The following is a 55829-nucleotide window of genomic DNA, read 5'->3' as shown; positions in this document are numbered from 1 at the left end:
ATGAGACCATGATGCTCCATCAATGGTATGAATGAATCTGGAGGAATCAATCCGCGCACTGGGTGACACCAGCGGGCCAGAGCCTCGGCGCTGCTGATCGCACCTGTCAACAAGTCGGCCTTCGGTTGAAAATATAGTACAAACTGGTCGAGCGCCAAAGCCTCAAGAAGTTCGTTCATTGTTGGCTCTGGAGATGTGCTTCGTGACGCGTGCGCTGGTTGGCGGTGACGCTGGGTAAATCGATTCAGCAGATCCCCCAGCGCGGCGGGAGTTGCTGGCTTTTCTATTGCACCGAGCAGATTGATTCCGTAAGCCTTGACCATCGTCTCGACAGACGAGATCAGCGCTCGATCAAGCGCGCTGAGCAAAATAATCGAAACCTGAATATTTGCTTCGGCCAAGTGGCGGACCAATTCCATGCCATCCATACCAGGCATGTTGAGGTCGATGATGCAAATATCAAAGGGCAGTGGAGCCTGCTGAAAAGCGCCTAACGCGGCGAGACCGTCCGATGCGTCTGTGATGTTCAAAGCTCCCAAAGTACACAACATACGGCGCAGTGCGCGGCGTTGAAAGTCATGGTCTTCAACAAGCAAAAAGTTTAGGTTATCGATGTTCATGTTGCTGGGCTTGCGTTGTTAAGGCAAGCCGTTCCTTGTTTTAAATAATTGTCAAACGCGTCCAGTTCGGCCTGGAAGCGGCGATATGCTTCCCGCGTAGAAGTGCCGAGGGCATCGGCGTGACCGCTATCGTCGGACAGGGCTAGACGTTCACGACCACACGACTCAATTGCGCGGCAGGCAGCAGCCAAGCCTGAAGCGCCGACCATTTTGCTGGCCCCGCAGATTCTGTGCGCAATCTCCATGAAGGTGTGCAGCTCTCCCGACTGATACGCTGCTTCCAGAGCCTTCGCATCAATGTCACACGATTCTTTGAAGTCGTCCAGAAGCGCCGCTCGTTCGGCCAAGTCATCGCCGACGATCTGAGCCAGGTGAGTCTCGTCGATGACACTATCTCTCAAGGCCAGCAGTTGTTCGCTGCTTTTGGACATATTAGTTTCAGGGGTGTGGGGCAGAGGTAGATAGCGCTCCAACAAAGAACTCAGCGAAGCGATGGTGGTGGGCTTCGATAGATAGTCGTCCATTCCAGCCACCAGAGCGCGCGTGGCATCGCTAGCGAAGGCGTTTGCGGTGAACGCAATTATGGGCAGTCGCGAAATTCCACGCCGCCATTCGTCATCCCGAATAGTTCGTGCCAGCGTATAACCGTCCATTTCAGGCATTTGGCAATCACTTATCAACAGCGAGTACCGTCTTGTGGCTAGCTTTTCCAAGGCATCGACGCCGTTGATGGCGCTCTCGGCCGCGTAGCCAAGGGAGGCTAACTGGCGCACGAGTACATTGCGATTCGTGGCATGGTCATCGACTACCAAAACTAAAGTGCCGCTGCTGGCTGCAGTCGTGACTGGCGGAGCCGCGCGATGCTGTACCTGAGGATCGTTGATAGACGGTGCATTTCTTAGTTGTGCTCTGCAGTTATTGACCTCAACTTCGCGAAGGGTAGGAAGGCTAAGTTCTAGGCTCATTGTGGTACCAAGGCCCGGTACGCTTTCCATTGCAATGGTGCCGCCCATACTCTCCGCTAAGCCCAGACAAATTGCCAGACCGAGACCTGTTCCGCCAAAGCGGCGCGTGGTGTCGCCATCAGCTTGCACAAAAGGCCGGAAAAGTCGCGCCTGGCTCGCCGCTGAAATGCCGATTCCGGTGTCCCGGACAGAGAACCGCAAAACCTGTGCACCAGGCTTTGTACGAATGACATCCAGTGATAGTTCGATGCTGCCGGCCAGCGTAAATTTGACAGCGTTGCTGACAAAGTTGTGCAGGATTTGGCGCAAACGTAGTGGGTCAGTGCAGAACCGTTGCGCCGTTGCTGGGTCGACCCGGGAGCGCAGTTCGATGCCCTTTTTTGAGGCCAACGGCGCATGTGTTGCCAGCACCTTGTCGATGATGTGCTCGCGCATGGACGCTCGCTCGTGACGCAGTTCCAGGCGGCCCGCCTCGATCTTGGAGAAGTCGAGAATATCGTCGAGGAGGCGAAGTAGTTCGCGTCCGGATTGCGCCGCCATTGTCACGGTCTCGTGCTGGCTTGCGGTAAGCTCAGTCAAACCCAGGAGCTCAAGGGAACCCAGTACGCCGTTCATGGGCGTACGGATCTCGTGGCTCATCGTTGCCAGAAAGATGCTCTTGGAGCGGTTGGCCTCGTCAGCCCGATTTTTTGCGTTCTGGAGGGCGCGCTCTGTTTCTGCCGCAAGCTGCTGCAGGCGCCGCTGTTCGGTAACATCCCGCATCACAGCAGTGAATTTTTTCTCCCCGTCCTCCAGCATCTGCCCGAGCGTCAAATCCAGCGGTACAAGCGAGCCGTCCTTGCGCAGTCCATTCACGCTGCGCCGATGATTCATCACGCGGGACTGGCCGGTTTTTAGATAAGAAGCAATGTATCCATCATGTCGGTTGCCGTCCGGCTGGGGCATCAGCATGGACACATTGCGACCAAGAAGCTCTTCCAGCCGATAGCCAAACAGCTCTTGCGCGCCACGATTTGCATACTCAATGATGCCGTGTGAGTCGATAGTCACGATCGCATCTGAAACCGAATCGATCATCAGTGCCAGGCGTCGCAGGCCATGCACGCTTTCGGTCGCATGATTCAGAGCGGAGATCATAGGGGACTCAGCTAGATAGGAAGATTGGGGCTGCGCTCAGATGTTCGCGGCCGATGCCTCGATGGCAGGGTAGAACTCGCGGTCTTCCTTTTTCATACGCTCGTAGAGCGTCTTCAGCACTTGATTGGCCTCGTTGCGGAAGACTTCAGGCTGCTCGATCAGCAGGCGAGGCGTATTCCACTTCGATGCGAAGGCCAGGTAGGCGCCCGCGATGCCGTTCATCTCATCGCGGTAGCGCTTGCTCATATGCGCAAGGCTGTGGTTGCCGCTGGCTTCCAGGGCCGGATACAGGAAGTTGTCCTCGACCGCGAGGTGCAGCTTGATGATGCCGCTCATCGCGATGATGCGCTGCGAGATGTCGGAGGCGTGGTCGGCGATCCCGGTTTGAACCAGGGGCCGCAGTGCCGCGATCGCGCCCAAGATATCCAGATGCTGATGCTTAAATTTATCGATGTTCATGATACTTCCTTTCGAGACTGTTTCACTTGTGAAATAAAGTCTATCGCAAAACGGCATAAACATGCAAGTAATATGAATGTTTTTCTGAAAATTTTTCTCTATCGATCACAGGGGATTTCGCTATCGGCCTAAGGCAGGGATACACAGCGGAAGTGGTGCGAACTGAGCACGCCAGGCTGGACCAGTTTGGTTCATCACTTGCGTTCGGACGGTTGGTGGATCATCAGGCGGAGCCCGATCTGCGCCGGAAGCTCTGCTGCGCGACAATTCCGGACGACGCCACTGCGGCGCCAGGCCACGTCACGCTAAACAAGCATGCTGCCGAAAAAGCCGTACTGCAGGGAGCCCGAGATTCGCCGCGCGGTGATTTGAAATTCCTGCGCAATTTCGGGCCTGAACAAGCGGCTGCATGCGGCCTCGAACAAGGAGAGCCAGCGCACGAAATGGTCTTTATTGATACCCGTAAGCAGCATGTGTTTCCCATATACGTTCCCTTGGAAGCTTTTACTGCCCAGCATAACCGTCGACCAGAAGTCGACCATGCGGTCTAAATGTGGTCCCCAGTTCGATCCGATCGCGGCGTTGAAGATGGGGAATAGTTCCGGGTCTGCACGGACATCATCATAGAACTCATGTACGAGAGCTGCTATCGAGGTGGTGTTCAGTTCCTGGTATGTCATGTGATTCTGCAGTGTGTAAAGTCGGTGAAAGGGCCGGTGCAATACGGACGCACCAGGCGATGGAAATCAAAATGGCGCCAACCACAAGCCCTAAGCCAGTGATGCCCTGGTCTTCGAGTAAGTATGCGTTACAAAGCCTCTGCGGCATGCTTTGATACTGCATTCCAGCTATGGCCATCATCGCGCCAAAATTCCCAAGGAAGAAAAGCTGTACTACCCAAGGAGATCGCTTAAGCGAACCGGGAAGAATTAGCCCCAGCAAAACAAGCGAGCCAAACTTGGCTGCCTCAAACATTGGCGAAGTCAGGCTCAGTTCGAGCGCGCGAGGAATCATCCAATATGCGCTCACAAAAAGCATGGCGGAAAGGCCAGCGATGCCATACTCGTCAAATTGAGCTGCAGAAAGTCGCGCCGGAAGCAATCCAACCGCCGTCCATCCCACAAACACCAAAAGAGGCAGTAAGACGAGCATGTGCCGAGCCATCGATGATTCGAGCCAAGGCGAAGAGACAATGACAGCTAGCAGAACCGCTATCACGAAAACTATCCGAACACTCAATGAAAAAATGTGACTCTTCATTTTCGGCCCGCGTCATACATGGCCACTGCATCAGCCAAAGCCCGGTCAGGACTGTCGTAGTCATCAATTTTTTCCAAGCGACCGCTGGGGCCGACCACATGGAATGCGGCATTGTGCACATACTCGCTAAGCGGCGCGGGCACGACAACAACTCCAAAGGTGTCGAGGACTGCTTTACGTTGGTTTCCATCCGGGATACCGGTAAAATTCCAGATGGTCCGGTCTGCATGCTGCCGTATGGCATAAGCACCCAACTGCTGCGCGTCATCTCGCGGGTCAAAACTGATGCTCATGAGCCGCACTTTGTCCTGTAGGCCTCGAGCACGGATTGTTTCCTGCATCTGTTGAAACTCATTCCCAAGTACGGAACAAATAGCAGTGCAGCTTGTGTAGATGAACGACACGATAGTCACACGCCCGTCATTGCTAAGCACATCGCCTAGCAGCGGCCTCGATGGCCAGTCGAGCGCAGCAAATGGGACGGAACGAGGTTCCCTTTCAATCTCAAGCCTCCGACCGTCTTCAGTTGAGACTACCTGGAAACCCATCGTCGCCTGGTACAGCGCGGCACAACCGAATATGGCCACGAGGGAAGTCGCTGCGAGCGTCAGCAGCGGCGCTTTGGTCTCGCTACTGCTTGAGCTTGTTGAGGTCTTCATCACCGTTCCAGGGGTCTTTTCGGTCTTTGCCAGCCTCACGCTCGGCTTTAACGATATCAGCGCTAATCTTGCCGGAACCGTTACCGAAATTGCTCCTTACATAGCTGAGGACCGCTGCGATTTCTGCATCGCTAAGCTTGTCCTTAAATGCAGGCATCTGTCCGTTGTAAGCTACATCCTTGACGGTCAACTTGCCGGCGATCCCATGCAGGAGGATGTTCACAGGGACTTTATCGGCCGCTAGTGCCCATTCGGAGCCTGCGAGTGGTGGGAATACTCCAGGCAGCCCGGCGCCGGTAGCCTGGTGACACGCAACACAGTTGGCCGAGTATACCTGCGCACCGTCAGCTACCACGCCTGCACCGGCGGGCTTACCCTGCAGTGTCGCCAGCGTACGGTGGTCGCCAAGCTCGGGCGCATCGTCGCGCTGAGTCAGCACGATATAGCCGACAGCCCAAGATAATACGGCTAATACCACGATCAGAACGAGGCGCGGGATTGGCCGGTTCTTCTCGTGCGGATCTGGATTTTCGCGTTCGCGTGCATCATGCTTCGGCTGCTCGATCATATGAGTTCCTCTTATTTCTTTTTCGTTTCGGTGGTTGCAAACACCGGGTACGTATGGTCTAGGCCCTGGAGGTATGTCACCAAGTCGAGCACTTCTTGCGTTGCGACGACAATCTTCCCAGGAGGGTTATAGCCGGGGGGGAGGATCAGTTGTCGGTCGCCCGGATCGGCCTTTTCCTTGACCTCGAAGAGGAACGGGTACGATGGCATGATAGAGCCAGGCGTATAGGCACGGGGCTGATACAGATGCCCCAAATGCCAGTCTTGGCTTGGCTGGCGCACGCCGATATTGAAGAGGTCAGGACCTGTACGCATCGTGCCAAGCAGGTGTGGCTTGTCGTATGAGTAGTCGGCGGCGACTGAAGCTCGGCCCCAACCGCGCTTGTCGTCGGGAGCCTGCGATTTGTCGCGGGGCTGCTGAGAATGGCAGTAAATGCATCCGTTTTTGATATACACCTCGCGGCCGCGCAGTTGAGCAGAGGTATAGGGCTTGAGGTCTTTGGGAGGTTCTAGTCCTTTAAGCTGCATAAATGGGACAACCACGAGTGCTGATGTTGCGAGCGCCAACGTCACCATGGCACCACTGAGCAATTTGAGTTCGTCATGCATTATCGGGCTCCTGCAAATTCATTTGTGGCTGCCTTGGTGGCGCTAGTGTGGAGGAGGGCTGCACCGGTACGTGCTGGACCATAGCGCAGTATCATCGCGACAAAGTGACCCGCGAAAACCAGGTGACCCAAGGTCATGATGGCGCCACCGACCGAGCGACTCTGCAAATAGGGGATAGTCACCTTCACAGACTCCATGAAAGGTTTGGCCGCATCGAGCATCGCCAATCCTTGGAGCCAACCACCGATAGAAAGGCCGATAAAGTAAATAGAGAAGCCGAACACTACCAACCAGAAGTGGGCGGCAATCAGACTTGGGTATGGCCACTCCCATGACATTACGCGAGGCATGACGAAGTAAATTGAGCCGAACATCACCATCGTGAAGAAACCGTACAGCCCAAGGTGTGCATGCGCGACCGTAAAGTGAGTAAAGTGCGCGACGGTACTCACAGCGCGAAGGGCTTCAAACGATCCTTGCAGCGAGCTGAGCGTGTACATCATGCCACCCAAGACGATAAAACGTAGAGTCGGCGAGTAAATGAGCTTGGAGAAGTAGCCGCGCATCGTCATGTGCTGATTGATCGAGAACGAAATCACCGGAATGATCATCATCATGCTTTGAACGATCGAAAGCGTGATGAGCCAAGCGGGCACAGGGCCGCCGATCAAATGATGCCCACCAACCTGGCCGTAGAAGAAGGCCAAGGTCCAGAAGCCTAGCAGCGACAGATTGTAAGACTGCACTGGGCGGCCAATGATCTTCGGCAGGAAGTAATACACGGAGGCCAGCGCCATCGGTGTATAGAATAGGCCCAGCACGTTGTGCCCGAACCACCAGTTCATTGTCGCTTGCTCCACACCGAAATGAACGGCCGGCAGGTTGGCAATGAGGAACAAAATTGGGAACCAGAACAACGCCGCCCCCATGTACCAGACGGACACATACAGGTGATCGACTTTGCGTGCCTGCAGCGTGTAGACCAATGGAAGACCCATCAGGGCGCCGCCGATGACAATCAAAATGTCGACTTGCCATGGAATCTCAAGCCACTCCATGCCATCACTAATCCCCGCAGCGATACAGCCAACGCCCGCGATGAGACCTGCGTTCCAAATCATACAGCCAAGGATTGCGAACCGCCCTCCAATCAACGGGGTCTTAAGCAGACGCGGAAGCAGCCAGTTCGCAATGCCGAATGCTGCCATCGGCGCCCAACCATATGCGACGATGTTTAGATGGATAGTTCGAATTCGGCCGAACGTCAGCCAAGCCTGTTGCACGAGCCAATCCGGCTCGTGCAGTTTGATGGAGCTAGTCAGGCCGGCGAGAGAGCCAACCACGAGCCAAACAACAGCGCATGAGAGGAACACGAAAGACACGAATGCCGTCGAACGGTCCGCTTCAACTCGCTCCTGCAATTCGCGCTGCAAGGCAGCTTCCTGTGCCGCAGATAGGACAGGGCTAGTTTGGCCAGGAACCTTTAACCGCAGGCCGGCCAGCTGCTCGGCTGTAGCCGATGGTTCCTCGCCGCGACCGATCTCACCCTTGGAGAAGATCACGTTCGCGGCCGCAGCCGTGGTGTCGAAGAGTCGCTTTCTTAACGACCAGATAAAAACGAAGAGGCCGGTGATCGACAGGATGAAAGAAGACAGGAGAATTGTTACTGTATCCATGATTAGCCGTTGTGTTTTAGGTTGAACTACATTTTCTGGATAAAGAGTACTTAGGGGGACGCAGCCATTCCGTGCATCGACGGCAGGATAGCCGCCGCAAGCAGCAGCGCAAATTTGGCGACCTCGGTGACACCAAATATGGCATGCCACGCGCTCTTCGGCAGTTCCACGCCCGATAGGCGGGCGTCAACGCGTTTGGACAGCGGCGGCATCAGTACAACGATCTGAGTGGCGAGAATGGCTGCAGCGAAGAAGACCGGCCAAGGCTGAGTGTGCTTAGACAGCATCAACACGACAACTGCGCACACGGCAATAACGCTCTCTGCAACGTGCATTGCTCGGAACATCTGCCGTCCCGCCGCGAGCGCGATTGGTCGGGGCAAGCCTGGGGTGGAAAACTTGGCGGGTTGCGCGACAAACGAAATTCCAAGTACCAAGCCTGCCCAAAGTGCTGCAATGAGGATGTTAGCCAAATTCAGATTCATCTCTTTCTCCGCTGACCTGCCATAGACGATGGTAAGTATATTTCTGCACAAATGCAATAAAAAGCATTTAAAATACTACATTAAAAGTGGAGAACAATCAACTCTCCCCGTCCCCACTAACCGTATTGCCGGCATTTCCAGACCTTTTGGCACACATGGAACGGACATCTCATGAACTGCGCAACGCGCCCGAGAAGCGGGCTACTAGCTTGGGCACATTCACGAACGAGACCCCTAAAAACAGTAGCGGAATGAGGACCAAGCTATATGAAAGCCACGCTCCGTACATGCCGTCGGGGCCATATGGCTCAGTGACGACGTGCCAGTGGGCGTTATCGATACCTGGAATGACGGCACCCTCAGTAAATTCGTGGAACGCGTATATCACAAGCTGAATCGAAAAGAGAACCATAAAGACTGCTGTCGCTTGGAAGAATTTTCCGAGATTTATTCTTTTACCGAATCGTGTCCAAGCTAAGGAAAGTAGGGCGGCTAGAAAGGTACCGACCAGTCCACCAGTAAGCAAGCTTCGAAAATCAGCGGAGGACGCGATGGTGGCCAACATGGTGGCGGTTTCGACACCTTCGCGGCCGATCATCAAAAGGACAAACAAAAAGACGCCGAGCTTCGCAGCCATACCGCCACGCTCGTCAGCGGCCGCGAGACCTAGGCGAATCTCAGTCGAGATTCGTTTGCCGTTACGGACCATGTGGACCGTGCAGGATGACACTAAACTAAAGGCCATTAGCGCGAGCCAACCTTCGGACGCAGGCGTCAACGCTCCGAGTTCGGCGAGCACAATGCCCAAAATAACTGAGCCTACAATTGCTACGACCACGCCTAGTTTCATCGAAGTGATTAGATGCTGGCGACCGGTTTGCTTCAGATAGAGTAGCGTGACCGCAACCACTAGGAAAGCCTCAACACCCTCGCGGAATGTGATAATTAACGTAGATAACATTTTCACTCCAAACAATTGTTCCTTACAGGGCCGGCGGAGAAGCTATGGCACGCGACGAAGCTACAGCCTACTCGCCTCCACCCTATTGCGTCCGTTACCCTTGGCTGAATAGAGTGCAGTGTCTGCTGCCCCCAATGCTGCGTCCAATCCCGCTTGCCCGATCAACTTGGAGAGCCCAATACTGATCGTTACATCTACCGTCTCAGCACCATTCACTGGGAACTGGATGGAAGCAACCGCACTACGAATTCGTTCCGCAACTTGGCCGGACTGCTCGATAGAAGTATTCGGGAATATCAGACCAAATTCCTCTCCACCCAGGCGCGCGACAATATCCGTATCGCGGGCGACTGAACGAATGGCATCAGACACCGCGCAGAGAACGGCGTCGCCGACCGCGTGACCGTAGTTATCGTTGATTGCTTTAAAATGGTCCACGTCGGCGATGCCGACCGTCACCGGCGCTTCGCTTCGAGCCGCTCGAAGAACAGCTCCCGCAGCCTCTTTCTCGAAGGCCCGGCGATTTGGTAATGAGGTAAGCGGATCGGTCAAAGCCTGCTTTTCGAGTAACGCCATCAGCTCAGCATTGCGTGCCTCGATTTCTTTTCGTTGGCGTATGTCAGTGACGAACGCACCAAAATATCGATTGCCGTGGAAGCAGCCTAAGTCGACGGCTTTCATCTCAATGGGCAACCTCTCACCGGAGCGATGCCGAATCTCCAGCTCTCGCACATGACCGAGGACTGTCGATTTCCGACCCGTAGTGATGAAGTCGGCCACTTTCTCGGAGTGAGGGGATCTTGCATCTGGTGGTACAAGTATGTCCATCGATTGGCCATACAATTCGCCGATGGAGAATCCAGATAGCTCCTCCATCGCGTGGTTGACGTAGCGGATGAGCGAATTTCCATCGATGATGATTGCGCCGTCGAGGGCGTCTCCTAGGAGGCGCATTGGAAGCTCAAAGGGCAGATTGAATTGAATCGCCGGCCGCCGCGCGAGTGCTTTGGCGGCGACTGATAGATAGCGACAGATATCTGCTACTTTCCCCCACAGCCTAACCATAAAGACATCTCGCATCCGCAAATCATTTGTTTTGTGGGAGCGCATAGATTCGCGCCAAGCGGACTTTCGTGCTAAAGCACCACATGCACTTAGCATCATTTTCGTTCGCTTGGATTGCGCGGAAAAACCCCGGACTTCGCGGTAGGCTCTATACGTATTAGCCATCACGTCCATCCAATCTTGGCGTGCACAGGAACGGCCCGAAGACCACTGCGTAAGTGCCAAACGCGATTACCCAGCATAAACCCGCCGCCACGAGTAACACATCCTTTATGCCAGATGGGGCGATATTGGCTAAGATGCGAGCCACGGCCGCACACTGCACGGCAACGAAAATAAGTAGCTCATGGTGCTCCGCTCGCATGAGGCGACCGGTGTGACCGATCGTTGTACGTGCAATCATGCCAAGGATGAGGCTGGACATGCCGCCAACTGCGATTGCGTGCATGGCGCTGCTGACACTCGCTATGCCTAGCGAAGCTGCTGCAAGCAGCAGATAACCGCCACCTATCCAAGCGTAGGCTAAGTGAAGGATCCAGAGGAGGGGGTATCTAGCGGTACGTTGAGGGGACCAGAACGCGAGCCGTGCTAACTGCAGCAAACCGGAGCCGCCCGCGAGCGCGGCGGTAAGCCATGGAGCTAGGCCGGTTGTAACCCAAGCGAGGCTCGCTACAATAACGAGGGTGACGCTCGCCTTATCCAGGCGCTCAAAGGTCTTGGGTTTGCTCCCCGGCGCCATGTTGGTTGTGAAGCCTGGAATGACACGCCCCCCCATCACAGTGGAAAGTACCGCGAGCACAAGAATTGCCGCCTCTGTAGCTTCAATCGCTGAGTAGCGGTGCAAGCCAAATGTGTTCGCATGGAAGAACAGGTTAGCGATAAAGAGCAAGGCCAACAGCCCCAGCAACGGCAGGTTTCGGCGTTTGCCAGAACGCCACATTACGCGATAAAGAGGGACCATCGCAACAGGAATAAATAGCAGATCAAGGCCCGCACCAATGGCGGAGGAGGGCATAAGCATTCCAACCCGGCCAATTATCCAGGTACCAACGATAGCCGCCAACCTCCAACCTTGCGGAGTCCACAGACCAGTCCAGTTTCGTGCAGCGGTGAAGAGGAAGCCAACAACCACCGCGACAGCGAACCCGAAAACCATCTCATGCATGTGCCAAAGCAGATTTACATTCGGTATCTGAACACCCCCCGAATAGCTGACAAGCCACAGTGGAATACTTAGCAGGGCGAAGAGGGCTGCCAGCAGGTAGAACGGTCGAAACCCCAAACGGAACAGCGCGAGGCCCCCAAGTGAAGGGCGATGGCCTTTCTGCGGGGTTTCGTTGGGCTCTTTGATTGGTATGTGGATGGCAGCCTGTTTCATCATTCATTTCGACATAAAGATATATTCGATATACTACATTAAATTTTGGTATTGCGTGCGCGCCGCTCAGATCCCTAATTATTAATTGGCTTACTGTCCCGAGAGGAGGCAATCCGAGTGAGTTACGCTCAAGATTTTTTTCGGCAGACCACTCTGGGTGCTCGCCCTGTTTGCGCACAAAATACTGGTGGAGCTGGGCTACGATGTCGTCTGCGGTTTCAATGCGCTCGTGCCCAGTTGGGGTTGGCTCGGCCAATAGACGCACGCTACGCGAGGCGAAAATTTCTTCGACGGTTGGTATGTGCTGAGGCATGAAGTGCCCGTTTATTCAGGTATCTACGAGACGAGCGACAGGTTAGACGTCGCTGAATTTCGTCACATGTTTGTTGAGGAGGGGGATGAGTATTTCGTAGAGCTCGCCCGCAAGCAGAAGCCTCAACCATCATCGCATACCAGACGGGACAATGAAAAGAAAGCGCCTAGACGGGCTAGCAAACGCGGCTACATGGCTGCCGCCCAAGGCTCATCGCGATAGTGGAACTAGTGCGCAGCATGCGGCATCGCACTTGCTGAGCATGGAATTGTGCAGAAGGTCTTTCTGCACAGTGCTAGACTGAGTGATGCGTTGGCTACAGTAGAAGGAGTTCCCGATGGCAGCCTGGCAGTTTGACCTTTACTTCATCGCCCGTGATACATCGGCACCAAACATGGATGCCGAAGGCTGGGATGCACCGCCACTACCACTCGGGCTTGTCTACGATGTGCAGACTGAGCTCACCAACTATCTTGGCTCGCCTTGGATGATGCTACCGCACTGGCTTGTCTTCGGCCCAGAGAGAGGTAACCGGGTCGATATCTTGTTCGAAAACGAAATAGAGGCCTCCGTATTCGTTCGGTGTGACGTTCGAGACGAAGCTCCGCAGTTCCTAGTTCTTGTGTCCAATCTAGCCCATATTCACGGATGCCGCTTCTTTTCTCCTCAAAGCCGAGAGCTGCTCGAGCCAAACCTGGAAGTGCTGGAGAGTGCAATTCGACGTAGCAGCGCAAGGATATTGCCCGACGAATTGCTTCGGCGGTAACTCAACCGATTGAGCTCATCGGACTCAGTATTTCTGAATGAAGAAAGCCGCCCGGAGGCGGCCTCGTTAGGAATTCAATCTGGAATAGGCTTGTGCGGTCTCACAACGGGTTCTTTTCGACGTGCGATTGTCCGTTCTGCGCGCATCTTTTCCGCTACAACAGTTTTGTCGTGTGGATTCAGTTTGTTCAACTCCTCGCGCCACGCTTCCCAGGTTGAAACCGGCGCGAACTGTGATGGGCTATCTAAGAACAACATAGTCGTGCCTCCAGAAAAGCAGAAATCACGGTGAGGCTCGTAGCTCTGTGTTCCGCTAACAAATTTTTACAGCACAGCTTGGTCAGTACCAATCGGCGTTAAACGGTTCGAACGTGGTCTGCGAATGGAGCACCCTACAAGCGGCCATGTAATTCACTTCATTGAATACGGGGCCGTCAAACGCCACGGTATAGTCCATCAAAATATGCCCAAGCTGCTTACTTCGCTCAGGTGTCGTGATGATTAAAAATGAAGTGGGCGTTCTGTCATTACATCCGGCGTGCCACGCTTCGACCTCTTTCTCTAGCGTTGAATCTGTATCCCAAGGCGTTACCCAATTTGGGTGTAAATTCTGCGCTATCAATGCTCGTCCAGTGTTTGCAAGCACTGACACCATCTCATCGTAGGACCGGTATTGCACTACGTTTGACGTCAGCACATACAGTGCATTGAAAGAGCGAAAGAGGTCGATAATCAAGGGGGATTTGACTAGCAAATACACTTCTCCCGCTTCAGTACGGGCCCCAAGGGAGTCGAGAAATATCACAGGCCTTTTATCGATATCGGCGAGGGGTAGCGGCATCAACGTTGCTCCCGTGCGCTCACGTCTGACGAAAGCTGGCAGCGCAGAATTTTTTGCGCCGAACGGAGTTTCGGATGCGTGAATCCCACCCAAGCATCGCAGAGTACTGCGCTGTCTTCAATGTGACTGCCCACGATGGACTGGCCGCTAACCAGGTCGTCAATGACCAAATACGGCACTGGCGTCAAAAGCGCGTGCGCGTCGAGCCAGGCCTCAATCTCAACCAACCGGTATGAATCGTCATCCCTGGGCGTGCACCAAAATTCATGCAGATTTTCCGCGACGAATCCCAAACTGGTCTGCCTGAATGTCTCGCACAACTGCTCACGGCTCAGATGCAGCGTCCACGATGAACTAATCACATATCGCGGCCCAAACTCGTCGTTCAGCAGCCGCAGATTTTCTCGCGCTGCTGCATGAAATACCTGCTGCCAGACATCTGTGGCGTCAACGGTTTCGTTTCCGGCAAGAGCTGCCAATACTTGACGCGTGTTCAGCGTGCGATGTACGCACAGCACGTCGTCAATGTCCAAAAAGACTACTGGGCGTTCGCCTGGCGTGTACATGGGAGGCGCGGGCTTCTTCATACAGATTCTCAGGTAACCAGTGAGAGGGTCAGTTGGAAAATGGAGTTTGATTGCTTAAGCATTGCGGTACCGGCCTGCGTGAGCATCTGTGCTGACGTAGCGTTTGCGGACTCAGCCGCGTAGTCAGTGTCCCGGATGCGACCGCGTGCGTTCTCGGTGTTCGTCGAGACGTTCGCCAAATTGTTGTACACGTGTTCCAAGCGATTGGACACTGCGCCCATCTCACTTCTCAATGCTGCCCAGCTGTCAATTGCATTGGTCGAATTCTCGATGGCCTGACTGGCGTTCTGCGTCAAGATGGTGTCCAGGTCGGCGTTCGTGTAATTCAGCGAATCTAGCGTACCTATAAGAGCAGGCTGAAGATTGACCTCCATTACGCTCGAAGAACTCTCGCCGATTTGCATGTTGACCGGATACCACAATTTTTCGTGGTTGTTTGGCGGCGTGCTGATGAACAAATCCTCACCGTTATATTTAGTTTCTACGCCGTGCCATACCTCAGCGAAAAGACTTACAAATTCAGTCTGCAACGCGGATTTATCTGTTGCGGTCATCGAGCCGTCAGCAGCTTGAATTGCCAAGTCTTTCATACGCCCGAACAACGTGATTATTGTGTCCACGGCGCCTTCCGCTACTTGCATCAGCGAGATGTCGTTTTGCGTGTTACGCATGGCCACGGCCATTCCGCTTGTCTGGGCTTTCAGGCGCGTTGCAATTTGCAGCCCGGCCGCATCGTCTTGTGCAGAGTTGATGCGATACCCAGTGCTCAACCGAGTCATTGACACTGACGCGGCGCGGCTTGTGCTGTCGATGGCCCGGGTCGCGGATAAGGCAGAGGTATTAGTGCGCAAGCTGAGCATCAGGCACCGGTGGGCAAAGTGTTGAGCACCGTAGAGCTCTCAGGAATCTTCCACCCTAAGACCGCCGCAGTTCGCCGGATGACCCAGCGCATTTCCGAACTGCTTCCCCAGCCGGTACCAAGAAGCTGCGCAAGGAGGCGCTCAAGGATTTGCTGCTCCGTCAGTGCGGCGTATTTTTCGGTTCGATTTTTCCGACATTTCGCGACGAGCTGGCCCGCGAGGTCTTCGCAGACTTCATATCGTTCTGCGATTTCTGATTCGGTCGGCGCGTCCGTGTAGCGTCCCGATAGAGCATCAACTCGGACGGAAACTTTGGGCTGCGCGCCTGCCAACGAGGCCTGCATTGGCTCACGTGGAAAATCACTAGGTATAGTCATGCCGTTAGCCTCCCTACTAGTTAAGAGGTGCCCGGCTTGGAGGCACCTCTTGAAACGATTTATACTAATAATCCAAAATCACTTCTGCGCGAGGACGTCGGCGTATGCAGCGCCGCCACCAGCGATTGCTATCAGCACTCCGGGGTGTGCGTCCCCATTAGGCAGCAAAGGTCTACCATCAACGTCGATTTGGCCAGGAAGTGCGCCGTAAGGGCCGATAACACCGGCCATACTCAGCGACGTTCCGTTTGCCGTCGTGAACGTGACGGACACATCGTGTACCTGAGTGTCGGCGTGAAATGCCGTGATAGAGCCCGTGAACGAGCCCTGTGCCAACTTGCCGGAAATCGAACCGCCCGCCGTAATCGTCATCGACGTGCCTGCCGTTTTTCCGTTGTAGACGCCAGCCATGGTGCTGTATGAGCCTGTAATGCTATTGCGATAGGCATAGTTGACGCCGAGGATTGACAACTCGGTGTCGATATCCTTGTTCGCGGGATTTTTCATCGACAGATTAACTACCACCGGGCCGCCAGTAGCGCCGAGGATGGAGCCGGTAATCGCACCGGTCTGGCCAGTAGTTTTTCCGCGTGCGTCAAACAGCGTCATGTTGACGTTACCGTTTCCTGCGGAAGTGTCACCGTTCGCTACCAGCGAGCCCGTGAATTTGCCGACCCATACGCCTTGGCCACAAATTCGATAGCCAGTGTTGTCACTGCCGAATATCAGTTCGTCATAGCCTATACGATGAACCTGCTGCGGGAGCCCAGACACGGGGTCGTACTCCGTGGTGACGATGCCGCATTGATTGGTGACGATATTCATTTGGAACGCGCCGCGATACTGCGCCGTCAGCTCTGGTACACCGCCACCTAGGGCGCCACCACCACCGCAACCGCTACTGACCACAGCGACCGAGCTTACTGCCAACAACATGAGGATTTTTTTCAATTTCTACAGCCCTAACTAGGTAGGAAGATTCGAATACTTCTAAACGTGCGGGATTACAAGTTGTTCAGCTGACCACGGCACTGTTTTGCAAACTGCACGGCCTGCTGAACAATTCCATCGCGGATTTTTCGCGCCGCGTCTTGAGTATTCGTACTCGTTCGCCAAACCTGAAGTCCCGTCTGGCATAGCAAAATTGGATGCTCAAAATTGCTTGCTCCAGGGCGTGGAGCCTTCAGGGAGAACGTGCCGGACACTATTCGAATTGATTGAAGCTCGGGCTCGTATGACTCAGTGATGTCCGCTTCAACCATTGCATCTACATTGCTGGGATTCGATATTGCCGATATTCCACCTGCTCGAAGTCCTTGCAGAACCGCACTTGAGATAGCATCCGGCGTGAGTACCAAGTCATGCTGGCCGGTGCCTTTGGTGAATTCGAACCAATAGCCTACTGACGGCGCTGCCTGTGCCGCCTGTGCAGTCGGAAGCGCAGTGGCCATGGCCACTGCGCATATGGTCATTGCGGCGGCGCTGAAGCGTCGCGAACTATTCCGCGTGTAAGCCGCCATCATCATTTGGCGCTCAGCTTGTCGACCGCAGGCAACGGCCCAAGCTCAGGTTGGCCTTCCAGATGCACCGCACGAGCACCGCTGGCGCGTTCAATCGAGCGCATGGTGTCAACGATAGTTTTATTGACCCATTCCTCCGGAGTTCCGGCGATTGCATTGGCGCCTTCGCGAACGAGTTGATACAAGCCTCCGCTCTGTTTCATGAATACGGCGTACATGTCGACGTTGTAGCCTGAGCGATATTTATAAATGCATGTATATAGCGTGAGGTTGTTCGACCCACTGATATTTCGTACCGCCTTGGAGGTCCACACCGCGTCAGCGCATGTGGCCACCTTAAGGCCGAGGCCGCCGCTTTGACTGGCCATCATTTTCAACATGGCGGAGTTTTGACCATTCAAGCCAGCGGCAACATCATCGATGGTGAACTTGCCCGGCGTCGTCGGCACGTTTTTACCGATTTGCAGTGGCATAGCGGTCTGCACACTATTGGTGTTTGCGGCCAGTCCGTCCGACGCGGCTTTTGCAATCGTTGCGGTATCCACGCTCGTTTTGATGTCGTAGATGTGGTAAATCTCGACTGCATCACTACGCTCAGTGAGCGTGCTGTTTACTGCTGAGCAACCGGACAGAGCTGTGGCAGCGGCGAGGATAGTAAGGGTGGTGATGGTCGTGCTGTTTTTCATTGCAGTCCTATCAGTACGGTGAAAAGGGGAAAGCAGCGGCAAAATCTTGCGCACAAATTTTTCCTTTTAAAAAACAATCAAAATCGAATGATTGGTGACGCATCAGGCGCCAAGAAATGCCTGCCACTAGGTCGCAGGTATAAGCGCAGCGCCGTTACCATCGTTGTCTCTATTTGCGGGTTGTAGACCACGCTGACATCAAGGGAGATGCCAACATCGGCCTCCGGTGGATTCTCTTGAGCTGCCACACCGGATTCCCGAAGCCCGGCTAGCACCGCCCCTGCGATGGCACCTGCGGACAACAACGGATCCTGGGTGCTGTTCGAGCCAACAGAGAAATCCGCGCTGAAAGCTACGGGCATGCTGGCTGCTATCGCGCCGCCATTCGTGCTGGTGGCGAGTGCCACAAACGCGATCACAGAAAGTTTTGACATCAGATACCACTCCATCAAGTTAAAAATGACTGCAAAAACCCTATGGCTGCGTTTACGTACTGAGGAACGCGAGCCAGTCACCGAGTGGGATAGGTTCATCGGACTGATCTGCAGGGCCAACCAGCGGCGCGACGCCTTGGCGAAAAATGTTGAATGCGTCACGAGCGTAATCGGGGACGTCTCTCCAAGAAATGACTTTGCGACCGTCAGCAGCGATGTGCGAGTTGAGGCGGGGCGGAAGTGGATATTCTTCAAAATCCATCAGCGCGGAATTTTCGAATGCGAGCATTTTTAGCGAGATCCCCAGTGGAACCGCACTGCTGACCGGGATCTCGATCGGCCAAGCTGCATTTGCGTCGGCGTTGCGAGCCATGTTGTAGGTTTTAAGGCCTCCAGGCTCACGTGTCAGCGAAACTGATGTCAACGGTACAAAGTCGTCGATGGCGCCGGTTCGGCTATATGCAATGACAATCTGCATCGTTGCCACGCTGGATTTCATAAGCTCTGCCGGCACACTTGAATACCACTGTGTATAGAACGCAAAGACCGAACGCAAGGTCAAGGCTACTGCGGATTCTGACCAGGCTGGATACTGGCGGAGCAGGCCCGCACAAACAGTTTCAAGCTTTCCAGACTCCGAATTACTGAGTTTGAACGTCGCAGTCAGGCCTGGGTTTGAAACCAACGCGCTGTCGACTACTGCCATTTCGACGACTAATCGGCGGAACTGAAAGTAGTCACTGGAGTAGGTAATTGTTGCTGTAAGCATAATTTTTCAGCGGCGTTCGTCCGCCGCAGCCTGTCCTTTTTAAATCAAATCTGTGCTCACTGCGGAATTGCAGGTAAAGCTCCGCCCTGGCCAAAAAAAGGGCCTTAAAAATCCATTTAGGAAGAGGTTGCTTTACTGCTCCGAGTTGGTTTCGCTATGGAAAGGATTGTAAATCCATTTAAGTGTGATGTAAACGGTAGTGATGTAAATGATAGTGATGTAAACGTCGTGGCGGAATTTTGCCTTTTCAGCCACTCTCCGCGCTATGACAGTAAAAACCCCTACCGCTTCGACTGGTAAGAGCCAGTTAGGGCTCAAGTTCGAGCCAGGCCCAAGTCAGCTGAGACTGACCTTAGGGGCGCTCTTCCTTGAGCAAAGGAACAAGCAAGGGCTAACTCAGGCTCAAGCCGCTGAACTGGTGGGCGTTCACCGCACATATGTCAACAAGGTCGAGCGAGGCCAGGTCAACATCAATCTGGATAACCTAGATAAGTTCTTTAAGGCGTTCCTCCCCGATGGGAATCCCAACACGACTAAGACACGCTTCGGTAACAATATCAAAGCATGGAGAGGGGAGAGTCATTCCCAAGAGTCGCTTGCCCTTTTTCTAGACATACCAGTTCAGTACATCTTTCGTGTCGAAAAAGGGGTGGTAACCACTGCGGTTGACCAGGTCGGCGCTATCGCGGAGAAGCTTGGCGTAGACCCAATGGAGCTGCTCCGGTAGTTAGGAGGAGCGAGTGAAGTCGAAAGGTCAGATTTCCGGTCACTCGAAGATCAAATCTGGGATAGGTCTCCCTGCAACAGCGGATGGCGAGTGGCAAACTGTCGATTTCCGCAGCCGCAAGGAGGCAACTATACAGCGAACGCTAATAGTTTGAGGTGTAGGTTTCAGCCTTGTTCCAGCGGTCACGCCAGTGACCTAAATAGGTCACAGCCAACGTTGGATTTTTCCAGATCACGATGACGTTTTCGCTGTTTGCTGTTGCAGCCGCCTTACTGTAATTGAAGCTGCCAGTTTCCACAGTTTCCTCGTCAGCCACAATGTATTTGTCATGGTGAATGGCGTAGACCGAAATGGTCCGCGTTGGTATTTTTGCACCTACCAGCAGGTTCAATGCCGCGATACTAGCCTTGCTTTTGTTACCCTTTTCGTCGACAACGACCTGTACATCAACGCCGCGCTTCTTGGCCTGCAGCAGCGCCTGCACGACTGCCGGGGATGTAAAAGAGTACGCCGCTAGGTAAAGGCTCTTCGATGTAGAATCGATGACTTTGACAACTAGCGCCTCGCTGCCGGCGCCAGGAGAAAAGGCGACTTCGGTTTGCGATGATGGGACGACCTTGGCGGCTGTTGCGGCCGAAGTCCCCTTTTGACTATCTCGGCTAATATACCCGTAGGCTTGTGAACCGGCTGCGAGAATAACAACAACAACTGCGGATATGATTTTTTTCTGCATTTCTGTATGAAGAGGCAAGTCCTGTTTTGAGAATTTGGACCGAAATCAGCCAGGCGGCTTCATGCGGCGCGTTATTATTACAGACATGTATAGCACCCGCCAATTCTCTAGAGCCACACGTCACGCATACCCTCTAATTGAGCCACTACAAGACGGTTCAGTTAGGTCAGTGCTACCACTTGAGCACTTCTTGTATGGCCAAAATGAATGCAGGCGGAAACAGGATGTCACCCTCGGCCGTCAGAACCGAACCGTCATCCGCAACACTCATCCCTCGCTCGGCGAGCCGTGAAGGTGTAATGCCCGTTTCGAGGGCACGTCGGAATCGCGGTGAAAGACGAGGCAGGGGAGTGGATGGCAGGGGAGTAGATGGAGGTGCAGTCGGTAAGATATCAGTGTTTCCCAGCACCGCACCTCCAGTTTGCGGAGGTTGCGGTATCGAGCTGCCAAGTTGTAGATTTTTAAAAGCCGAACGAAGATTATCGTTAGCGACCTTTAGCTTTCTCGCGTCGTCAAAATGGATGCGGATCTGGGCGCGTACACCTAGATCATCTATTGATACCAATAACTGCTCCAGCGGCGACGAGTCTTTGGAAACAAATCGCCGCGCACCACCAACGCAATCGGCAAAAGCAATGATGATATCGCGATAGCTTTCGCCCTGTTTGTTGCGAATATGTTGGGTAGTCGGACCACCCGCTGCCTTCAAGCGTTCGCCGACCTTTGCAATGGAGTAGTCGATCTTTTTTTCGCGTCGCATCTCCTCCAGGATCTCCCAGAGCAGCTCAAGGTTGTGACGCGCGCTTTCGCGCGCAGCACTCTTGACCTTTTCCTGGTAGATCCCATACGCAGGCTCAAGAACAGGGTCGACTTTCCGCATTTCACTCGGCCTCGATGTTGAACAGCTTCCTGCTGAGCATAGTCGGGACCATGGCCTGCAGATTTTCGTTGAACGACTTGTCGAGACCCAGGGCCTGCAACGTCGTTCTCCCATCAATCAAGTCGTGAGTGCTCCTTCTACCGGCCCTGGCGTACAAGAACTTCGCCATTTCATTTCCGATCGCTAGCGATTCCTCGTCGCTGAGAAGGCACAATACCGGATCGATACCAGACTTGCGCAGCATGCGATCAAAGAGCCTTGCGCGTTCCATGGCAGGCCGCTGCCACTTAATTCCAAGACCAGAATAGATAACGGCATCTCGGCAGATCGTGTGGAGTTGCTCGAATTCGTGAGCTTCCTCCAGAATGGATTCGAGCTGTTCGACGCCACCCACAGCTACCAAGGCCGGACCATGGCCAACTTGCTTCGAGGTCAAGATGGCTTTGCATTGTTTAATTAGATTGAATGCGTCATGAACGGCCAACAGGGCCTCGTCAATCTCTTCAGTCGCCCTAGTAAATCTTGCGTCTGAGCGCTCCATTGCTCGACGATTGGCGAATGGTTCGCCCGCATCAAGGGCCATCTGATAGGAGTCCGACAGAGAGTCGAATTCCTTCTGAGCTTCTTCGTATTCGAAGGACTCTTTCTTCGTGATGTAAAGCCGCTCGTTGATAAATGCTTGCAGGCCGAGGAGGAAGCCTGGTCCGCTCAGAAAGAAGCGGCAGCGGACGCAGTTGCTTGCGCCACCAGGAACTGGCATAAAACGGATTACCTTGTCCTCAGGTTCGGAGGCGACTAATCCCTCTTCACAACGCTTGCAGGCCACGGGGCAAATGCCGTGATCCATGACCACGAGATTGGTGGTGATCTTGTCGTTCAGCACGCTGAAGACTGAGTGGTGATTGAAGGCCACCAGCTTTTCCAAGTTCTGCCGGCTTTCCAACTCGATGAGCGCAATTGTCTCATCACGTTGCGTGGCCAAGTATGCTTCAAGCTTACCGCTAACCGCGCTCGACACTTCCGCATCGGTCAGTTTGATGTACAGCGCGGACATCAAAAAGGTCGCGTGACCGACCAGTAGCCTAATCACTTCGATCGATACGCCGGCTTTAAACATTGCGGTAATGCCGGTAACACGCAGGCTGTGCAAATCATAGATCGCGGCGCTTGGCAGACCGTCTTTATCGTACGAGCTGATTAATTTAATCGGTGAGCCGTCTCGCATGACTTGCCCGGCTGCAGCCAGCCTTTTCTCAAGTTCCACCATCAACTTCAGCCAGAAATTACGAACCATGGCATCCGTGATTGGTTGCCCGTTTCCACTACGTTCATTGCATGGGTCCCGGAACAGGAAGAAGTTCTTCCCACGAGCCAATAAGTCAGACTTATGGATTTGCTTGTGATGCTCAGCAATATCAACCCATCGAGTGGCCTTTTTTTGAGGATTGTATTTCTCCTGCCAGTCTCGCAGATAGGCGAGGCGCTCCAGCACGCCAAAGTGCTCCCATGCCATCACGTACCCAGGCACCTCACTGGTGAGGTCCGCAGTTTTGTTAGTGTTGAAATAGAACACCGCGCCGGTCGTCCCATCTTCTCGCTTGTATTTCCGGAAGACACCGCGCTCGATGAGCCCAACAGCTGGTGCATGAGGGCCGCTATTCGGCAGCCACTTACCATCCCTCTCATACCTAAAAGTGTCTCCCTCGCCACTGTCGAGGAACCGGACCTGGAATGTCCGGGCCGGCAACTCGAGCTTCATGACTAAGGCAATTGCCTTCACGGGAGACCACATCATTGAGGTGACACCGGTCTCAGGATTGTTGTATCTGAAATGACTTTTTTTATCCTCACGTGCCCACGAGAAATCGCCGCTAGTTAGGATTCGCAGAGCCTGTTCCACAAGATAGGCCGGCATCGGGTGACGATGGGTCACCGTCTTGTTCGCGCCTTTTGCGCGAATCTTGGGCATGGGATTCGCGAATCCCGGCAACAATACCGGCAGTTCGTAATCATCGACATCCATGCAAGTACGAACAAGCATGTCATCCAAGAGCGCGCTCAGCGTACTTCGCGTAGTGCGCGCCATGTTTGGCTCTAAGTCTGTGAGCAATGGCGAGGGTACATTCCTCGCGTCAAAGAAGCCCATGGGGTCTCTGGTAATTGATGGGTTCGCAATGAGATAGTCCAAGAACACGTTGGCCACGGATCTTTTTTTCTTGTAGTTGCTGGGAACCTCGTTGAAGTACTGCAGAATAAGATCCACCCATGGTTTAACAGTGGGGTCTTTATCAACTGCCCATTTCAGATTTTCATCACGATTGTTCGGTCCGGAGTTTACCGAAAAATAGCCAAATGTCTTCGGCGTCCAAGTGACGTCATAAGAACTGCGGGTCATCACGAGTATTTGTGATAGGACGATAGGACGTGGTTTGGGATCGACCATCTTGCTACCGTCATACTGAAAGGTGGTAGGAGTGATGTCGGCAATACTTTGTATGCCGGCACGAGGAAGCAAGATCCCCATGGCATAGCGGAATCGAAGACGCTGGTCTACTGTGTTTCTCGGGTTCTGCAGATGATTTTCCATAGCCAACAGCATCGCCGACACCTCAGGAGCCAGGCCCGCGTTGTCGCTGCGAATAGAGAGGGTATCGAACGGACGCGTCGATGCCAAAGGGAAAGCGAGCACGCCTTGTGACCACAGCGCGAGTAACAACTGGGTGATCGCAGCCTGGCTCACAGCAACAGATACCAGCTCCTTGCCGCTCTCGTAATCGCTGAGGATGCGTTCCATCAACTCAGTTACTTCGGCGTGTGTCTTCACGTTGATGAGACTCTCCACGTGATAGCGGAGTGCGGCAACAGGCCGATTCGTCGAAGGCAAAGCCATTGCCCTTGCCAGCCACTTCTGCGCGATCTTGCGTACAACCGGCAGACTGAAGTTGGGGACAAGGAGATAGCTATCCAGCGAACCGTTGACGTGGATGCGGTTACCGGTCAGCTCGCTGTTGACGCAGGACCATTGGGTAGATTGGAAGAAGTTCGACATGGCTTATATTCCTTTAGGGATGTTAGATATTCGGGGTCCGAAGACCCCAGCTAAATTGCGGTATCAATGCTCGTCGCCTGTTGAGCGACAACTTGGTAGTGCAATCCCTAGGGACAAACTTGGCCAGGGGATCGGCCGGTTATCGCGAGGCTGGCCAGCGTTCCTTCTGCCGGCCAATAAGTACTTAGACGTCGCGCGATTTTTTGGGCCACTGAGAGTCTAGAAATACCCTCTGTATTACTCTTCGGTTTGAAGCTGCGTCAGGACGGTCGAGCTGCTACCGCCCATAAACATGCCCATCTGAGCGACGCTTTGAGCAACGTCGGCAATAGAGGGGGCGCGATATACGTTTTGGCTCAAAACGCTCCCGTGATGAAGTGCGACCTGCCCCTCTTTGGGATCTGCTTCGATTTTGTTCAGCCACTGACCATATCGATGGCGCATGCCCTGAGTCGTCGTGCCAAACCCTTTGGAGCGAATGAGGCCCGCACGCTCCACTGCAGCGTTGAACACTTCATCGAAGCCTTTGGCACCGAGCGGCTCCCCCTCTTTTGTCAGGAAGGCCCAAGGCACGCGAGGGTTGTTGGGGCGAACGTGGATAACATACATTTTCCATAGCTCCCAAAACAGTTCCCCAGCGAGCGCATCAATCCAGATAATTTGAAATGCATTTCGTGGGGCAGTTGTCACCGAGCCTTTCCACCCGGCCCAGCGGCGGCCTGTTTCCATGTTCAGCGGCACTCTTCCGGCACACTGCATATTCAGGAAATCCTTCCGGTGAGTGGACTTCACTACTCCAGTAATCTTGTCCCTATACTCGATCATCCCTTCGGTAGGATGGTGAATAAGGACCCGTGCTTGCTTGGGATTAGCTGGATCGATATCGACATCGCACACCCAGAGATGCATGATCTCACTGCGGCGAGGGCCTCCATATAAACACGCCAATATAATTAGCTGGTCGCGAATGTTATAGCGTTGCCAATAGTGTGGCTTTTTTACGCCGCCTCTTATTGCACATCCTACATACAATAGGTTATCTATCTGGTCGTACGGAAATGCCTTAGTTTCTACATAGCCGGGGCTTTCTCGTTGACGCGACTTGTTTTTTCGCGATTCTTTGCTTGCGCCAGCTGCATCCTCTCGTTTTTTTAGATGTGACATTACTGATGCAGCAGCCATGGTGTTCCAGCGACGCCAAAAAATTATTTGGTCACGGTGGCCCGCTACCCCAGTCATCGGGTTAAGATTCTTTGTGCCGTATGTTTTACTCAGCCAGTCACTGAATACATAAAGGCAATTCGTCAGCTTCAAACTGTTCTTATACGAAGTGCCGGTCCAGCCCAGGCCATATGGGCACTTCCCATTAGAATACGTCCCCAGCCATAAGTCAGACGAAAACGCCGTCAACAAATTGGCTCGATTTTCTTGGGGGAAAAACTCTTCAGCCCGCACGGATAACCATTCAATCAATAGCCTCACGACGAGAGCGTAAGGACGTTCGTACTGTTCTGACCACGCCATTTCGCGAAAGAACACGAGAAGCGGAAGGAAAACATATCCGGCGACCAGTAATACGGTCGTGAATTGGCCACGAATTTTGTCCTTAATCACAACAGATACCGGATTTTCCATGGTCGCCTCCTGTTAACGTAGAATTATTATTGACTCAGATTGCTTCCGAGTTCAACTATTTTAAGGATGGGGAATAAATGAAAAGGAAATCCTTGTTGTAATTTTATTTGAAAAGATTTATCGCTAATAATGTGGGTGGTGAATTAAATTGGTTTGACAATTAATAAGTAAAACGAAATAACCGGCATGCGCTGACTTATAGATGAATCTCGTCCTTTAACAACTACCTAACACCAAACAATATTTTCCTTTCGCATAAAGCAACTACTGCCTCAGCGCTAACGAGGAATGAGATCGGGAGAGTGACTTCGGGAACGTTAAAACGTTCTCTTGCGGCCGCTAGATGAGGTTGGGCCTGTCCAATCATTGCGGAGGATGGAGGGCTAAGGGGGCGGACGGGAGGGCGAGGGGACGGGGGAGCGAAAGAGGAGTGAGTGGGAAGCTGGGGAACAGTGGGGATGGAGAGCTGGGAGATGGGTAGGGGCTTGAGTATATGAATTCCCCGGGTATTTCACATGGCGCCGAACGGCGACATGCCCGACCGCGAAACCCAGCACCAGAGCTTCACCCTGGCCAACATGGTGCCGCAGGATGCCGACAACAACCGCCATGTGTGGGCCGGCATCGAAGGCGCCGTGCGCAAACTGGCGCAGAAGGAGGGCGACCTGTACGTGCTGACCGGTCCCGCCTTCATCGGCGGCAAGCTGCAAAAGGCCGGCAACGTGCTGGTGCCGACCCACCTGTATAAACTGGTGTACAGCCCGCGCCAGCGCGCCGGCGCCGCGTTCTTCATCGAGAACCGCGCCGGTGCCGAATATGAAACGCTGAGCATCGCGCAACTGGAAAGCCGGGTCGGCATCGATTTGCTGCCGTCGCTGTCGGCGGCCCAAAAAGAGACAATGTTGCGCTTGCCTAAGGTAAAAACTCGTAAATCCCGGAGTCAATCATGAGCAAATTCGTACCCTATGCGAACGAGTCCGATCTGCTGAACATCGGCCATCTGACGATCGAAAACCGGCTCGACCGCGTCACCCTCAGCGGCGACGTCGACCTGACCGCCGACCGGGCAGGCCTGGCCGACGCCCGCGTGCTGCACAAGTTGCTGGGCGACGTGGTGGCCCGGCTGGAAGCGCAGGAGCTGCCGGCCAGATTGCCGCCGCCGCCCACGGAGACTGTGGACAACCCGTTTGACGGAGGCAACACTTGAGCCTGGCGGCCGCGCCCCTGCTATTCTGATGTTACTATGGCGCAATCGTAATCATCGGCCCTGACAGCATCATGACCTTCTTCACGACTGGTAACAATTCGATCGACTCCCTGGTCTACAGCAGTTGGGCCAGCGTCCCCGGCAAGTCGGTGTCGCTGACCTACAGTTTCATGAACACGGTGCCGGGTGATGCCAGTGCCGACGATGCCAACGGCTTCGTGCCGATGTCGCTTACCCAAAAAGCAGCGGTGCGCGCGGCGCTGGCGACGTGGTCGGCTGTGGCCAATGTCAAGTTCACTGAAGTGGGCTTGAATGGCGATATCCAGCTGGGCACCAACGACCAGGGCAACCAGAGCAGCGGCTACGCTTATCTGCCCAATGGCCACGACGCCACTTACCTGTTCACCAACAACGTCGACAGCTTTAACTCGGTCTTCACGCCGGGCAGTTATGGACCGTCGGTGCTGATACATGAGCTGGGCCATACGCTGGGTCTCAAACACCCGGGCAACTACAACTCGACAGGCGGCGATATCGACGGCCCGTTCCTGCCGGCTGCGACCGACAATCTGGACTACAGCCAGATGTCGTATAACCAGGGTTCGGGCTACGCGCTGGAGCACAAATATGGCGTGACACCGATGCTGTACGACATCCAGGCGATGCAGTATTTGTACGGCGCCAACATGACCTATCACACCGGCACCGACAGCTACAATTTTACCGACAGTTCGCCGCTGCAATGCATCTGGGATGCCGGCGGTGTCGACACCTTCAATTTCGCCGGCTGCGCGTCGGCGGTGACCATCAACCTGAACGCGGGCACCTTCAGCTCCACCGCTCCAGGCTACAATAATATTTCCATCGCTTATGGCGTGACCATCGAGTCCGCCATCGCGGGCAGCGGCGGCTCTACCATTTATGGCAACGCCGCCGACAATGTCATCACTGGTGGCGCGGGCAGCGACACGGTGGTGTTTGGCCGCGCGTTCGCCGATTACCTGGTCAATGGCGCGAACGGCAACCTGACGGTGATCGGCGACGGTACCGACAGCTTGAGTGGCGTGGAAACGCTGCAATTCAGCGACCGCACGATTCAGCTGACAAATTTTACCCAGGTCATCGGCAGCGGCGCCACCAACGACACACTGCAGGCGGGTGTGGGCAACGAGTTCATCAGTGCTGGTGCGGGTTTCGATACGGTGAAATTTTCCGGGGCGCGCGCCAATTACACGGTGGCGGCCGGCAGCGGTGGCGAGTTTATCGTCAAGGATAATGCCGGTAGCGGCGGCCAGGACACGCTGGTCGGCGTCGAGCGCCTGAGCTTTGACGACGGCCACGCGATCGCCTTCGATATCGGCGGCCACTCGACGGCGGGCGAGGCTTACCGGCTGTATCAGTCGGCGCTCAACCGCACGCCGGATCTGGAGGGCCTGGGCTACTGGATCAAGGCGCTGGACGCCAGTGTCCCGCTGGTCGACGTTACCGCCGCTTTCCTTAACAGTGCGGAGTATGCGCGCACCTATGGCACCAACCTCAGCAACGAGCAGATGATCAACCAGCTGTACCAGAATATTTTGCACCGGGCGCCGGACGCTGAAGGGGGCGCCTTTTGGCTGAACGCACTGAACATCGGCGTCAGCCGGGCGCTGGTGATGAGCGAAATGTCGGAATCTCCTGAAAATGTCGCCGCCATCATAGGCAGCATCGCCAACGGCATCGACTATGTGACTTACAAGGCCTAGGCGCTTACTGATCCGGCAGGCTGATGCGGTTGCGGCCCATGTGCTTGGCGCGGTACAGCGCCGAGTCGGCGGTCGCCACCAGCTGGCTGGGGTCGTTTTCCGCCGCCGCCAGCGCGGTTGCCGCGCCTATGCTCACCGTCACCACATGCTGCTGGCTGCCCAGGTTGGGCAGGTGCAGCTGTTCGACGCGGCAGCGTATCCGTTCCGCCACGATGGCCGCCCCCTTGAGCGACTGGTTGGGCAGGATCACGGCGAACTCCTCGCCGCCGTAGCGCGCCACCAGGTCGTTGGCGCGCATCTCGCTCGACACCGCGCTGGCGATGCGCTGCAGGCATTCGTCGCCGCCCAGGTGGCCGTAGGCGTCGTTGTATTGCTTGAAATTGTCGACGTCGACCATCAGCAGCGACAGCGGCTGCTGCTGGCGCAGCGCGCGCTGCCACTCGGCCTGCAGCGTGTCGTCGAAGCAGCGGCGGTTGGCCAGGCCGGTCAGGCCGTCGCGCCTGGCCAGCTGTTCCAGCGCCACCTGGGCGCGCTTTTCGTCGGTGACGTCGCGCAGCGTTTCCACCACGGCCACCAGCTTGCCTTCGGCATCGAAGATCGGGCTGGCGTCGACCTCCAGGTAGCGGCGCCGGCCGACGCGCGGCATGTCGCACCAGTTTTCCGCACGCAGGTTGTGGTCGCCGTCGTTGCTGCGCGCATGCCGGTTGTACAGCGCGTTCAGGTCGCCGGAGCGGCCCTGGATCACCAGGTCGGCCAGGGTCGGGCGCTGCTCGTGATAAAAGCATTTCCAATGGTCGCCGGTGCCCAGCACCTCCCAGGCGTCGACGCCGGTCAGGCGCTCGCAGGCCTTGTTCCAGATGATCACCTTGCCGTGGATGTCGACCACGAAGGTCGGAATGACCAGCAGCTCCATCAGTTTGAGGGCGAAGCCGTGCTGCATGTCGGCCTGCGAAAATTCCATCAGATGCTGGATTTTTTGCGTGTTGTGCATGGACTGGTCCGCTTTCTTGTCGTTTTCTTGTTATTGAATCGGAAAGGACATGGTCAACGCCGTCCCGTGGCCGGGTTCGCTGGAGATGTCGAGGCGGCCGCCGGCTTCGGCAACGCGCTGGGCAATGCCGCGCAGGCCCAGGCCGCTCCGCGCCGGCGGATCGGGCAGGCCGATGCCGTTGTCGCGCACCGTCAGGCTCAGGCTGTCGGCGCCGCGGCACAGGCCGATGCAGACTTCGGAAGCCTGGGCGTGGCGGGCGATGTTGCTCAGCGATTCTTGCAGGACGCGGTACACCACCGCATCCATGACGGCGCCGTCGCCGGACTGGGCGGTAAAGGCCGCCGGCTCGGCCTCGAGCCGGCAGGGAATGCCGCTGAGGCGGGAAAATTGCTCCATCTGCTGCTGGACCGCGCCCTGCAATCCATCTTCCAGCGCCTCGGGCGGCAGGTCGCGGACGATGGTGCGCAGCGAGCGGGTGGCGCTGTGCAGCCGGGCCTCGACCTGGGCCAGCGGCTCGGCCAGCTGCGGATGGCGGATGGCCAGGCGGGCGACGTCGAAAGTCAGCGCCAGCAGGTGCTGGCCCATGTCGTCGTGCAGGTCGCGGGCGATGCGGCGCCGTTCGGCGTCGCGCAGCGACTGCTGGCTGGCGTTCAGGCGGTGGATTTGCTGGCGGGTCTGGACCAGCGCCTGTTCCGCCAGTTCGCGGCTGCCGCGTTCCATGCCCAGCCGTTGGTGGAGTTCGGCCAGCACGCGGCACAGCCGGTGCTGGCGCCACAGCAGCGCCAGGGCGATGGCCGCCAGCGCGACCCCGCCGGCAACGATGATATCAATTTCCAAGTATGTTGCAGTGTAGCGCATGCTGTATCTTCTCCGGATGGGTGTCCACCGGGTCAACATATCGTGGTTGCCTTGCAGTAGCATTGTGCTAAGTCAACTTTGGAAGGCATAGGCCGAAAACAGCGGTGTGAGATATAATTGAGGGTTGTCCAATCAGGAACCGCCGTGACTTACAGTATCAAAGAGATTTTTTACACGCTGCAGGGTGAGGGCGCCCATGCCGGGCGTCCCGCCGTGTTCTGCCGCTTTTCCGGCTGCAATTTGTGGACCGGGCGCGAGATCGACCGCGCCAGCGCCGTTTGCCAGTTCTGCGATACCGACTTTGTCGGCACCGACGGCGAAGGCGGCGGCAAGTTCAAGACGCCGCAGGAGCTGGCCGCGACCATCGACGCGCTGTGGCCGCAGACCTACGCCGCCAGCAAATACGTGGTGTTTACCGGCGGCGAGCCGCTGCTGCAGCTCGATACCGCGCTGATCGATGCGATGCATGCGGTCGGCTTTACGATCGCGATTGAAACCAACGGCACGCTGCCGGTGCCGGCCGGCGTCGACTGGATCTGCGTCAGCCCGAAGATGGGCTCGCAGCTGGTGGTGACCAAGGGTAGCGAAATCAAGGTGGTGATCCCGCAAACGGGGCAGGACCTGAGCGCCTACGAGCAGCTCGATTTCGAGAATTTCTACGTGCAGGCGATGGACGGCCCGCTGGCCGAGTTCAATACCAAACTGGCGATCGAAACCTGCAAGCGCAATCCGAAATGGAAGCTGAGCTTGCAAACACATAAACTTTTACAGATACCCTGAGTACCCATACATAATGCTGACCATTACCCGCAAGCTGGAATTCGACGCCGGCCACCGCATCCCCGACCACAAGAGCCAGTGCCGCAACCTGCACGGCCACCGCTACACGCTGGAAATCACGCTGACCGGCAACATCATCACCGCCGAAGGCAATTCCGACAACGGCATGATCATGGACTTTTCCGACATCAAGGCGCTGGCCAAGGAACACCTGGTCGACGTCTGGGACCATTCCTTCATCGTCTACGAGAAGGATGCGGCGGTGCGCGATTTCCTCGCCACGCTGCCCGGCCACAAGACGGTGGTGATCGACCGCATTCCCACCGTGGAAAACCTGGCCCACGTGGCGTTCGAGATCCTCAAGTCCGCCTACAAGGACCGCTACGGCACCGGCCTGCACCTGCACAAGCTGGTGCTGCACGAAACCCCCAACTGCTGGGCAGAGATCACCGATGCCTGAGGCAATCGATTTTATGCGGCTGGCGCTGGAGCAGGCGCAGCACGCGCGGGATCTGGGCGAGGTGCCGGTGGGCGCCGTCGTCGTCAAGGACGGCGTGGTGATCGCGCGCGGCTACAACCAGCCGATCGGCAGGCATGATCCGACCGCGCACGCCGAGATCGTCGCCCTGCGCGCGGCGGCCGAGGCGCTGGGCAACTACCGGCTGCCCGGCTGCGAGCTGTACGTGACGCTGGAGCCGTGCGTCATGTGCTCGGGCGCGATGATGCACGCGCGCCTGGCCAGGGTGGTCTATGGCGCCACCGACCCGAAGACCGGCGCCTGCGGCTCGGTGCTCAACCTGTTCGAGCAGGAACAGCTGAATCATCACACCGACGTCGCCGGCGGCATCATGGCCGAGGAGTGCGGCGACATGCTCAAGAGTTTCTTCGCCGCCCGCCGCGCGGCCGCCGCGGCAGCCCGCAAAAGCACGACTGACTAGCGGCGGTTTTCCTGGCGCTGGCAAAAATGGTATGCTGAAGCCAGTGTTTATCCGGACCATCCAGGGAGACTGCTTTGGCCACCGCACAAGCAAACGGCATTACCATCGCCTACGAGGCCAGCGGCAATCCGCTGGACACGCCGGTGCTGCTGATCATGGGGCTGGGCATGCAGCTGGTGGCCTGGCCGCAGGACTTTGTCGACGGCCTGGTCGAGCAGGGTTACTACGTGATCCGTTACGACAACCGCGACATCGGCTTGTCCAGCAAGTTCGAACACCACAAGAAACCCAATCTGCTGCTGGCCTACCTGAAGTCGCTGGTGGGCTGGAAGCAGTCCACCGCCTACACGCTGAACGACATGGCCGACGATGCGCTCGGCCTGCTCGATGCGCTGGGCATAGGCAAGGCGCACGTGGTCGGCGTATCGATGGGCGGCATGATCGCGCAGATTTTCGCTTCCCGCTTCGCCAACCGCACGCTGAGCCTGACCTCCATCATGTCCAGCAGCGGCCGGCGCGGCTTGCCCGGCCCGACGCCGGCGGCGCGCAACGCGCTGATGCGCGCGCCGGCCGATCCGGCCAACCGCCAGGAAGTGGTCGACCGCATGGTGTCGGTGTACCGCGTGATCGGCAGCCCGTCGTTTCCGACGCCTGAACGGCAGTTGCGCGCCAATATCGAGCGGGCGCTGGATCGCAGCGTCTACCCGGCCGGCATGATGCGGCAGATGGTGGCCGTCGTCGCCTCCGGCGACCGCACGGCGCTGCTGCGCAAGATCCGCTGTCCAGCCCTGGTGATACACGGCGCGGCCGACCCGCTGGTGCCGCTGGCTTGCGGCGCCGATACCGCGGCCGCCATCCCGAACGCCAGGCTGCAGGTGATCGAAGGCATGGGCCACGACCTGCCGCCGCAGCTGATCGAACGGCTGCTTGCCTTGCTCGACCATCACCTGCGCGGTAATATGGCGGCGGACATTCCTCCGCTGAGACCGCATCGGGCGGGCAGCGGCACCCATCAATGACAGAGACATTTTGAGCACATCCAATATCGGCATCGCGATTGCCGCTCCGGGCGGCTACGCGCCCGACAACGCGGCACTGCAGGCAGGCATAGCGCGCCTGCGCCAGCAAGGCCACCTGGTCCACAATTACTACGACGACGACAAGAAATTCCAGCGCTTCGCCGGCACCGATGCCGGCCGCCTGGCGCAGCTGAACGCGGCCGCCGCCGATCCCGACGTGCAGGTGGTGGTGGCGTTGCGCGGCTCCTACGGCATGAGCCGTTTGCTGCCGCAGATCGATTTCCGCGCGATGGCGGACAGCGGCAAGCTGTTCGTCGGCTACAGCGACTTCACCGCCTTCCAGATGGCGCTGATGAAGCAGACCGGCCGCATCAGCTTCGGCGGGCCGATGATGTGCGACGATTTCATCCGCGAACAGCCGGTGGACTACACGCTGAAGCAGTTCTGGGATTGTCTGCGCGGACCGGTGCACACGGTGCGCGGCGCGGTGGCCGAGGGCGGCGCCGATAACCCGCTGGTCGACGTCGGCGGCAAGCTGTGGGGGGGCAACCTGGCGATGATGGTCAGCCTGCTGGGCACGCCGTACTTCTCGTCGCTGGACCAGGGCATCGTGTTTTTGGAGGATATCAGCGAGCACCCGTACCGCGTCGAACGCATGGTGCTGCAGCTGTTCTACGCCGGCGCGCTGGAGGGGCAGCGGGCGCTGGTGCTGGGCGATTTCTCGGGCTACAAACTGAGCCCGTATGACAATGGCTACGACTTCGAGACGATGCTGGCTTATCTGCGCGAGCGGCTGCCGATCCCGGTGCTGACCGGGCTGCCGTTCGGCCATATCAAGGAGCGCGCCACGCTGCCGTATGGCGGCATGGCGCATCTGGTATCGACGGCGCGCGGCTTCGACCTGACGATCAGCGACTACCCGACGCTGTGATTACGCGGTGATCACTGCACCCGGCGCACGCGCGGCGCCTGGTTGCTGCCTTCGATTTCCAGGAATATGGTGCCGAGCAGGTTGCGGGTGATCTTGATTTTCGGGTTGTCGATCTCGTTGACGTTGCCGCTGCTGTCGTCGTTCACGCGCCAGGACTGGCCGTTGGCGAGGCGGAACGTGGTGTTCGGCCCCCAGCCGTCGATGCGGCCGATCAGCGTACTCTGGATGAAGGTGGGCGAGTCCGGCTTGCGCATCTGGGTAGCGGTCAGACCGAAGTTGCGCTCGGCTTCCTCGGCGGCGCTGATGGCGGCCGGCGCGGCGGCGGTGGAAGCAGGCACGGCTGCGGCAACGGTTGGAGCGGCCAGGGCGACCGGCCTTGCCGGCGCAGCGCCAACCGGAATCGCATCGTAACAGGCCACGCGGCCGGCGACGTCGGCGATGGCGCGGCAGCGCAGCAGGGCGGCATCGTCCGCGACGGCCGAAGCGGATACGGACACCGCCAGCAAAACAAACAAAGCTTTCATCGGGCTCTTTCCAGGTTGTGGGCGCCGCTAACCGGGTGCCGACTGGACTGGATTATAGATCACCTCGGCTGCGGTGGAGCTCGCTGGGCTCAGCTTGGGACGGGCGCCGCAATGACCCTATGTGCCTCAAGTCGCTGTAAGTGCTTGTTTTATATAGGGGATCCCACGAAAATCCTCGACTGCTGTATAATCTCGCCTTTCCGCGTTACCTTTCTCAAAGTCCAATTCCAATATGCTCAGCACAGCAAACATCACGATGCAATTCGGCGCCAAGCCGTTGTTTGAAAACATTTCCGTCAAATTCGGCGATGGCAACCGCTATGGCCTGATCGGCGCCAACGGTTGCGGCAAGTCGACGTTCATGAAAATCCTGGGCGGCGACCTGGAACCGTCGGGCGGCAACGTGATGCTGGATACCAACGAACGCTTGGGCAAGCTGCGCCAGGACCAGTTCGCCTTTGAAGAAATGCGCGTGCTGGACGTGGTCATGATGGGCCACACCGAAATGTGGGCGGCGATGCAGGAACGCGACGCCATCTACGCCAATCCGGAAGCGACCGACGACGACTACATGAAGGCCGCCGACCTGGAAGGCAAAGTCTCCGAATACGACGGCTACACCGCCGAATCGCGCGCCGGCGAATTGCTGCTGGGCGCCGGCGTGGCCATCGACCTGCACCAGGGGCCGATGAGCAATGTGTCGCCAGGCTGGAAGCTGCGCGTGCTGCTGGCGCAGGCGCTGTTCTCGAACCCGGACATCCTGCTGCTCGACGAACCGACCAACAACCTCGACATCAACACGATCCGCTGGCTGGAAGATGTGCTCAACGAGCGCAACTCCACCATGATCATCATTTCCCACGATCGCCACTTCCTGAACCAGGTCTGCACCCACGTGGCCGACATGGACTACGGCACGCTGAAGATCTACCCGGGCAACTACGACGAGTACATGTTCGCGTCGACCCAGGCCCGCAACCAGCAGCTGGCCAACAACGCCAAGGCCAAAGAGAAGGTCGCCGAGCTGCAGGACTTCGTGCGCCGCTTCGCCGCCAACAAATCCAAGGCCCGCCAGGCGACGTCGCGCGCCAAGCAGATCGAGAAGATCAAGGTCGACGACATCAAGCCGTCGTCGCGCGCCTATCCGTTCGTGCGTTTCGACGGCGAGAAGAAGCTGCACCGCCTGGCCGTCGAGGTGGACAGCATCGCCAAGAAATACGATCGCCAGCTGTTCAACAATTTCAGCATCATGGTGGAAGCGGGCGAACGCATCGCCATCATCGGCGCCAACGGCGCGGGCAAGACCACGATGTTGCGCTGCATCGGCGGCGACGACATCGCCGGCCAGCACGCAGACCACGGCATGGTCAAGTGGGCGGAAAACGCCAACGTCGGCTACATGCCGCAGGATCCGACCGAGGAATTCGCCAGCGACATCACGCTGACCGACTGGATGGGCAACTGGACCAAGGAAGGCGACGACGACCAGGCCGTGCGCTCCATCCTGGGCCGTTTGCTGTTCGGCGGCGACGAGGTGAAGAAGTCGGTCAAGGTGCTGTCCGGCGGCGAGAAGGGCCGCATGATGTACGGCAAGCTGATGCTGGGCCGCCACAACGTGCTGCTGCTCGATGAGCCGACCAACCACATGGACATGGAATCGATCGAGTCGCTCAACATCGCGTTGGAAAAATACGCCGGCACGCTGATCTTCGTGTCGCACGACCGCGAATTCGTGTCGTCGCTGGCCAACCGCATTATCGAGATCAAGGAAAACGAAGTGGTCGACTTCCGCGGCAACTACGAAGACTACCTGACCAGCCAGGGCATCGATTAAACCAGAAAAGAATCCCGCCCCAAGCGGGATTTTTCGCAATGTGCCATAGTCTAGTCTCACGTTTTACGAATAACCGAACAATATGCAAACCATAGAGATCAAAGCCGTCGAGTACGAGCATCCGCAAGACGGCGCCAGCTGCACCGCCCACGCCTGGGCGCGCACGCCAGCCACGCCATCCGCCGAGCAACGCGTCGCCCTCAAGGAACGCATCAAGCGCCTGCTGAAGGAAAAGCAGGCGGTGCTCGTTTCCCACTACTACGTCGACGCCGACCTGCAAGACCTGGCCGAGGAAACCGGCGGCTGCGTCTCCGATTCGCTGGAAATGGCGCGCTTCGGCCGCGACCATCCGGCCAAGACGCTGGTCGTCGCCGGCGTGCGCTTCATGGGCGAAACCGCCAAGATCCTCAGTCCTGAAAAACGCATCCTGATGCCTGACCTGGATGCCACCTGTTCGCTGGACCTGGGCTGCCCGGCCGACGAATTCGCCGCCTTCTGCGACGCCCACCCGGATCGCACCGTGGTGGTGTACGCCAACACCAGCGCCGCCGTCAAGGCACGCGCCGACTGGATGGTGACCTCGTCGATCGGCCTGGACATCGTCAAGCACCTGCACGAGCAGGGCAAGAAAATCCTGTGGGCGCCGGACAAGCATCTCGGCGGCTACATCCAGAAGCAAACCGGCGCCGACATGCTGCTGTGGCAGGGCTCCTGCCTGGTGCACGACGAATTCAAGGGCGTCGAGCTGGAACTGCTGAAGGCCCAGTACCCGCACGCCAAGATCCTGGTGCATCCCGAATCGCCGGCCAACGTCGTAGCGCTGGCCGACGTGGTCGGCTCGACCACGCAGATCATCAACGCCGCCGTCGAATCGGACGCGGACACCTTCATCGTCGCCACCGACAACGGCATCCTGCACAAGATGCGCGCCGCCGCGCCGGGCAAGCGTTTCATCGAGGCGCCGACCGCCGGCAACAGCGCCACCTGCAAGAGCTGCGCGCACTGCCCGTGGATGGCGATGAACGGCCTGCAAAACCTGGCCGACGTGCTGGAAAACATGGACAGCAGCAGCGCCAACGAAATCCACGTCGATCCGGAAGTGGGCAAGCAGGCCGTCATCTCGATCAACCGCATGCTCGATTTCGCCGCGGCGAAAAAAGCCCGGGTGCAGCCCGGCGCCGACCTGGCGAAAGAAGCTAAACTGTTTTCGGGAATCGGTCCGGCATGAGTACTTTGGTGAATAAATTCGCGCCGTTCGACGACGCGCTGAAATCCGCTTTCGAAGCCAACCTGCTGGCGGCGCTGCTGGAGGACGTCGGCAGCGGCGACCTGACCGGCCTGCTGGTGCCGGAAGGCGGCCGCGCCACCGCGCGCGTGATCGTGCGCGAGGACGCCGTGCTGTGCGGCGCGCCGTGGTTCGAAGGCGTCATGAACTGCATGCAGGCCGGCATCGAGATCGACTGGCAGTACGCCGAAGGCGATCTGATGAAGGCTGACAGCCTGGTCTGCACGATACAAGGCCCGGCGCGCGCGCTGCTGACGGCCGAACGCGGCGCGCTGAACTTCCTGCAGCTGCTGTCGGGCGTGGCGACCGTCACCCGCAAGTATGTGGACGTGATCGCCGGCACCCGCGCCGCCATCCTCGACACGCGCAAGACCATGCCCGGCCTGCGGCTGGCGCAGAAGTACGCGGTGCGCGTGGGCGGCGGCCAGAACCAGCGCCTGGCGCTGTATGACGGCATCCTGATCAAGGAAAACCATATCGCCGCGGCCGGCGGCATCACCAACGCGGTGCTGGCGGCCAAGCGCCTCGACAAGGGCGTGACGATACAGGTGGAAGTGGAAAACCTGGAAGAGCTGAACGAGGCGCTGGAAGCGGGCGCCGTGTCCATCCTGCTGGACAACTTCAGCCTGGACATGATGCGCGAAGCGGTGCGGATCAATGCCGGCCGCGCCTTGCTCGAAGGTTCGGGCGGCGTCAATTTCGACACCGTGCGGGCCATCGCCGAGACCGGCGTCGACCGCATCTCGATCGGCAGCCTGACCAAGGATGTCCGCGCCACGGATTATTCTTTACGCATTGTTGGTTAATCCAGTTTCATTGTTGAAACCACCCGCGCACGATTGAAATTATCAAAAAATAATGATTTAAAAATAATATACTCTCGCTTGTTTTTTTGGTATCAACAACCATGGAGCGAGAGAGATGAAATTGAAATTCATTGCGGGTGTAGTGGCAATGCTGGGCCTGACCGGCGCGGCGCAGGCGGGTGGCTTCGTCAACGGAGCCTTCGAAACGGGTACCACTGCCGGTTGGACCACCGGCGGCGGCTATCGTTACGGCAGCTCGAACACCGACCTGTCGCCGGCGGACTTCCTGCCGGGCGGCAGTCTGAACTCGGACGACGGCGTCCGCGGCGCCGTCATCGACCAGAGCTACGTCGACCCCAATCTGGGCAGCCTGATCGGCACCACCGTGTACAGCGGCAAATATGCCTACCGCGCGGAAGACACCACCGACGGCGGCCTGGCCACGGTGATCAGCCAGAAGGTCAACAACTACACCGACGCCAACATCTTCTTCGCCTGGAAAGCGGTACTGCAGAACGGCGGCCATAGCGAGGACGAATCGGCGGTGATGAAGCTGACGCTGACCGATAACACCACCGGCAACCTGCTGATCAGCCGCAGCTACAACGCCGGCTACACCGGCGGCGGTGTCGATGCGCGCTTCTCCTCGGAAGGCGATCTGTTCTACACGCCACAGTGGCAGGTCGAGCAGTTGAGCATCGACAAATCGCTGTCCGGCCACAGCTTCACGCTGTCGCTGCTGGCGGCCGATTGCGAGCCGACCGCACATACCGGCTACGCCTATCTGGATGGTTTTGGTTCGGTGGCGCCACCGGTGCCTGAGCCGACGACCTACGGCATGATGCTGGCGGGCCTGGGCTTGCTGGGCTACGTCAAGCGCCGCAAGCAAGCCGGAAAGAAAAGCGCCTAAGCGGCGATAGACTTGCACATCCGGGCCAGTGGCACCTGCACCTGGTCCGGCAGCGTGATCTCGAAGCGTTCCGCCACCTCGAATCCGCAGGCCAGGTACAGCGGCACGCCGGGCATGGTGGCGGCCAGTTCCAGCGTATGGAAACCGCCGGCCGCGGCCGCGTCGGTGCAGTGGGTCAGCAGCAGGCGGCCCAGTCCCTGCCTGGCCGCCGACGGATCGACAAAGAAGGCGCGGATGCGGGCCGGCTCGGTCGCCGGATCCAATAAGGGGTCGGCGCCTTGCTTGGTGCGGTCGGCGCCGAACAGCGTGCTGCGCTTGCTCCAGCCGCCGCAGGCCAGCAGCTTGCCGGCATCGTCTTCAATCAGGAAGTAGGTTTGGTCCGCGACCAGCTGGGTGTCGACGCCGAACACATGCTGCGTCACCGCCTGCGCTTGCCTCTTGGTGTAAAACCCTTCGCTCAACTCGATGCCGGAACGCGCGATCAGCGCCTCCATGGCGGGTATGTCGGCCGGCGTGGCCAGGCGCACTGTGGGCATGGGGCTCTCCTATTTGCGGCGCGACGGAGTCAGGATGCTCGGCAGGGCTTTCGGCAGCGTCTCCGGATAATCGCGGCTGAAGTGCAGGCCGCGGCTCTCGCGCCGCTGCAGCGCGCTGTTGACGATCAGGTTGGCCACGTCGACCAGGTTGCGCAGCTCCAGCAGGTCGTGCGTGATGCGGAAGTTCTGGTAGTACTCGTCGATTTCTTCCTTCAGCAGCGCAATGCGGTGCTGCGCGCGTTCCAGCCGCTTGGTGGTGCGCACGATGCCGACATAATTCCACATGAAGCGGCGCAGCTCGTCCCAGTTGTGGGCGATCACCACTTCCTCGTCGGCGTCGGTGACGCGGCTTTCATCCCAGTCCGGCAGGTAGGGCACTTCGCCTTTTTCCTTAGCCGCGATATCGGTGGCGCAGGCGCGGCCGATCACCACGCATTCGAGCAGCGAATTGCTGGCCAGGCGGTTGGCGCCGTGCAGGCCGGTGCAGGCGGTTTCGCCGACCGCGTACAGGCCGGGCAGGTCGGTGCGGCCCATCAGGTCGGTGACCACGCCGCCGCAGGTGTAGTGCGCGGCCGGCACGATGGGAATCGGCTGCTTGGTGATGTCGATGCCCAGTTCCAGGCAGCGCGCGTAGATGGTCGGGAAGTGCTCGATCAGGAACTCGGCCGGCTTGTGGCTGATATCGAGGTGCACATAGTCGAGGCCGCGCTTCTTGATCTCGAAGTCGATGGCGCGGGCCACCACGTCGCGCGGCGCCAGTTCGGCGCGCTCGTCGTGGGCCACCATGAAGCGGAAACCTGCGGCCGCGCCGGCTTCCGGCGGCAGCTTGAGCACGCCGCCTTCGCCGCGTATCGCTTCGGTGATCAGGAAGGACTTGGCGTACGGGTGGTACAAGCAGGTCGGATGGAACTGGATGAACTCCATGTTGGACACGCGGCAGCCGGCGCGCCAGGCCATGGCGATGCCGTCGCCGCTGGCGGTGTCCGGATTGGTGGTGTACAGGTAGACCTTGCCGGCGCCGCCGGTGGCCATCACCGTGTGTTCTGCGGCGAAGGTGTGGACCTGGCCGCTGAGCTCGTCCTGCACGTACAGGCCATAGCACTTGGGCTGGGCGTTGCCTTTTTTGACAGGATGCAGCTTGTCCGAGGTGATCAGGTCGATCGCGCAGTGATGTTCGAACAAGGTGATGTTCGGATGGGCGCGCACCTTTTCTTCCAAGGTGACCTGCACCGCGTGGCCGGTGGCGTCGGCCGCGTGGATGATGCGGCGCTGGCTGTGGCCGCCTTCGCGGGTCAGGTGGAATCCCATCTCGGCCGATTCGTCGCGGGTGAAGGGCACGCCTTGCTCGATCAGCCATTCGATCGCTTCGCGGCCGTGCTCGACGATGAAGCGGGTGGCGCTCTCGTCGCACAGGCCGCCGCCGGCGATCAGCGTGTCGTCGATGTGCTGGGTGTGGCTGTCGCCGGAATCGAGCACGGCGGCGATGCCGCCCTGGGCCCAGTTGCTGGCGCCGTCCAGCAGCGCGCGCTTGGAAATGATCGCGACGGTGCGCGTTTCGGCCAGATGCAGGGCGACCGACAAACCGGCCAGTCCACTGCCAACAATTGCGACGTCAAATTTCATGATTACGTGTTGGATACGGTAAAGAACCATGACTATAGACCATTTGTCATGAGCGCGTCATATATGCGCTGTTTTTCGCCGTATTGAGGCAGAACTGTACAGCGATTGTGGCGGCTCAACACGTGCGCTCCGACTGTTCAGCATCATCTTGGTTACGCCGCTTAGTTACAACGGTTCCCAGGCGCAGGAGAGAGATTGTGATCAGGATATTCCACCACTATGTGTCCAAGATAGCCTTCATGCTGTTGCTGCTGGAGTTGCTGGTGCTGTTGACGGCCGCGGTCGCCAGCGCGCCGCTGTGGCTCAAGGGTCGACACGGCGCCGACCAGCTGTACCTGCCGGCGCTGGCGTTCGCGCTGGTCGTCGTGCTGAGCATGGGCACGTTGGGCATGTACCAGCACAACCAGTCCAGGGAGGATATCAAGAGCACCTTGCTGCGCATCCTGCCGTCGTTTGTACTGGGCTTCGGCCTGTTGAACCTGCTGGCGAGCATGGTGCCCGAGGCGCAGTTCGGCCGGCTCGGCATCGTGGTGTTCCTGCTGGGCGGGGCGGCGGTGCTGCTGGCGCGGCTGCTGGTGTTCACCTCGGCGCAGTCGAGCATGATGGAGCAGCGGCTGATCGTCATCGGCGACGGCGCCACCGCGCGCCAATGCTGGGAGCTGGCGGCGTCCAGCGTCGGCTTCCACCAGTTCAAGGTGGTCGGCTTCGTGCCGGTGGCGGGCGAGCTCTCCAGCGTGCCGCCGGCCATGCTGCTGCCGGCCGACCTGTCGCTGCTGGCGTTGGCGCGGCGCTATGCGGCCGATGAAATCGTGGTCTCGGTCGGCGACCGCCGCAACGGCGCGTTTCCGGTGCGCCAGCTGCTGGAGTGTGCGCTGGGCGGTGTGCCCGTCACCGACGCCGCCAACTTCTTCGAGCGCGAGGCCTGCCAGATCCGCATCGATTCGCTGCAGCCCAGCTACCTGATTTTCGGTGGCGGTTTCGACCAGAGCTTGTTGCGGGCGGCGGTCAAGTGCGCCTTCGACCTGGTGGCCAGTGGCGCCATCTGCCTGGCCTCGCTGCCCATCATGCTGCTGACCGCGCTGGCGATCCGCCTCGAGGACGGCGGGCCGGTGTTTTATCAGCAGGAGCGCGTGGGGCGCGACAACCGGCTGTTCAAGGTGCTGAAGTTCCGCAGCATGCGGCTCGATGCCGAGCAGGACGGCAAACCGAAATGGGCGTCGGTCAACGATCCGCGCGTCACCCGCGTCGGGCACTGGATACGCAAACTGCGCATCGACGAATTGCCGCAGATGCTGAATGTGTTCAAGGGCGAGATGAGTTTTGTCGGCCCGCGCCCGGAGCGGGCTTATTTTGTCGAGCAGCTGTGCAGCGAGATCGCCTATTACAACGTGCGCCACAGCATCAAGCCCGGCATCACCGGGCTGGCGCAGGTGCGCTATAGCTATGGCGCCTCGGTCGACGACGCCGTGCGCAAGCTGCAATACGACCTGTACTACGTCAAGAACAACAGCCTGTTTCTCGATTTGCTGATACTGCTCGATACGGTGCAGGTGGTGTTGTTTGGAAAGGGCAGCCGTTGATGACCTGGCAGCAGGTTTCCGCCATCAGTCATGGTTGTGCGGTGCTGGCGTATCTGATCCTGGCCTCGCTGCTGCTGCGCGGAGGCTGGCGCAAGCGGCGCCATGCCGGCGCCTTCGGCGGCGCCTGCCTGCTGACCGCCGCCTGGGCCGGCGCGGCGGCGGCCGGCGTCAACGCATTGGAGGCCTTGCGCACGGCGGCATGGCTGGTCCTGCTGCTGGTGCTGGCCGGCGCCGGCTGGCGCCAGCGGGCCTGGCTGATCGCCGTGGCCGCGCTGGCGGCGCTGGAACTGGCGGCGGGCTATGGCCGGCACATGCTGGCGGTGATCGCCATCCGGCTCGGGCTGGCGGTGCTGGGCATGCTGCTGGTCGAGCATTTGTACCGGGACACGCCGGACAATGCGCGCTGGGGCATCAAGTTCGCCTGCCTCGGCATCGGCGCCTTGTTCGCCTACGATTTCTACCTGTACAGCGAAGCCTTGCTGTTCCGCCGCATCAATGAAGATATCTGGGCCGCGCGCGGCGCCGTCAACGCCTTGAGCGCGCCGCTGCTGGCGGTGGCCATCGCGCGCAACCCGGCGTGGACGGCGGGCCTGCAGCTGTCGCGCCAGATCATGTTCCGTTCGGCTGCGCTGCTCGGTTCGGCGTTGTACCTGGGGGCGATGGCGGCCAGCGCCTGGTACCTGCGCTTCATCGGCGGCGTGTGGGGCACGCTGATGCAGCAGGCCTGTCTGTTCGGCGCCGGGCTGCTGCTGGCCGGCGTGCTGTTTTCCGGCACCATGCGCGCGCGCCTGAAGGTCTTCATCAGCAAGCATTTCTACCAGGGCCATTACGATTACCGGCAGGAATGGCAGCGCTTCACGCGGGCGCTGGGCGAGCACGGCGACGTGCTGCCGGAACGGGCGATACAGGCCGTGGCCGAGTTGGTGGAAAGTCCGGCCGGCATCTTGTGGCTGCGCCGCGACGAGACGCATTATCAGGCCGTTGCGCGCTGGAACATGCCGCTGCCGGAGAACGCCGAGCCGGCCGGCGGCGCGCTGTGCGGCGTGCTGGCCTCGCGCGGCTGGGTGATCGACCTGCAGGAATGGCGCGACGCGCCGCAACGCTACGGCGGCCTGCCGCCGCCGGCCTGGCTGGCCGGCGACGAGCGCATGTGGCTGGTGGTGCCGCTGATGCTGGAGCGCCGGCTGTTCGGCTTTGTCTGCCTGGCGCAACCGCGTACCAGACAGCTGATGAATTGGGAGGTGCGCGACGTGCTCAAGATCGCCGGCAGCCAGGCCGCCAGCTACCTCGCGCATCGCGAATCGGCCGACAACCTGGCGGTGGCGCGGCAGTTCGAATCGTTCAACCGGATGTCCACCTTTGTCGTGCACGACCTGAAGAACCTGGTGTCGCAGCTGTCGCTGCTGCTGGTGAACGCGGAGCGCCACAAGAACAATCCGGCCTTTCAGGAGGACATGCTGGAGACGCTGTCGCATTCGCTGGCCAAGATGAAGACGCTGCTGCTGAAATTGCGCCGCGACGACGCGCCCGATCCCTGCGCGCCGCTGCAGCTGGACAGCCTGCTGGCGCAAACGGTGCAGGCGTGCGCCACGCTGGAGCCGCGCCCGGCGCTGGACCTGCGCGCGTCCGGGTTGATGGTGCTGGCCAACCGCCAGCGGCTGGAGCGGGTGATCGGCCACCTGATCCAGAACGCGGTGGAAGCCACGCCGCGCCACGGCAGCGTGGCGGTGCGGCTGTTGCGCAACGACGCCTTCGCCGTGATCGAGCTGAGCGACACGGGGCAGGGCATGAGCGAGGAATTCATCCGCGAGCGGCTGTTCCGGCCGTTCGAATCGACCAAGACCGCCGGCATGGGCGTAGGCGTGTTCGAGAGCCGGGAATATGCGAAGGAAATCGGCGGCCGACTGGAAGTGAGCAGCGCGCCGTCGCTGGGCACGACTTTTCGGCTGATCTTGCCGCTGCACGCGGAAGCTGCGGCGGCCTGAACAATAAGGTAACGAGTATATGGGCAAGCAAAAATTGCTGGTGATAGAGGACGATACCGGCCTGCAAAAGCAGCTGCGCTGGAGCCTGGACGCCTACGAAGTGGTGGTGGCCGACGACCGCGAATCTGCGATGGCGCAGCTGCGCCGCCATCAGCCGGCGGTGGCGACGATGGATCTCGGCCTGCCGCCGGATCCGGACGGCGCCACCGAGGGCCTGGCGCTGCTGCAGCAGATACTGGCCGCCGCGCCGGACACCAAGGTGATCCTGTTGTCCGGCAACCAGGACCGCGCCAACGCGCTGAAGGCGATCGCCGCCGGCGCCTATGATTTCCACCAGAAGCCGCTCGACGCCGATACGCTGGCCCTGGTGATCGAGCGCGCCTTCTATCTGCACGCCTTGCAGCAGGAAAACCGGCGCATGATGCAGATCCAGTCCGATTCGCCGCTGGCCGGCATCATCAGCCGCGATCCCGGCATGTTGCGGGTGTGCCGCAGCGTCGAGCGGGTGGCGCCATCGTCGGCCACGGTGATGCTGCTGGGCGACTCCGGCAGCGGCAAGGAACTGGTGGCGCGCGGCGTGCATCGCCTGAGTCCACGGCACGACAAGCGCTTCGTCGCCATCAATTGCGCGGCCATCCCGGAACATTTGCTGGAGAGCGAGCTGTTCGGCTACGAGAAGGGCGCGTTCACCGGCGCCCAGCGGCAGACGCTGGGCAAGCTGGAGCTGGCACACGGCGGCACCTTCTTTCTCGACGAGATAGGCGACATGCCGCTGCCGCTGCAGGCCAAGCTGCTGCGTTTCCTGCAGGAGCGCGTGATCGAGCGGGTGGGCGGGCGCAGCGAGATCAGCATCGACGTGCGCATCGTCTGCGCCACGCACCAGAACCTGAAGGCGCTGGCCGAATCAGGCCGCTTCCGCGAGGATTTATATTACCGGCTCAGCGAAATCGTGCTGTCGATACCGCCGCTGCGCGAGCGCGTCGGCGACTGCGCGCTGCTGGCCCACCATTTCAAGAACAAGTTCTGCGCCAGCGAGTCGCGGCAGATACTGAGTTTCAGCCCGGACGCGCTGGCGGCGATCGAATCCTACCAGTGGCCGGGCAATGTGCGCGAGATGGAAAACTGCCTGCGGCGCGCCGTCATCATGGCGGACGGGCCGCAAATCACGCCGCAGGACCTGGGGCTGCCGGACAGCACGGCCGACGAGCCCAAAGTCAACCTGCGCCAGGCGCGCGAGGCGGCCGAGTACCGCGTCATGGTGCAGGCGCTGGCGCGGGTCGACGGCAATATCGTCAGGGCGGCGGAATTGCTGGGTGTGAGCCGGCCGACCTTGTACGACTTGATGAACCATCACGGCTTGAAATAAAGCTAGTCGGACTCGCGCCATTTGCCGGCCGCCACCAGCTGGTTTTTCAGGCCCGGCAGCGGGAATCCCATGCCGTAGGCCTTGTGCGCGTTGACCAGCGCGCGGTCATAGTCCTTGCGTTTCATGAACAACAGCCCGAGGTTGTAGTAGGCCGTGGCGTTGGACGGTTCCAGGCTCGCCGCCTGCTGCAGCTGCTCCAGCGCGGCGTCGTTCTGCCCGAGCGCCAGCAGGTAGCCGCCGTAGATGGAGTGCACGCGCGCGTCGTCCGGCCGGAAGCGCAGCGCGCGGTCGAAATAGCAGTCGATCGTGTAGTGGGCGCCGTAGGGCTTGCGGTTCTTGTCGCGCAGCGACAGCTTGGTCATCGCGGTCAGCGCGCGGTGATGGTTGGGGAAGTGGTCCAGCACATAGCCGATGTCGGCGCCCAGCGAACCGGTGGCGCCACGCACCAGGCGCTCGACCTCCGGCGTGAAATGGTATTGCTCGACCACCACCAGGCCTTCGCGGTCGGCCGGATTGGTGTAGTCGCCGCCGGGATCGTGCTTGACGTAGGTGCCGCAGTCCTCGGCGGCCGCCATGGCGGTATGCGCGGCCGTCAGTAGCGCCGCGCAGAGTAGATAGTGGCTAGGTTTCATGACTGCTCCTTATGTAGGGTACGGTCCAGCAGGGTGGCCAGCTCGCCGGTGCGGGCCCCGCGCGAGTGGCTGGCGATCAGCGCCGGCGCAGCTACCGGCGCCCTGCGTTCGCGGCACAGGCGCAGGAAGCGCATCAGCGAACCGGCGATGTCGGCCGCGTTGTCGAGCTTGCCGATGGTGTCGATGCCGGCCCGGCGCAGGGCGGCGGCGGTGTCGCCGGCCGGATCGGTCAGGGCCAGCAACGGACGCCGGGCACGCAGGTATTCGTACAGCTTGGCCGGGATCTGGCCATTGCAGTTGGCGGCCTGCAGCAACAGCAGGCCGTCCATCTCCAGCATTTCGGCCAGCGCCTCGCGATATGGCAGCGGCGGCGCCAGTTCGACCAGTTCGGCGACACCGCGATGCCGCCGCATCAGGTCGCGCAGATGGTCGTCGTGGGCGCTGGCGCGCAGCACCAGCCGGAAGCTGGCGGGGTTGATGTATTGGTCGGCCTGCAACCGGGCCAGGGCGGCGAACAGCGGCGCCGGATCGCGCTCCGACGGATAGATCACGCCACTGTGCAGCAGGCGGAACTGCCCGGCGGGCGCAGGCGGGCGCGGCGCCGCGAGCTCCGCCGCGATGAAGCTGCCTTCGTCGTAGCCGTTTTCAATCAGCGCGATGCGCTTGCCGTCCATTTGCGGATGACGCTGCCCCAAGGCGTGCAAGGCACCGGGCGTGGTGCAGACCACGGCGGCGGCGCGCGTCGCCGCCTGCCGCTCGATCCAGTGATGGATGTTGCGGCGGCGCACGTCGGGCGGATAGTCGAGATCGACCATGGGGTCGCGCTGGTCGGCGACCCACGGAATGCCGCTGAGCCGGTGCAGGCTGAGCGCGATCAGGTGCGCGGTGGCGATCGGGTAGCTGGACCAGATCACGTCCGGGCGGTACTGGCGTATCAGCCGCAAGCCGGCCGGCACGGCGCTGAGCCACCACGAGATCCAGCGGTCGGGCTGCGCCAGCCAGCCGGGATAGCGGCCGCGCAAGGCCAGGTGGCGCTGCGTGTCGAGCGCAAAGCTGCGGTGCACCGGCACCCGGCCGTCGAGATGGCCGGCGTCGACGTCCTCGTAGGCGCGCGGATGCACCGACAGCACCAGCGGCTGCCAGCCGAATTGCGGCAGATACTGGGTGAACGCCAGCGTGCGCTGGATGCCGCTGCCGCCGCACATCGGCGGGTAGTGATAGGCGATCATCAGAACGCGCTTCACCATGATGCGATCCAGTCTCTGCACAACGACGTGACATCGTCGCGCCAGGCCTTGCTGGCGAAGGTGTGGTTGGCCTGCGGGATGGTTTCCGTGCGGACGCGCGGCGCGGCAAGCAGCTTGCGCCAGTGCGCATGCCGCGCCGGCAATGCGGAAAATTCCCTGGCGCCCAGGTCGGCGCCGCTCAAGACGATCAGCAAGGGGCCGCGATAGCGCGACAACGCCAGGTACAGGCGCTGGGGCACATTCATGTCCGACGCCGTTTGCGATTGGCGGGCGGCGGAGGCCAGCTGGACAAAGGAGCTGAACGTGCGCCCGACACCGACGGCGCCGCTGGCCAGCTTGCGCCAGAACTCCTTGTCCAGCAGCCGCCGCACATAATAGTGGCGCAGCGTGACGCGGGCGAGGCCTTGTTCGGTCCGCACCCAGGGGTTCAGCATGATCAGGCCTGCGACCCGGCGGTCGAGCGCCGCGTAGCCGGCGGCGGCGGTGGCGCCGTCGCACAATCCCCACAGCACAACGTCCTTCATCCCCGGCAGCAGGCTGAAGAAATGGCCGATGGCGGCCGAAAGGTCGTCGTCTACCGCCGTAAAGTCGCGCGGGTCGCCTTCGCTGTCGCCCATGCCGCGATAGTCGAAGCGCATGACGGGGATGCCGGCGGCGGCCAGCTGTTCCGCCAGCAGCACGAAATGGCGATGGCTGCCCACGCGGTATTGCGGGCCGCCGGTGACGATCAACAGGCCGCGCGGCAGCGGCGCGTCCGGCAGGTGCAGCACGCCGACCAGCCAGCTATCGTGGCAGGTAAACTGCACCACGCGGCGCTGCCAGTTCATGAGCGTTCCGCCAGCACCGGCATGGCGTTCAGCGTGGCGGCCAGCAATCCGGGCACCTCGGTGATTTCCGGCGTGGCCCAGAACGGTTCGCCGTCCAGCGCAAAGGCGTCGATGTATGCGCCGGCGCGCGACCAGCGCTCGATCAGCAGCGCCGAGGCCGGTTGCAGCGCGGGCGGGGCCGGCGGCGTCGCCAGTTCCAGCCACTGCACCGGGCACGGCGGCGCGAAGGATGCGTCGGTTTGCTTGATCGCTTCGATCAATTCCGGCGCCAGCCGGTAGCCGGCGACTTCGGTGCCGGCATCGCCGCCATCGGCCGGCTGCACAGGTGGGGCGGCGCCGAACATGCGCGCCGCGCTCTGCATGCGCATGAATTGGTTCAGGTGCGCGCGGCCGCTGATGACCGGCTGCCACAGCACCAGGCCGGCCGGCGCCGGTTGCGCGCGCGCGGCAAACTGCAGGGCCAGCAGCGCGCCCAGCCTCAGTCCCCACAAATAGCGCGGCGCGCTGCCGCGCTGGGCCAGCCATTGCCAGCCCAAGGCCAGGTCGTCCAGCCAGCTGTGCCAGCGGGCGTCGGAAAAGTCGCCGCTGCTGTCGCCGCAACCGTACAAGTCCAGCTGCAGCACGCCGTAGCCGGCGCGGGCATAGGCACGGGCCTGCAGCGCCGCCATGCGACGGCTCTTGTTCAGTTCCTCGGCAAAAGGGTGGACGTACAGGATGGCGCCGCGCTCGGGGACATCCGGATCGGGCTGGTGATACAGGCAAAAGCGTTCCCCCACCGCCGCCGTCAGGAAAAACGGCAAGGCATGGGCGCGCTGCGCGTGGATCGTCATGCCAGCTTGCCTTCGACGAAAGCGGCCAGCGTGCCGACGGTGGCGAAATGGCTGGCGCTGATTTCATCGTCCTCGACGGCGATGCTGTATTGCATCTCCAGCGCCAGGATCAGGTTGGCGACCGCCATCGAATCAAGTTCCGGCAGGCTGCCGAGCAAAGGCGTGTCCGCCTTCAACGGCATGGCGCCGAGGCCGAGTGTGGTGCGCAGGATCTGGCTGACCTGGTCGATACGGGACATGGTGACTCCTATGGGGCGACGTCGGCCAGCGTGCTGGTGTCGAACATCAGTTGTGGAAAAGTGGAAGGGTGGCGGGAAAAATGAAAGCGCGGCTCCAGGCTGGAGAACATCCATTGCCATTGCCCGCAGCGCAGGAAGACCGCGCCGCCGAGCCGGACCACGCCGATTTGCGCGTGGGCGCGCAGCGAAGCGGGATTGAAAGCTGAGATGCGGCTGCAACTCCAGCGCACGCCGCGCTGGCGCAGCCGTTGGCGGGCCGCTTCCCACAGACGCGGAAACACCCAGCCGAGGCGTTCTTCCGGCCGTACCCAGACGTCGAAATCCCAGGCCGCGCGCGAGGAGGCGAGCCGGTATTGCGCGCGGACCTCGTCCTCCTGATAGGCGTCGAACACCAGCCACAGGAAGCCGGCCAGCCGGCCCTTGCGCCAGGCGGCCAGGCTCTGCGCGCCTTGCGCATAGCGTTGCCACACCACGGAAGCGGGGCGCGGATAGTCGTCCGGCAAGGTCTCGCCGGCGCGCTGCTCGCGGATGTCGATATCGAGGCCGCGCTCGCCGCACAGCGGCGTGTCGCCGATGTACTGGGCGACGAAATGGTAGCGATACAGTCCGCAGCGGCCGGCGCTGACCGCCGCCAACGCGTGGCCGAGCCAGTACAGCATGGCATTCAGCCAGCCTAGTTGGGCGTAGGTATGACGCAGGCCATTAGTCATCGTGGAGGCGGAAAAGTGAGCGGAAGTGAAATTAGACCCCGGCGGCGGCGACGCGGGTTTGAGCCAGCACAAGCAGCGGCCCTGCTTGACCAACATCAAGAACGGCCGGGCGATTTATCTCAATCATAGAGGGCAGTCTTTCCAAGGGATCCTCCATGACGCAGTTAATTCACCAATTTATTTTCCAGTCGGCGCAACGCGCGCCGGAGCGGCAGGCCCTGAGCTACCAGGGCGTCGGCCTGAACTACAACGCGCTGGCGCACATGATCGAAACGGCGGCGTGGGCCTGGCTCAACAACGGTCTGGGCCGCGGCGAGCGGCTGGCGGTGTTCACCGAGAAGCGCGAGGAGGCGGTGGCGGCCATGTTCGGCGCGGCCGCCGCGGGCGCGGTGTTCGTGCCGGTCAATCCGGTGCTGAAGCCGGCGCAGGTCGCCCACATCCTGGCCGATTGCGGCGTGCGCATCCTGGTCACCACGCGTGAGCGGCTGAACCTGCTGGCCGCCGACCTGGCGGGCTGCCCGGCGCTGCGCAAGGTGATCGTCATCGGATCGATGGAGACGCTGCCCGCGCTGGACGGCGTGCAGATGTTGTCCTGGCGCGAGTGCATGCGCTCGGCGCAGGCAGCGCCGCCGCATCCCTGCATCGACAGCGACGTGGCCGCCATCCTGTACACGTCCGGCAGCACCGGCAAGCCGAAGGGCGTGGTGCTGTCGCACCGCAACCTGGTGGCGGGAGCGCTGAGCGTTTCCAGCTATCTGGGCAACAATCTGGAAGACCGCATCCTGTGCGTGCTGCCGCTGAGTTTTGACTACGGCCTGAGTCAGCTGACCACCGCGTTTGCCGTCGGCGCCTGCGCCGTGCTGCTGAACCACCTGCTGCTGCGCGACGTGCTGGATGCGGTGCATCACGAGCGCATCACCGGGCTGGCCGCGGTGCCGCCGCTGTGGATGCAGCTGGCGGAACTGAACTGGCGCCACGCCCAGCGCCTGCGCTACATCACCAATTCCGGCGGCGCCATGCAGCGTCACACGCTGGCGGCGCTGCGCAAGGCGCTGCCGCACACGCAGGTCTACCTGATGTACGGCCTGACCGAGGCGTTTCGTTCGACCTATCTGGCGCCGGAGCAGCTGGACCTGCGTCCCGATTCGATCGGCAAGGCCATCCCCAACGCGGAAATACTGGTGCTGCGCCCGGACGGAACGCCCTGCGCGCCCAACGAGCCGGGCGAGCTGGTGCACCGCGGCGCGCTGGTGGCGATGGGCTACTGGAACGACGTCCAGCGTACCGCCGAACGCTTCCGGCCGCTGCCGGACCGCCTGGGCGGACTGCCGGTCGCCGAGCTGGCGGTGTGGTCCGGCGACACGGTGCGCAGCGACGAGGAAGGCTATCTGTATTTCATCGGCCGCACCGACGAGATGATCAAGACTTCCGGCTACCGCGTCAGCCCGACCGAGGTGGAGGAGGTGGTGTATGCCACCGGCCTGGTGGCGGAGGCTGCCGCGATCGGCGTGGCGCATGCGACACTGGGACAATCGATCACGCTGATCGTCGCCCCGCCGCCCGATGGCGCGATCGATGGCGAGGCGCTGATGGCCGCTTGTCGCCTGGGTTTGCCGGCCTACATGATGCCGACGGCGATCGAAGTCCGCGACTTGCCGCTGCCGCGCAATCCGAACGGCAAGATAGACCGCAAGCTGCTGGCCGATCAGATGGCTGAAGCACGGTGCGCGTCGTGATGGCGGCCGTCGCCGAATTGCCGCGCCACGCGGCGCAAACCCAGTTCCCGCTGCTGGACGACTGCCTGCAGATCGGCGGCGTCCAGCTGACGCGGCTGACGGAGCGGGTCGGATGCACGCCGTTTTACGCCTACGAACGCAGCCACATCGTGTCGCGCGTGGAACTGCTGCGGCGCACGCTGCCACCGGACGTGCATCTGCATTACGCGGTGAAAGCCAATCCGATGCCGGCGCTGGTGCAGATGATGGCGGCGCTGGTCGACGGCTTCGACGTGGCCTCCAGCGGCGAGATGAAGGTGGCGCTGGATGCCGGCATGGCGCCCGACCGCATCAGCTTTGCCGGGCCGGGCAAGCGCGACGCCGAGCTGCGCTGCGCGGTGGCGGCCGGCGTGTTGCTGCACCTGGAATCCGAGATGGAAATGGAGCGGGCCGCGCGCATCGGCACCGAACTCGGCATGACGCCGCGCGTGGCGGTGCGCGTCAACCCGGACTTCGAGCTGAAACATGCGGGCATGAAAATGGGCGGCGGCGCCCGCCAGTTCGGCGTCGATGCCGCGCGCGTGCCGGCGATGCTGCGGCGGCTGGAGCAGCTTGGGCTGGATTTTCACGGCTTCCATCTGTTTTGCGGCGCGCAAAACCTGTCGGCGGCGGCGATCTGCGAAGCGCAGCGCTTGTCCGTGCAGCTGGCCATCCGCCTGGCCGAACACGCGCACGTGCCGATGCGGATGCTGAATATAGGCGGTGGTTTCGGCGTGCCATATTTCCCTGGCGAACGTGCACTGGACTTGGCGGCGGTGGCGGACGGCCTCGACAGCGCGCTCCAGCTGCTGCGCCAAGCGTCGCCTCAAACCCAGCCGATACTGGAGCTGGGGCGCTATCTCGTGGCCGAGAGCGGCATTTATGTGTGCCGGGTGCTGGAACGCAAGCGCTCGCACGGCCAGACGTTCCTGATCACCGACGGCGGCCTGCATCACCATCTGGCCGCGTCCGGTAATTTTGGCCAGGTGATCCGCAAGAACTATCCGGTGGCGATCGGCAACCGTATGCAGGGCGGCCCGCGCGAGACGGTCAGCATCGTCGGCCCGCTGTGCACGCCGCTGGACTTGCTGGCCGACCGCATGGAGCTGCCGAGTGCCGACGTCGGCGACCTGGTCGTCGTCTTCCAGTCCGGCGCTTACGGTTTGACGGCCAGTCCGACGGCGTTCCTCGGCCATCCGGCGCCGCTGGAGGTGCTGGTATGAGCGGCTTGTGCGGATATATATCGATATCGGATGGCGCCGAGCCGGCCCGGCAGCTGCTGGTGGGCATGGCGGAGCCTTTGTCGCGCTTTGATTCCAGCCCGCTGCGCATCGAGGCGGCCGAACGCTGCGGCGTGGCGGTCGCGGCCGCGGCCGACAGCGCCAGCCTGCACCGCGAGGGCAGCCTGCTGGTGGCGATCTGGGGCCGGCCCACGCTGAACGGCAACGCCGACAATCTGGCCGAGCGCTTCGGCGTGCTGTGGCGCCGGCAGGGCGCGCAGGCATGCGCCGCGCTGTCCGGCGCGTTCGCGGTGTGCCTGATGGACGAGCAATCCGGGCAGGTATTGTTGGCCATCGACCGCAGCGGCGTGCACACCATGCATTACCAGCAGGTGGCGCAGGGTTTGCTGTTTGCCTCGTCGGCCGCGGCATTGCAGGCGCATCCGCTGGCGGTGAGCGCGCTGGATCCGCAGGCCATCTACAACTACCTGTACTTCCACACGATCCCGGCGCCACGCAGCATCTATCGCGGCCAGCGGCGGCTGCTGCCGGGCGAATACCTGGACTACCGGCAAGGCAAGCTGCACTGCGGCGAATACTGGAAGATGGCTTACCACGAGGACAGCCAGCTGCCATTTACCGAACTGCGGCAGCAATTCCTGTCCACGCTGGAAAGTTCGGTGCGGCAGGCGGTCGGCACCGCCAGCACCGGCGCCTTCCTCAGCGGCGGCACCGACAGCTCGACGCTGGCGGGCATGCTGGCCAACGTCAGCGGCAGCGCGCCGCGCACCTACTCGATTGGCTTCGACGTCGCCGGCTATGACGAGATGGAATACGCCCGCATCGCCGCGCGCCACTTCGGCGCCGATCACCACGAGCTTTACGTGACGGCGAGCGACGTGACGGCCGCCATTCCGCGCATCGCGGCGGCGTCGGATCAGCCGTTCGGCAACTCCTCCGCCGTGCCCGCGTACTATTGCGCCAACATGGCGCGCATCGACGGCGTCAGCCGGCTGCTGGGCGGCGACGGCGGCGACGAGCTGTTCGGCGGCAACGAGCGCTACGCCCACCAGGCCGTGCTGTCTCGCTATGAACGGGTGCCGTCGGCGCTGCGGCAAGTCGCGCTGGAGCCCTTGCTGTTCGGACTGGCCGGCAAGGTCAACCTGGGCTTGCTGCGCAAGGCCCGCAGCTACGTCGAGCAGGCTGTGGTGCCGATGCCGGCGCGGCTGGAGACCTACAATCTGTTGCGGCGCTACGGCGCCGGCGACGTCCTTGATCCCGGCTTCCTGGCTTCGGTGGACCAGGACGGACCGATCGGCCAGTTGAACGACTGCTACTGGAAAGGCCGGGGACTGAGCCAGATCAACCGCATGCAGACGCTGGACCTGCGCTACACGCTGGCCGACAACGACCTGCGCAAGGTCAGCCTGGCGTG

General features: G+C 59.9%; 57 protein-coding genes (2 of these 57 running past the window's edge). 20 read left to right on the top strand and 37 right to left on the bottom strand.

Annotated features, from left to right (window positions below; genetic code table 11):
• The 13 genes from ACSQ3S_RS18595 to ACSQ3S_RS18535 all read right to left on the bottom strand — a co-directional run.
• Positions 1 to 620, bottom strand: partial view of an EAL domain-containing response regulator gene (locus tag ACSQ3S_RS18595; RefSeq protein ID WP_436143356.1) — the 5' end (the start) only. Its footprint begins 643 nt before the window's first position; 620 of the gene's 1263 nt are visible here — the first part of the coding sequence; its start codon is at positions 618 to 620; its stop codon lies beyond the left edge, outside the window.
• Entirely contained in the window at positions 617 to 2722 is a 2106-nt protein-coding gene (locus ACSQ3S_RS18590) for a PAS domain S-box protein (RefSeq protein WP_436143355.1), read from the bottom strand. Before ACSQ3S_RS18590 ends, ACSQ3S_RS18595 begins: the two co-directional genes overlap by 4 nt.
• A 36-nt stretch (positions 2723 to 2758) precedes the next feature.
• Positions 2759 to 3181: a hemerythrin domain-containing protein gene (locus ACSQ3S_RS18585; protein WP_436143354.1), complete on the bottom strand. Its 423-nt coding sequence runs from the start codon at positions 3179 to 3181 to the stop codon at positions 2759 to 2761.
• 305 nt (positions 3182 to 3486) lie between these two features.
• Positions 3487 to 3861, bottom strand: a complete 375-nt coding sequence (locus ACSQ3S_RS18580; protein WP_436143353.1) for a group III truncated hemoglobin — start codon at positions 3859 to 3861, stop codon at positions 3487 to 3489.
• Positions 3812 to 4333: a hypothetical protein gene (locus ACSQ3S_RS18575; RefSeq protein WP_436143352.1), complete on the bottom strand. Its 522-nt coding sequence runs from the start codon at positions 4331 to 4333 to the stop codon at positions 3812 to 3814. The genes ACSQ3S_RS18580 and ACSQ3S_RS18575 overlap by 50 nt, the downstream gene beginning before the upstream one ends.
• 104 nt (positions 4334 to 4437) lie before the next feature.
• Positions 4438 to 5100: an SCO family protein gene (locus ACSQ3S_RS18570; protein WP_436143351.1), complete on the bottom strand. Its 663-nt coding sequence runs from the start codon at positions 5098 to 5100 to the stop codon at positions 4438 to 4440.
• Positions 5072 to 5668: a c-type cytochrome gene (locus ACSQ3S_RS18565; RefSeq protein WP_436143350.1), complete on the bottom strand. Its 597-nt coding sequence runs from the start codon at positions 5666 to 5668 to the stop codon at positions 5072 to 5074. Before ACSQ3S_RS18565 ends, ACSQ3S_RS18570 begins: the two co-directional genes overlap by 29 nt.
• An 11-nt stretch (positions 5669 to 5679) precedes the next feature.
• Positions 5680 to 6276: a cbb3-type cytochrome c oxidase subunit II gene (locus ACSQ3S_RS18560; RefSeq protein WP_436143349.1), complete on the bottom strand. Its 597-nt coding sequence runs from the start codon at positions 6274 to 6276 to the stop codon at positions 5680 to 5682.
• Positions 6276 to 7952, bottom strand: coding sequence for a cbb3-type cytochrome c oxidase subunit I (locus ACSQ3S_RS18555; RefSeq protein WP_436143348.1), 1677 nt, complete (start codon positions 7950 to 7952; stop codon positions 6276 to 6278). The genes ACSQ3S_RS18560 and ACSQ3S_RS18555 overlap by 1 nt, the downstream gene beginning before the upstream one ends.
• A gap of 50 nt (positions 7953 to 8002) precedes the next feature.
• Positions 8003 to 8437: a DUF4149 domain-containing protein gene (locus tag ACSQ3S_RS18550; RefSeq protein ID WP_436143347.1), complete on the bottom strand. Its 435-nt coding sequence runs from the start codon at positions 8435 to 8437 to the stop codon at positions 8003 to 8005.
• A 169-nt stretch (positions 8438 to 8606) separates the two neighbouring features.
• A complete protein-coding gene (locus ACSQ3S_RS18545) occupies positions 8607 to 9398 on the bottom strand; it encodes an FTR1 family iron permease (protein WP_436143346.1) in 792 nt (263 codons plus the stop codon).
• Between the two features lie 60 nt (positions 9399 to 9458).
• On the bottom strand, positions 9459 to 10508 hold the full coding sequence (locus tag ACSQ3S_RS18540; RefSeq protein WP_436143345.1) for a GGDEF domain-containing protein: 1050 nt from the start codon (positions 10506 to 10508) through the stop codon (positions 9459 to 9461).
• Between the two features lie 112 nt (positions 10509 to 10620).
• On the bottom strand, positions 10621 to 11844 hold the full coding sequence (locus ACSQ3S_RS18535; RefSeq protein WP_436143344.1) for an NnrS family protein: 1224 nt from the start codon (positions 11842 to 11844) through the stop codon (positions 10621 to 10623).
• A gap of 647 nt (positions 11845 to 12491) precedes the next feature.
• Here ACSQ3S_RS18535 and ACSQ3S_RS18530 point away from each other — a divergent pair.
• Positions 12492 to 12920, top strand: coding sequence for a hypothetical protein (locus ACSQ3S_RS18530; RefSeq protein ID WP_436143343.1), 429 nt, complete (start codon positions 12492 to 12494; stop codon positions 12918 to 12920).
• A 339-nt stretch (positions 12921 to 13259) separates the two neighbouring features.
• Here ACSQ3S_RS18530 and ACSQ3S_RS18525 read toward each other — a convergent pair whose 3' ends face one another.
• The 9 genes from ACSQ3S_RS18525 to ACSQ3S_RS18485 form a co-directional block, all read right to left on the bottom strand.
• Positions 13260 to 13760, bottom strand: a complete 501-nt coding sequence (locus tag ACSQ3S_RS18525; RefSeq protein ID WP_436143342.1) for a hypothetical protein — start codon at positions 13758 to 13760, stop codon at positions 13260 to 13262.
• Positions 13760 to 14347, bottom strand: a complete 588-nt coding sequence (locus tag ACSQ3S_RS18520) for an HAD domain-containing protein (RefSeq protein WP_436143341.1) — start codon at positions 14345 to 14347, stop codon at positions 13760 to 13762. The genes ACSQ3S_RS18525 and ACSQ3S_RS18520 overlap by 1 nt, the downstream gene beginning before the upstream one ends.
• Positions 14348 to 14355: 8 nt before the next feature.
• Entirely contained in the window at positions 14356 to 15207 is an 852-nt protein-coding gene (locus ACSQ3S_RS18515; protein WP_436143340.1) for a flagellin, read from the bottom strand.
• Positions 15207 to 15584, bottom strand: coding sequence for a hypothetical protein (locus tag ACSQ3S_RS18510; RefSeq protein ID WP_436143339.1), 378 nt, complete (start codon positions 15582 to 15584; stop codon positions 15207 to 15209). The genes ACSQ3S_RS18515 and ACSQ3S_RS18510 overlap by 1 nt, the downstream gene beginning before the upstream one ends.
• 78 nt (positions 15585 to 15662) lie before the next feature.
• Positions 15663 to 16535, bottom strand: a complete 873-nt coding sequence (locus ACSQ3S_RS18505) for a hypothetical protein (protein WP_436143338.1) — start codon at positions 16533 to 16535, stop codon at positions 15663 to 15665.
• Between the two features lie 53 nt (positions 16536 to 16588).
• A complete protein-coding gene (locus ACSQ3S_RS18500; protein WP_436143337.1) occupies positions 16589 to 17035 on the bottom strand; it encodes a hypothetical protein in 447 nt (148 codons plus the stop codon).
• Between the two features lie 71 nt (positions 17036 to 17106).
• A complete protein-coding gene (locus ACSQ3S_RS18495; protein WP_436143336.1) occupies positions 17107 to 17844 on the bottom strand; it encodes a hypothetical protein in 738 nt (245 codons plus the stop codon).
• 23 nt (positions 17845 to 17867) lie between these two features.
• A complete protein-coding gene (locus tag ACSQ3S_RS18490) occupies positions 17868 to 18224 on the bottom strand; it encodes a hypothetical protein (protein ID WP_436143335.1) in 357 nt (118 codons plus the stop codon).
• Positions 18225 to 18276: 52 nt separating this feature from the next.
• Entirely contained in the window at positions 18277 to 18993 is a 717-nt protein-coding gene (locus tag ACSQ3S_RS18485; RefSeq protein WP_436143334.1) for a hypothetical protein, read from the bottom strand.
• Positions 18994 to 19258: 265 nt separating this feature from the next.
• Between ACSQ3S_RS18485 and ACSQ3S_RS18480 the strand changes: the two genes are divergently transcribed.
• Entirely contained in the window at positions 19259 to 19720 is a 462-nt protein-coding gene (locus ACSQ3S_RS18480; protein ID WP_436143333.1) for a helix-turn-helix domain-containing protein, read from the top strand.
• A 142-nt stretch (positions 19721 to 19862) separates the two neighbouring features.
• Here the strand turns inward: ACSQ3S_RS18480 and ACSQ3S_RS18475 are convergent, their stop codons facing one another.
• The 4 genes from ACSQ3S_RS18475 to gmtY all read right to left on the bottom strand — a co-directional run bounded on the left by ACSQ3S_RS18475 (position 19863) and on the right by gmtY (position 26017).
• Positions 19863 to 20453 carry a phospholipase D family protein gene (locus ACSQ3S_RS18475; protein WP_436143332.1) on the bottom strand — a complete coding sequence of 197 codons (591 nt, stop codon included), beginning with the start codon at positions 20451 to 20453 and terminating at the stop codon, positions 19863 to 19865.
• Between the two features lie 172 nt (positions 20454 to 20625).
• On the bottom strand, positions 20626 to 21333 hold the full coding sequence (gmtX, locus tag ACSQ3S_RS18470; protein WP_436143331.1) for a gamma-mobile-trio protein GmtX: 708 nt from the start codon (positions 21331 to 21333) through the stop codon (positions 20626 to 20628).
• A 1-nt stretch (position 21334) separates the two neighbouring features.
• Positions 21335 to 24382 (bottom strand): VPA1269 family protein, encoded by a 3048-nt coding sequence (locus ACSQ3S_RS18465; RefSeq protein ID WP_436143330.1) that lies wholly within the window; start codon positions 24380 to 24382, stop codon positions 21335 to 21337.
• Positions 24383 to 24619: 237 nt separating this feature from the next.
• Positions 24620 to 26017 carry a gamma-mobile-trio recombinase GmtY gene (gene gmtY / locus ACSQ3S_RS18460; protein ID WP_436143329.1) on the bottom strand — a complete coding sequence of 466 codons (1398 nt, stop codon included), beginning with the start codon at positions 26015 to 26017 and terminating at the stop codon, positions 24620 to 24622.
• A gap of 515 nt (positions 26018 to 26532) precedes the next feature.
• Here gmtY and ACSQ3S_RS18455 point away from each other — a divergent pair.
• The 3 genes from ACSQ3S_RS18455 to ACSQ3S_RS18445 all read left to right on the top strand — a co-directional run bounded on the left by ACSQ3S_RS18455 (position 26533) and on the right by ACSQ3S_RS18445 (position 28969).
• The gene (locus tag ACSQ3S_RS18455; RefSeq protein ID WP_436143328.1) at positions 26533 to 26967 is read left to right on the top strand and encodes a DNA/RNA non-specific endonuclease; all 435 of its coding nucleotides are present in this window, start codon (positions 26533 to 26535) and stop codon (positions 26965 to 26967) included.
• Positions 26964 to 27224, top strand: a complete 261-nt coding sequence (locus ACSQ3S_RS18450) for a hypothetical protein (RefSeq protein WP_436143327.1) — start codon at positions 26964 to 26966, stop codon at positions 27222 to 27224. The genes ACSQ3S_RS18455 and ACSQ3S_RS18450 overlap by 4 nt, the downstream gene beginning before the upstream one ends.
• A 71-nt stretch (positions 27225 to 27295) precedes the next feature.
• Positions 27296 to 28969, top strand: a complete 1674-nt coding sequence (locus ACSQ3S_RS18445) for a DUF4214 domain-containing protein (protein WP_436143326.1) — start codon at positions 27296 to 27298, stop codon at positions 28967 to 28969.
• Positions 28970 to 28973: 4 nt separating this feature from the next.
• On the opposite strand, the gene ACSQ3S_RS18440 is transcribed toward ACSQ3S_RS18445, so the two are convergent.
• Positions 28974 to 29960, bottom strand: coding sequence for a diguanylate cyclase (locus tag ACSQ3S_RS18440; protein WP_436143325.1), 987 nt, complete (start codon positions 29958 to 29960; stop codon positions 28974 to 28976).
• A gap of 30 nt (positions 29961 to 29990) precedes the next feature.
• Complete coding sequence (locus ACSQ3S_RS18435) at positions 29991 to 30797, bottom strand: sensor histidine kinase (protein WP_436143324.1); 807 nt, start codon at positions 30795 to 30797, stop codon at positions 29991 to 29993.
• A gap of 165 nt (positions 30798 to 30962) precedes the next feature.
• Here ACSQ3S_RS18435 and queE point away from each other — a divergent pair, with 165 nt between their 5' ends.
• The 5 genes from queE to ldcA all read left to right on the top strand — a co-directional run bounded on the left by queE (position 30963) and on the right by ldcA (position 34486).
• On the top strand, positions 30963 to 31598 hold the full coding sequence (gene queE / locus ACSQ3S_RS18430; RefSeq protein ID WP_436143323.1) for a 7-carboxy-7-deazaguanine synthase: 636 nt from the start codon (positions 30963 to 30965) through the stop codon (positions 31596 to 31598).
• A gap of 13 nt (positions 31599 to 31611) precedes the next feature.
• Positions 31612 to 32058: a 6-carboxytetrahydropterin synthase QueD gene (gene queD, locus ACSQ3S_RS18425; RefSeq protein WP_176650817.1), complete on the top strand. Its 447-nt coding sequence runs from the start codon at positions 31612 to 31614 to the stop codon at positions 32056 to 32058.
• Positions 32051 to 32536: a tRNA adenosine(34) deaminase TadA gene (gene tadA, locus ACSQ3S_RS18420; protein WP_436143322.1), complete on the top strand. Its 486-nt coding sequence runs from the start codon at positions 32051 to 32053 to the stop codon at positions 32534 to 32536. The genes queD and tadA overlap by 8 nt, the downstream gene beginning before the upstream one ends.
• A gap of 74 nt (positions 32537 to 32610) precedes the next feature.
• Positions 32611 to 33555: an alpha/beta fold hydrolase gene (locus tag ACSQ3S_RS18415; protein WP_176650819.1), complete on the top strand. Its 945-nt coding sequence runs from the start codon at positions 32611 to 32613 to the stop codon at positions 33553 to 33555.
• A gap of 10 nt (positions 33556 to 33565) precedes the next feature.
• The gene (gene ldcA / locus ACSQ3S_RS18410) at positions 33566 to 34486 is read left to right on the top strand and encodes a muramoyltetrapeptide carboxypeptidase (RefSeq protein ID WP_436143321.1); all 921 of its coding nucleotides are present in this window, start codon (positions 33566 to 33568) and stop codon (positions 34484 to 34486) included.
• Between the two features lie 11 nt (positions 34487 to 34497).
• On the opposite strand, the gene ACSQ3S_RS18405 is transcribed toward ldcA, so the two are convergent.
• The gene (locus ACSQ3S_RS18405; protein WP_436143320.1) at positions 34498 to 35010 is read right to left on the bottom strand and encodes a hypothetical protein; all 513 of its coding nucleotides are present in this window, start codon (positions 35008 to 35010) and stop codon (positions 34498 to 34500) included.
• A 232-nt stretch (positions 35011 to 35242) separates the two neighbouring features.
• Here ACSQ3S_RS18405 and ACSQ3S_RS18400 point away from each other — a divergent pair, with 232 nt between their 5' ends.
• From ACSQ3S_RS18400 to ACSQ3S_RS18385, 4 genes are all read left to right on the top strand, one after another.
• Positions 35243 to 36844, top strand: a complete 1602-nt coding sequence (locus ACSQ3S_RS18400) for an ABC-F family ATPase (RefSeq protein WP_436143319.1) — start codon at positions 35243 to 35245, stop codon at positions 36842 to 36844.
• Positions 36845 to 36926: 82 nt separating this feature from the next.
• Positions 36927 to 38072, top strand: coding sequence for a quinolinate synthase NadA (gene nadA, locus ACSQ3S_RS18395; RefSeq protein ID WP_436143318.1), 1146 nt, complete (start codon positions 36927 to 36929; stop codon positions 38070 to 38072).
• A complete protein-coding gene (gene nadC / locus ACSQ3S_RS18390) occupies positions 38069 to 38935 on the top strand; it encodes a carboxylating nicotinate-nucleotide diphosphorylase (protein WP_413448267.1) in 867 nt (288 codons plus the stop codon). The genes nadA and nadC overlap by 4 nt, the downstream gene beginning before the upstream one ends.
• Positions 38936 to 39050: 115 nt before the next feature.
• Positions 39051 to 39845 carry a PEP-CTERM sorting domain-containing protein gene (locus ACSQ3S_RS18385; protein WP_218087709.1) on the top strand — a complete coding sequence of 265 codons (795 nt, stop codon included), beginning with the start codon at positions 39051 to 39053 and terminating at the stop codon, positions 39843 to 39845.
• Here the strand turns inward: ACSQ3S_RS18385 and ACSQ3S_RS18380 are convergent.
• Positions 39842 to 40381, bottom strand: a complete 540-nt coding sequence (locus ACSQ3S_RS18380; protein WP_436143317.1) for a GNAT family N-acetyltransferase — start codon at positions 40379 to 40381, stop codon at positions 39842 to 39844. The two genes, ACSQ3S_RS18385 and ACSQ3S_RS18380, sit on opposite strands and share 4 nt — an antisense overlap.
• A 9-nt stretch (positions 40382 to 40390) precedes the next feature.
• Positions 40391 to 42004 (bottom strand): L-aspartate oxidase, encoded by a 1614-nt coding sequence (nadB, locus tag ACSQ3S_RS18375; RefSeq protein WP_353398748.1) that lies wholly within the window; start codon positions 42002 to 42004, stop codon positions 40391 to 40393.
• A 197-nt stretch (positions 42005 to 42201) separates the two neighbouring features.
• Between nadB and ACSQ3S_RS18370 the strand changes: the two genes are divergently transcribed.
• The 3 genes from ACSQ3S_RS18370 to prsR are packed head-to-tail and all read left to right on the top strand — an operon-like array spanning position 42202 to position 46935.
• The gene (locus ACSQ3S_RS18370) at positions 42202 to 43584 is read left to right on the top strand and encodes a TIGR03013 family XrtA/PEP-CTERM system glycosyltransferase (protein WP_436143316.1); all 1383 of its coding nucleotides are present in this window, start codon (positions 42202 to 42204) and stop codon (positions 43582 to 43584) included.
• Positions 43584 to 45569: an XrtA/PEP-CTERM system histidine kinase PrsK gene (gene prsK / locus ACSQ3S_RS18365; RefSeq protein WP_436143315.1), complete on the top strand. Its 1986-nt coding sequence runs from the start codon at positions 43584 to 43586 to the stop codon at positions 45567 to 45569. The genes ACSQ3S_RS18370 and prsK overlap by 1 nt, the downstream gene beginning before the upstream one ends.
• A 19-nt stretch (positions 45570 to 45588) precedes the next feature.
• A complete protein-coding gene (gene prsR, locus ACSQ3S_RS18360; RefSeq protein ID WP_436143314.1) occupies positions 45589 to 46935 on the top strand; it encodes a PEP-CTERM-box response regulator transcription factor in 1347 nt (448 codons plus the stop codon).
• Positions 46936 to 46937: 2 nt separating this feature from the next.
• Here prsR and ACSQ3S_RS18355 read toward each other — a convergent pair whose 3' ends face one another.
• From ACSQ3S_RS18355 to ACSQ3S_RS18330, 6 genes are read right to left on the bottom strand one after another with little or no spacing between them, the layout of a single operon-like run.
• Entirely contained in the window at positions 46938 to 47567 is a 630-nt protein-coding gene (locus ACSQ3S_RS18355) for a tetratricopeptide repeat protein (RefSeq protein WP_176650830.1), read from the bottom strand.
• Positions 47564 to 48814, bottom strand: coding sequence for a glycosyltransferase (locus ACSQ3S_RS18350; RefSeq protein WP_436143313.1), 1251 nt, complete (start codon positions 48812 to 48814; stop codon positions 47564 to 47566). Before ACSQ3S_RS18350 ends, ACSQ3S_RS18355 begins: the two co-directional genes overlap by 4 nt.
• A complete protein-coding gene (locus tag ACSQ3S_RS18345) occupies positions 48808 to 49641 on the bottom strand; it encodes a hydrolase 1, exosortase A system-associated (RefSeq protein ID WP_436143312.1) in 834 nt (277 codons plus the stop codon). Before ACSQ3S_RS18345 ends, ACSQ3S_RS18350 begins: the two co-directional genes overlap by 7 nt.
• Positions 49638 to 50471 (bottom strand): hydrolase 2, exosortase A system-associated, encoded by an 834-nt coding sequence (locus ACSQ3S_RS18340; protein ID WP_436143311.1) that lies wholly within the window; start codon positions 50469 to 50471, stop codon positions 49638 to 49640. Before ACSQ3S_RS18340 ends, ACSQ3S_RS18345 begins: the two co-directional genes overlap by 4 nt.
• Positions 50468 to 50710: an acyl carrier protein gene (locus tag ACSQ3S_RS18335; protein ID WP_176650834.1), complete on the bottom strand. Its 243-nt coding sequence runs from the start codon at positions 50708 to 50710 to the stop codon at positions 50468 to 50470. Before ACSQ3S_RS18335 ends, ACSQ3S_RS18340 begins: the two co-directional genes overlap by 4 nt.
• Positions 50711 to 50718: 8 nt before the next feature.
• Positions 50719 to 51420: a hypothetical protein gene (locus tag ACSQ3S_RS18330; protein ID WP_436143310.1), complete on the bottom strand. Its 702-nt coding sequence runs from the start codon at positions 51418 to 51420 to the stop codon at positions 50719 to 50721.
• 155 nt (positions 51421 to 51575) lie between these two features.
• Here ACSQ3S_RS18330 and ACSQ3S_RS18325 point away from each other — a divergent pair, with 155 nt between their 5' ends.
• The 3 genes in view from ACSQ3S_RS18325 to ACSQ3S_RS18315 are tightly spaced (each overlapping or abutting the next) and all read left to right on the top strand, a layout consistent with a single transcriptional unit that may run on beyond the window.
• Entirely contained in the window at positions 51576 to 53156 is a 1581-nt protein-coding gene (locus ACSQ3S_RS18325) for an acyl-CoA ligase (AMP-forming), exosortase A system-associated (protein ID WP_436143309.1), read from the top strand.
• Entirely contained in the window at positions 53156 to 54397 is a 1242-nt protein-coding gene (locus ACSQ3S_RS18320; RefSeq protein WP_436145045.1) for a pyridoxal-dependent decarboxylase, exosortase A system-associated, read from the top strand. Before ACSQ3S_RS18325 ends, ACSQ3S_RS18320 begins: the two co-directional genes overlap by 1 nt.
• Positions 54394 to 55829 carry the 5' portion of an asparagine synthetase B family protein gene (locus tag ACSQ3S_RS18315; protein ID WP_436143308.1) on the top strand. Its footprint extends 406 nt past the window's final position, so only the first 1436 of its 1842 coding nucleotides appear in the window; the start codon lies at positions 54394 to 54396; its stop codon lies off the right edge, out of view. The genes ACSQ3S_RS18320 and ACSQ3S_RS18315 overlap by 4 nt, the downstream gene beginning before the upstream one ends.

This window comes from Duganella sp. LjRoot269 (assembly GCF_964254095.1).
Classification (GTDB): Bacteria; Pseudomonadota; Gammaproteobacteria; order Burkholderiales; family Burkholderiaceae_D; genus Rugamonas; species Rugamonas hordei.
This window is presented reverse-complemented; position numbering and strand designations above follow the sequence as displayed.

Bases quoted from the DNA above. Each gene is read 5' to 3' on its own strand.
- ACSQ3S_RS18335 (WP_176650834.1), bottom strand. From the start codon at position 50,710: ATGTCCCGTATCGACCAGGTCAGCCAGATCCTGCGCACCACACTCGGC.
- ACSQ3S_RS18465 (WP_436143330.1), bottom strand. From the start codon at position 24,382: ATGTCGAACTTCTTCCAATCTACCCAATGGTCCTGCGTCAACAGCGAG.
- ACSQ3S_RS18475 (WP_436143332.1), bottom strand. From the start codon at position 20,453: ATGCAGAAAAAAATCATATCCGCAGTTGTTGTTGTTATTCTCGCAGCC.
- ACSQ3S_RS18480 (WP_436143333.1), top strand. From the start codon at position 19,259: ATGACAGTAAAAACCCCTACCGCTTCGACTGGTAAGAGCCAGTTAGGG.
- ACSQ3S_RS18450 (WP_436143327.1), top strand. From the start codon at position 26,964: ATGAGCAAATTCGTACCCTATGCGAACGAGTCCGATCTGCTGAACATC.
- ACSQ3S_RS18545 (WP_436143346.1), bottom strand. From the start codon at position 9,398: ATGTTATCTACGTTAATTATCACATTCCGCGAGGGTGTTGAGGCTTTC.
- ACSQ3S_RS18585 (WP_436143354.1), bottom strand. From the start codon at position 3,181: ATGAACATCGATAAATTTAAGCATCAGCATCTGGATATCTTGGGCGCG.
- ACSQ3S_RS18590 (WP_436143355.1), bottom strand. From the start codon at position 2,722: ATGATCTCCGCTCTGAATCATGCGACCGAAAGCGTGCATGGCCTGCGA.
- ACSQ3S_RS18340 (WP_436143311.1), bottom strand. From the start codon at position 50,471: ATGACGATCCACGCGCAGCGCGCCCATGCCTTGCCGTTTTTCCTGACG.
- ACSQ3S_RS18560 (WP_436143349.1), bottom strand. From the start codon at position 6,276: ATGCATGACGAACTCAAATTGCTCAGTGGTGCCATGGTGACGTTGGCG.
- prsK (WP_436143315.1), top strand. From the start codon at position 43,584: ATGACCTGGCAGCAGGTTTCCGCCATCAGTCATGGTTGTGCGGTGCTG.
- ACSQ3S_RS18515 (WP_436143340.1), bottom strand. From the start codon at position 15,207: ATGCTCAGCTTGCGCACTAATACCTCTGCCTTATCCGCGACCCGGGCC.
- ACSQ3S_RS18400 (WP_436143319.1), top strand. From the start codon at position 35,243: ATGCTCAGCACAGCAAACATCACGATGCAATTCGGCGCCAAGCCGTTG.
- ACSQ3S_RS18405 (WP_436143320.1), bottom strand. From the start codon at position 35,010: ATGAAAGCTTTGTTTGTTTTGCTGGCGGTGTCCGTATCCGCTTCGGCC.
- nadC (WP_413448267.1), top strand. From the start codon at position 38,069: ATGAGTACTTTGGTGAATAAATTCGCGCCGTTCGACGACGCGCTGAAA.
- ACSQ3S_RS18540 (WP_436143345.1), bottom strand. From the start codon at position 10,508: ATGCGCTCCCACAAAACAAATGATTTGCGGATGCGAGATGTCTTTATG.
- ACSQ3S_RS18490 (WP_436143335.1), bottom strand. From the start codon at position 18,224: ATGTCAAAACTTTCTGTGATCGCGTTTGTGGCACTCGCCACCAGCACG.
- ACSQ3S_RS18350 (WP_436143313.1), bottom strand. From the start codon at position 48,814: ATGGTGAAGCGCGTTCTGATGATCGCCTATCACTACCCGCCGATGTGC.
- ACSQ3S_RS18325 (WP_436143309.1), top strand. From the start codon at position 51,576: ATGACGCAGTTAATTCACCAATTTATTTTCCAGTCGGCGCAACGCGCG.
- ACSQ3S_RS18355 (WP_176650830.1), bottom strand. From the start codon at position 47,567: ATGAAACCTAGCCACTATCTACTCTGCGCGGCGCTACTGACGGCCGCG.
- ACSQ3S_RS18445 (WP_436143326.1), top strand. From the start codon at position 27,296: ATGACCTTCTTCACGACTGGTAACAATTCGATCGACTCCCTGGTCTAC.
- ACSQ3S_RS18525 (WP_436143342.1), bottom strand. From the start codon at position 13,760: ATGCCGCTACCCCTCGCCGATATCGATAAAAGGCCTGTGATATTTCTC.
- tadA (WP_436143322.1), top strand. From the start codon at position 32,051: ATGCCTGAGGCAATCGATTTTATGCGGCTGGCGCTGGAGCAGGCGCAG.
- ACSQ3S_RS18485 (WP_436143334.1), bottom strand. From the start codon at position 18,993: ATGCTTACAGCAACAATTACCTACTCCAGTGACTACTTTCAGTTCCGC.
- ACSQ3S_RS18570 (WP_436143351.1), bottom strand. From the start codon at position 5,100: ATGAAGACCTCAACAAGCTCAAGCAGTAGCGAGACCAAAGCGCCGCTG.
- ACSQ3S_RS18330 (WP_436143310.1), bottom strand. From the start codon at position 51,420: ATGACTAATGGCCTGCGTCATACCTACGCCCAACTAGGCTGGCTGAAT.
- ACSQ3S_RS18320 (WP_436145045.1), top strand. From the start codon at position 53,156: ATGGCGGCCGTCGCCGAATTGCCGCGCCACGCGGCGCAAACCCAGTTC.
- ACSQ3S_RS18385 (WP_218087709.1), top strand. From the start codon at position 39,051: ATGAAATTGAAATTCATTGCGGGTGTAGTGGCAATGCTGGGCCTGACC.
- ACSQ3S_RS18535 (WP_436143344.1), bottom strand. From the start codon at position 11,844: ATGATGAAACAGGCTGCCATCCACATACCAATCAAAGAGCCCAACGAA.
- ACSQ3S_RS18455 (WP_436143328.1), top strand. From the start codon at position 26,533: ATGGCGCCGAACGGCGACATGCCCGACCGCGAAACCCAGCACCAGAGC.
- ACSQ3S_RS18345 (WP_436143312.1), bottom strand. From the start codon at position 49,641: ATGAACTGGCAGCGCCGCGTGGTGCAGTTTACCTGCCACGATAGCTGG.
- ACSQ3S_RS18380 (WP_436143317.1), bottom strand. From the start codon at position 40,381: ATGCCCACAGTGCGCCTGGCCACGCCGGCCGACATACCCGCCATGGAG.
- gmtY (WP_436143329.1), bottom strand. From the start codon at position 26,017: ATGGAAAATCCGGTATCTGTTGTGATTAAGGACAAAATTCGTGGCCAA.
- ACSQ3S_RS18500 (WP_436143337.1), bottom strand. From the start codon at position 17,035: ATGGCCACTGCGCTTCCGACTGCACAGGCGGCACAGGCAGCGCCGTCA.
- ACSQ3S_RS18510 (WP_436143339.1), bottom strand. From the start codon at position 15,584: ATGACTATACCTAGTGATTTTCCACGTGAGCCAATGCAGGCCTCGTTG.
- ACSQ3S_RS18440 (WP_436143325.1), bottom strand. From the start codon at position 29,960: ATGCACAACACGCAAAAAATCCAGCATCTGATGGAATTTTCGCAGGCC.
- prsR (WP_436143314.1), top strand. From the start codon at position 45,589: ATGGGCAAGCAAAAATTGCTGGTGATAGAGGACGATACCGGCCTGCAA.
- ACSQ3S_RS18530 (WP_436143343.1), top strand. From the start codon at position 12,492: ATGGCAGCCTGGCAGTTTGACCTTTACTTCATCGCCCGTGATACATCG.
- ACSQ3S_RS18565 (WP_436143350.1), bottom strand. From the start codon at position 5,668: ATGATCGAGCAGCCGAAGCATGATGCACGCGAACGCGAAAATCCAGAT.
- ACSQ3S_RS18520 (WP_436143341.1), bottom strand. From the start codon at position 14,347: ATGAAGAAGCCCGCGCCTCCCATGTACACGCCAGGCGAACGCCCAGTA.
- ACSQ3S_RS18550 (WP_436143347.1), bottom strand. From the start codon at position 8,437: ATGAATCTGAATTTGGCTAACATCCTCATTGCAGCACTTTGGGCAGGC.
- nadA (WP_436143318.1), top strand. From the start codon at position 36,927: ATGCAAACCATAGAGATCAAAGCCGTCGAGTACGAGCATCCGCAAGAC.
- nadB (WP_353398748.1), bottom strand. From the start codon at position 42,004: ATGAAATTTGACGTCGCAATTGTTGGCAGTGGACTGGCCGGTTTGTCG.
- ACSQ3S_RS18580 (WP_436143353.1), bottom strand. From the start codon at position 3,861: ATGACATACCAGGAACTGAACACCACCTCGATAGCAGCTCTCGTACAT.
- gmtX (WP_436143331.1), bottom strand. From the start codon at position 21,333: ATGCGGAAAGTCGACCCTGTTCTTGAGCCTGCGTATGGGATCTACCAG.
- ACSQ3S_RS18555 (WP_436143348.1), bottom strand. From the start codon at position 7,952: ATGGATACAGTAACAATTCTCCTGTCTTCTTTCATCCTGTCGATCACC.
- queD (WP_176650817.1), top strand. From the start codon at position 31,612: ATGCTGACCATTACCCGCAAGCTGGAATTCGACGCCGGCCACCGCATC.
- ACSQ3S_RS18575 (WP_436143352.1), bottom strand. From the start codon at position 4,333: ATGCTCGTCTTACTGCCTCTTTTGGTGTTTGTGGGATGGACGGCGGTT.